This window comes from Lacticaseibacillus daqingensis, from assembly GCF_003946115.1.
Taxonomy (GTDB): Bacteria; Bacillota; Bacilli; order Lactobacillales; family Lactobacillaceae; genus Lacticaseibacillus; species Lacticaseibacillus daqingensis.
The window spans coordinates 1-52,493 of sequence record NZ_RHOH01000013.1; the positions used below are offsets into that span (position 1 = coordinate 1).

Annotated in this window: 53 protein-coding genes and 3 tRNA genes; 42 read left to right on the forward strand and 14 right to left on the reverse strand. The window is 60.1% G+C overall.

Features of this window, described 5'->3' with window-relative positions; genetic code table 11:
- Window positions 1-88 precede the first annotated feature (88 nt).
- Window positions 89-160, forward strand: a tRNA-Asn gene (locus EKM88_RS11525).
- 167 nt (window positions 161-327) lie between these two features.
- Here EKM88_RS11525 and EKM88_RS11530 read toward each other — a convergent pair.
- Window positions 328-969 (reverse strand): NAD(P)-dependent oxidoreductase, encoded by a 642-nt coding sequence (locus EKM88_RS11530; RefSeq protein ID WP_125706300.1) that lies wholly within the window; start codon window positions 967-969, stop codon window positions 328-330.
- A gap of 151 nt (window positions 970-1,120) precedes the next feature.
- On the opposite strand from EKM88_RS11530, the gene EKM88_RS11535 reads away from it, so the two are divergent.
- A tRNA-Thr gene (locus EKM88_RS11535) sits at window positions 1,121-1,193 on the forward strand.
- 103 nt (window positions 1,194-1,296) lie between these two features.
- A complete protein-coding gene (locus tag EKM88_RS11540) occupies window positions 1,297-2,100 on the forward strand; it encodes a DNA/RNA non-specific endonuclease (protein ID WP_125706302.1) in 804 nt (267 codons plus the stop codon).
- 281 nt (window positions 2,101-2,381) lie between these two features.
- On the opposite strand, the gene EKM88_RS11545 is transcribed toward EKM88_RS11540, so the two are convergent.
- Both EKM88_RS11545 and EKM88_RS11550 read right to left on the reverse strand, forming a co-directional pair.
- On the reverse strand, window positions 2,382-2,597 hold the full coding sequence (locus EKM88_RS11545; protein ID WP_125706304.1) for a zinc ribbon domain-containing protein: 216 nt from the start codon (window positions 2,595-2,597) through the stop codon (window positions 2,382-2,384).
- 5 nt (window positions 2,598-2,602) lie between these two features.
- A complete protein-coding gene (locus EKM88_RS11550) occupies window positions 2,603-3,031 on the reverse strand; it encodes a hypothetical protein (protein ID WP_225418477.1) in 429 nt (142 codons plus the stop codon).
- Between the two features lie 54 nt (window positions 3,032-3,085).
- Between EKM88_RS11550 and EKM88_RS11555 the strand changes: the two genes are divergently transcribed.
- The 15 genes from EKM88_RS11555 (at window position 3,086) to EKM88_RS11625 (ending at window position 20,539) form a co-directional block, all read left to right on the forward strand.
- Entirely contained in the window at window positions 3,086-3,574 is a 489-nt protein-coding gene (locus EKM88_RS11555; RefSeq protein WP_125706306.1) for a hypothetical protein, read from the forward strand.
- A complete protein-coding gene (locus tag EKM88_RS11560) occupies window positions 3,571-4,902 on the forward strand; it encodes a 3'-5' exonuclease (RefSeq protein WP_125706308.1) in 1,332 nt (443 codons plus the stop codon). The genes EKM88_RS11555 and EKM88_RS11560 overlap by 4 nt, the downstream gene beginning before the upstream one ends.
- Window positions 4,899-5,129 carry a DUF1858 domain-containing protein gene (locus EKM88_RS11565; protein ID WP_125706310.1) on the forward strand — a complete coding sequence of 77 codons (231 nt, stop codon included), beginning with the start codon at window positions 4,899-4,901 and terminating at the stop codon, window positions 5,127-5,129. The genes EKM88_RS11560 and EKM88_RS11565 overlap by 4 nt, the downstream gene beginning before the upstream one ends.
- On the forward strand, window positions 5,122-6,678 hold the full coding sequence (locus EKM88_RS11570) for a DUF438 domain-containing protein (RefSeq protein WP_125706312.1): 1,557 nt from the start codon (window positions 5,122-5,124) through the stop codon (window positions 6,676-6,678). Before EKM88_RS11565 ends, EKM88_RS11570 begins: the two co-directional genes overlap by 8 nt.
- 107 nt (window positions 6,679-6,785) lie before the next feature.
- Entirely contained in the window at window positions 6,786-9,056 is a 2,271-nt protein-coding gene (pcrA, locus tag EKM88_RS11575; protein WP_125706314.1) for a DNA helicase PcrA, read from the forward strand.
- A 9-nt stretch (window positions 9,057-9,065) separates the two neighbouring features.
- On the forward strand, window positions 9,066-11,054 hold the full coding sequence (gene ligA / locus EKM88_RS11580) for an NAD-dependent DNA ligase LigA (RefSeq protein ID WP_125706316.1): 1,989 nt from the start codon (window positions 9,066-9,068) through the stop codon (window positions 11,052-11,054).
- An 11-nt stretch (window positions 11,055-11,065) separates the two neighbouring features.
- Complete coding sequence (locus EKM88_RS11585) at window positions 11,066-12,217, forward strand: CamS family sex pheromone protein (RefSeq protein WP_125706318.1); 1,152 nt, start codon at window positions 11,066-11,068, stop codon at window positions 12,215-12,217.
- Window positions 12,218-12,558: 341 nt separating this feature from the next.
- Window positions 12,559-12,855, forward strand: a complete 297-nt coding sequence (gene gatC / locus EKM88_RS11590) for an Asp-tRNA(Asn)/Glu-tRNA(Gln) amidotransferase subunit GatC (RefSeq protein ID WP_125706320.1) — start codon at window positions 12,559-12,561, stop codon at window positions 12,853-12,855.
- Window position 12,856: 1 nt separating this feature from the next.
- On the forward strand, window positions 12,857-14,314 hold the full coding sequence (gene gatA, locus EKM88_RS11595) for an Asp-tRNA(Asn)/Glu-tRNA(Gln) amidotransferase subunit GatA (RefSeq protein ID WP_125706322.1): 1,458 nt from the start codon (window positions 12,857-12,859) through the stop codon (window positions 14,312-14,314).
- Window positions 14,314-15,744 (forward strand): Asp-tRNA(Asn)/Glu-tRNA(Gln) amidotransferase subunit GatB, encoded by a 1,431-nt coding sequence (gene gatB, locus EKM88_RS11600; protein WP_125706324.1) that lies wholly within the window; start codon window positions 14,314-14,316, stop codon window positions 15,742-15,744. Before gatA ends, gatB begins: the two co-directional genes overlap by 1 nt.
- 137 nt (window positions 15,745-15,881) lie before the next feature.
- On the forward strand, window positions 15,882-16,898 hold the full coding sequence (locus tag EKM88_RS11605; protein WP_125706326.1) for a diacylglycerol kinase: 1,017 nt from the start codon (window positions 15,882-15,884) through the stop codon (window positions 16,896-16,898).
- 260 nt (window positions 16,899-17,158) lie between these two features.
- Window positions 17,159-18,517 carry a 23S rRNA (uracil(1939)-C(5))-methyltransferase RlmD gene (rlmD, locus tag EKM88_RS11610; protein ID WP_125706328.1) on the forward strand — a complete coding sequence of 453 codons (1,359 nt, stop codon included), beginning with the start codon at window positions 17,159-17,161 and terminating at the stop codon, window positions 18,515-18,517.
- Between the two features lie 195 nt (window positions 18,518-18,712).
- Entirely contained in the window at window positions 18,713-19,204 is a 492-nt protein-coding gene (locus tag EKM88_RS11615) for a nucleoside 2-deoxyribosyltransferase (protein WP_125706330.1), read from the forward strand.
- Between the two features lie 35 nt (window positions 19,205-19,239).
- Window positions 19,240-19,944, forward strand: coding sequence for a deoxynucleoside kinase (locus tag EKM88_RS11620; RefSeq protein WP_125706332.1), 705 nt, complete (start codon window positions 19,240-19,242; stop codon window positions 19,942-19,944).
- Between the two features lie 118 nt (window positions 19,945-20,062).
- Window positions 20,063-20,539 (forward strand): phage tail protein, encoded by a 477-nt coding sequence (locus tag EKM88_RS11625; protein WP_125706334.1) that lies wholly within the window; start codon window positions 20,063-20,065, stop codon window positions 20,537-20,539.
- Window positions 20,540-20,618: 79 nt separating this feature from the next.
- On the opposite strand, the gene EKM88_RS11630 is transcribed toward EKM88_RS11625, so the two are convergent.
- On the reverse strand, window positions 20,619-21,536 hold the full coding sequence (locus EKM88_RS11630) for an SPFH domain-containing protein (RefSeq protein WP_125706336.1): 918 nt from the start codon (window positions 21,534-21,536) through the stop codon (window positions 20,619-20,621).
- A 55-nt stretch (window positions 21,537-21,591) separates the two neighbouring features.
- Window positions 21,592-21,780: a hypothetical protein gene (locus EKM88_RS11635; protein WP_125706338.1), complete on the reverse strand. Its 189-nt coding sequence runs from the start codon at window positions 21,778-21,780 to the stop codon at window positions 21,592-21,594.
- Between the two features lie 209 nt (window positions 21,781-21,989).
- On the opposite strand from EKM88_RS11635, the gene EKM88_RS11640 reads away from it, so the two are divergent.
- Window positions 21,990-22,721, forward strand: coding sequence for a GH25 family lysozyme (locus EKM88_RS11640; protein WP_125706340.1), 732 nt, complete (start codon window positions 21,990-21,992; stop codon window positions 22,719-22,721).
- 146 nt (window positions 22,722-22,867) lie between these two features.
- Here EKM88_RS11640 and EKM88_RS11645 read toward each other — a convergent pair whose 3' ends face one another.
- Window positions 22,868-23,485 (reverse strand): MarR family winged helix-turn-helix transcriptional regulator, encoded by a 618-nt coding sequence (locus tag EKM88_RS11645; RefSeq protein WP_125706342.1) that lies wholly within the window; start codon window positions 23,483-23,485, stop codon window positions 22,868-22,870.
- 225 nt (window positions 23,486-23,710) lie between these two features.
- Here EKM88_RS11645 and EKM88_RS11650 point away from each other — a divergent pair, with 225 nt between their 5' ends.
- Window positions 23,711-24,496, forward strand: a complete 786-nt coding sequence (locus EKM88_RS11650; RefSeq protein WP_125706344.1) for an ABC transporter ATP-binding protein — start codon at window positions 23,711-23,713, stop codon at window positions 24,494-24,496.
- Window positions 24,489-26,174, forward strand: a complete 1,686-nt coding sequence (locus EKM88_RS11655; RefSeq protein ID WP_125706346.1) for an ABC transporter permease — start codon at window positions 24,489-24,491, stop codon at window positions 26,172-26,174. The genes EKM88_RS11650 and EKM88_RS11655 overlap by 8 nt, the downstream gene beginning before the upstream one ends.
- 32 nt (window positions 26,175-26,206) lie before the next feature.
- Here EKM88_RS11655 and EKM88_RS11660 read toward each other — a convergent pair whose 3' ends face one another.
- Both EKM88_RS11660 and EKM88_RS11665 read right to left on the reverse strand, forming a co-directional pair.
- Window positions 26,207-26,455, reverse strand: coding sequence for a hypothetical protein (locus EKM88_RS11660; protein ID WP_125706347.1), 249 nt, complete (start codon window positions 26,453-26,455; stop codon window positions 26,207-26,209).
- A 41-nt stretch (window positions 26,456-26,496) separates the two neighbouring features.
- Window positions 26,497-26,844 carry an acetyl-CoA carboxylase gene (locus EKM88_RS11665; protein ID WP_125706349.1) on the reverse strand — a complete coding sequence of 116 codons (348 nt, stop codon included), beginning with the start codon at window positions 26,842-26,844 and terminating at the stop codon, window positions 26,497-26,499.
- Window positions 26,845-27,037: 193 nt separating this feature from the next.
- On the opposite strand from EKM88_RS11665, the gene EKM88_RS11670 reads away from it, so the two are divergent.
- A complete protein-coding gene (locus EKM88_RS11670) occupies window positions 27,038-27,394 on the forward strand; it encodes a YxeA family protein (RefSeq protein ID WP_125706351.1) in 357 nt (118 codons plus the stop codon).
- 72 nt (window positions 27,395-27,466) lie between these two features.
- Here the strand turns inward: EKM88_RS11670 and EKM88_RS11675 are convergent, their stop codons facing one another.
- Window positions 27,467-27,832 (reverse strand): DUF4828 domain-containing protein, encoded by a 366-nt coding sequence (locus tag EKM88_RS11675; protein WP_125706353.1) that lies wholly within the window; start codon window positions 27,830-27,832, stop codon window positions 27,467-27,469.
- A 133-nt stretch (window positions 27,833-27,965) separates the two neighbouring features.
- Here EKM88_RS11675 and EKM88_RS11680 point away from each other — a divergent pair, with 133 nt between their 5' ends.
- The 11 genes from EKM88_RS11680 (at window position 27,966) to EKM88_RS11725 (ending at window position 38,367) form a co-directional block, all read left to right on the forward strand.
- Window positions 27,966-28,940: a Gfo/Idh/MocA family protein gene (locus EKM88_RS11680; protein ID WP_125706355.1), complete on the forward strand. Its 975-nt coding sequence runs from the start codon at window positions 27,966-27,968 to the stop codon at window positions 28,938-28,940.
- Window positions 28,941-28,950: 10 nt separating this feature from the next.
- Window positions 28,951-30,246, forward strand: coding sequence for a DEAD/DEAH box helicase (locus EKM88_RS11685; RefSeq protein ID WP_125706357.1), 1,296 nt, complete (start codon window positions 28,951-28,953; stop codon window positions 30,244-30,246).
- A 76-nt stretch (window positions 30,247-30,322) separates the two neighbouring features.
- Window positions 30,323-30,493 carry a hypothetical protein gene (locus tag EKM88_RS13365; RefSeq protein WP_164512094.1) on the forward strand — a complete coding sequence of 57 codons (171 nt, stop codon included), beginning with the start codon at window positions 30,323-30,325 and terminating at the stop codon, window positions 30,491-30,493.
- Between the two features lie 123 nt (window positions 30,494-30,616).
- Window positions 30,617-31,036, forward strand: coding sequence for a DUF3284 domain-containing protein (locus EKM88_RS11690; protein ID WP_125706360.1), 420 nt, complete (start codon window positions 30,617-30,619; stop codon window positions 31,034-31,036).
- A 128-nt stretch (window positions 31,037-31,164) separates the two neighbouring features.
- On the forward strand, window positions 31,165-32,199 hold the full coding sequence (locus EKM88_RS11695; protein ID WP_125706365.1) for a GH25 family lysozyme: 1,035 nt from the start codon (window positions 31,165-31,167) through the stop codon (window positions 32,197-32,199).
- A gap of 251 nt (window positions 32,200-32,450) precedes the next feature.
- On the forward strand, window positions 32,451-32,723 hold the full coding sequence (locus tag EKM88_RS11700) for a hypothetical protein (protein ID WP_125706367.1): 273 nt from the start codon (window positions 32,451-32,453) through the stop codon (window positions 32,721-32,723).
- A gap of 45 nt (window positions 32,724-32,768) precedes the next feature.
- A tRNA-Arg gene (locus EKM88_RS11705) sits at window positions 32,769-32,842 on the forward strand.
- A gap of 103 nt (window positions 32,843-32,945) precedes the next feature.
- Window positions 32,946-33,623 carry a hypothetical protein gene (locus EKM88_RS11710; protein ID WP_125706369.1) on the forward strand — a complete coding sequence of 226 codons (678 nt, stop codon included), beginning with the start codon at window positions 32,946-32,948 and terminating at the stop codon, window positions 33,621-33,623.
- An 80-nt stretch (window positions 33,624-33,703) separates the two neighbouring features.
- Window positions 33,704-34,633 (forward strand): DUF7916 family protein, encoded by a 930-nt coding sequence (locus tag EKM88_RS11715; RefSeq protein ID WP_125706371.1) that lies wholly within the window; start codon window positions 33,704-33,706, stop codon window positions 34,631-34,633.
- 283 nt (window positions 34,634-34,916) lie between these two features.
- Window positions 34,917-35,840 carry a phosphate/phosphite/phosphonate ABC transporter substrate-binding protein gene (gene phnD, locus EKM88_RS11720; protein WP_125706374.1) on the forward strand — a complete coding sequence of 308 codons (924 nt, stop codon included), beginning with the start codon at window positions 34,917-34,919 and terminating at the stop codon, window positions 35,838-35,840.
- Between the two features lie 196 nt (window positions 35,841-36,036).
- Window positions 36,037-38,367, forward strand: coding sequence for an ABC transporter ATP-binding protein/permease (locus EKM88_RS11725; RefSeq protein ID WP_125706376.1), 2,331 nt, complete (start codon window positions 36,037-36,039; stop codon window positions 38,365-38,367).
- Between the two features lie 447 nt (window positions 38,368-38,814).
- Here the strand turns inward: EKM88_RS11725 and EKM88_RS11730 are convergent, their stop codons facing one another.
- On the reverse strand, window positions 38,815-39,444 hold the full coding sequence (locus EKM88_RS11730; RefSeq protein ID WP_125706378.1) for a GyrI-like domain-containing protein: 630 nt from the start codon (window positions 39,442-39,444) through the stop codon (window positions 38,815-38,817).
- Complete coding sequence (locus tag EKM88_RS11735) at window positions 39,434-39,781, reverse strand: ASCH domain-containing protein (protein WP_125706379.1); 348 nt, start codon at window positions 39,779-39,781, stop codon at window positions 39,434-39,436. The genes EKM88_RS11730 and EKM88_RS11735 overlap by 11 nt, the downstream gene beginning before the upstream one ends.
- A 102-nt stretch (window positions 39,782-39,883) precedes the next feature.
- Here EKM88_RS11735 and EKM88_RS11740 point away from each other — a divergent pair, with 102 nt between their 5' ends.
- Window positions 39,884-40,087, forward strand: coding sequence for a hypothetical protein (locus EKM88_RS11740; RefSeq protein WP_125706381.1), 204 nt, complete (start codon window positions 39,884-39,886; stop codon window positions 40,085-40,087).
- Window positions 40,088-40,137: 50 nt separating this feature from the next.
- Here the strand turns inward: EKM88_RS11740 and EKM88_RS11745 are convergent, their stop codons facing one another.
- Together EKM88_RS11745 and EKM88_RS11750 are read right to left on the reverse strand one after the other, a co-directional pair.
- Window positions 40,138-40,323 (reverse strand): hypothetical protein, encoded by a 186-nt coding sequence (locus EKM88_RS11745; protein WP_125706383.1) that lies wholly within the window; start codon window positions 40,321-40,323, stop codon window positions 40,138-40,140.
- Window positions 40,316-40,636: a hypothetical protein gene (locus EKM88_RS11750; RefSeq protein WP_125706385.1), complete on the reverse strand. Its 321-nt coding sequence runs from the start codon at window positions 40,634-40,636 to the stop codon at window positions 40,316-40,318. Before EKM88_RS11750 ends, EKM88_RS11745 begins: the two co-directional genes overlap by 8 nt.
- An 88-nt stretch (window positions 40,637-40,724) precedes the next feature.
- Between EKM88_RS11750 and EKM88_RS11755 the strand changes: the two genes are divergently transcribed.
- The 6 genes from EKM88_RS11755 (at window position 40,725) to EKM88_RS11780 (ending at window position 48,413) form a co-directional block, all read left to right on the forward strand.
- Window positions 40,725-41,438, forward strand: coding sequence for a histidine phosphatase family protein (locus tag EKM88_RS11755; protein WP_125706387.1), 714 nt, complete (start codon window positions 40,725-40,727; stop codon window positions 41,436-41,438).
- A 334-nt stretch (window positions 41,439-41,772) separates the two neighbouring features.
- Window positions 41,773-42,426: a TetR family transcriptional regulator gene (locus EKM88_RS11760; protein WP_125706389.1), complete on the forward strand. Its 654-nt coding sequence runs from the start codon at window positions 41,773-41,775 to the stop codon at window positions 42,424-42,426.
- Window positions 42,419-44,146: an ABC transporter ATP-binding protein gene (locus EKM88_RS11765; protein ID WP_125706391.1), complete on the forward strand. Its 1,728-nt coding sequence runs from the start codon at window positions 42,419-42,421 to the stop codon at window positions 44,144-44,146. The genes EKM88_RS11760 and EKM88_RS11765 overlap by 8 nt, the downstream gene beginning before the upstream one ends.
- Window positions 44,146-46,029: an ABC transporter ATP-binding protein gene (locus EKM88_RS11770; protein ID WP_125706393.1), complete on the forward strand. Its 1,884-nt coding sequence runs from the start codon at window positions 44,146-44,148 to the stop codon at window positions 46,027-46,029. The genes EKM88_RS11765 and EKM88_RS11770 overlap by 1 nt, the downstream gene beginning before the upstream one ends.
- Window positions 46,030-46,930: 901 nt before the next feature.
- Window positions 46,931-47,638 carry an EAL domain-containing protein gene (locus EKM88_RS11775; RefSeq protein ID WP_125706395.1) on the forward strand — a complete coding sequence of 236 codons (708 nt, stop codon included), beginning with the start codon at window positions 46,931-46,933 and terminating at the stop codon, window positions 47,636-47,638.
- A gap of 109 nt (window positions 47,639-47,747) precedes the next feature.
- Window positions 47,748-48,413 (forward strand): EAL domain-containing protein, encoded by a 666-nt coding sequence (locus EKM88_RS11780; protein ID WP_125706397.1) that lies wholly within the window; start codon window positions 47,748-47,750, stop codon window positions 48,411-48,413.
- Between the two features lie 99 nt (window positions 48,414-48,512).
- Here the strand turns inward: EKM88_RS11780 and nrdE are convergent, their stop codons facing one another.
- Window positions 48,513-50,684, reverse strand: coding sequence for a class 1b ribonucleoside-diphosphate reductase subunit alpha (gene nrdE / locus EKM88_RS11785; protein ID WP_125706399.1), 2,172 nt, complete (start codon window positions 50,682-50,684; stop codon window positions 48,513-48,515).
- Between the two features lie 206 nt (window positions 50,685-50,890).
- Between nrdE and nrdF the strand changes: the two genes are divergently transcribed.
- Window positions 50,891-51,886, forward strand: coding sequence for a class 1b ribonucleoside-diphosphate reductase subunit beta (nrdF, locus tag EKM88_RS11790; protein WP_125706401.1), 996 nt, complete (start codon window positions 50,891-50,893; stop codon window positions 51,884-51,886).
- Entirely contained in the window at window positions 51,886-52,371 is a 486-nt protein-coding gene (locus tag EKM88_RS11795; protein ID WP_125706403.1) for a class Ib ribonucleoside-diphosphate reductase assembly flavoprotein NrdI, read from the forward strand. Before nrdF ends, EKM88_RS11795 begins: the two co-directional genes overlap by 1 nt.
- Window positions 52,372-52,493 lie beyond the last annotated feature (122 nt).

Genomic DNA, 52,493 nt, shown 5'->3' on the forward strand with positions numbered 1-52,493 from the left:
AACACAGAAGTTAAGCTTCTCTACGCCGAGAGTAGTTGGTGGGTGACTGCCTGCGAGGGTAGGAAGCTGCCGCGCTTTTTTTGTTTATTCCGGATTAGCTCAGTGGTAGAGCACCTGACTGTTAATCAGGGTGTCGTCAGTTCGAGCCTGACATCCGGAGCTTCTCGCCCCTGCCATGTGCAGGGGCTTTTTGTTGCGAAGAAAAAACGTGACTACCTGGCCCTTATGGCGGGCAGACGCGCGGTGCGCCGGCGCTTGGCACAGGCGCACGAGGTCTCAGCAGACACAAAAACTGGGCCAAGTTTGACGTTGGCCCAGTTTCTTTGCCTAGCGGTTACGTGCGGTCATGCGGGCTTGGTGAAGCGTAGGGTGCGCCAGCTCGTCTAGGAGCGCCAACGCGAGGTTGCCGCTGGACAGAACGGATTGCCGGCCCGAATCTTGCAATAGCGTGTCCGTCCCTCGCACGTAGTCGGTGGCGGGGCCGGCCTGGAAGGTCGCGCTTGGCGAGAAGGCGAGCCAGTTCACGTTGGTTACGTGGCGCAAGAAGTCAAGCTCGAGGGCTTGGTTCTGGGGCGTGGCGATCCATTCCTCGTGATTGGGGAGTTGAACGAGACGGTCGTAGAGTAAGCCACCAGCGGGGTGGGCGAGGCTGGCGGCGCCGGTGATGAACACGAGGCGGGGCGTCTCGGTTTCGCGCAATTCATGAATGAGGTGCGCGGCGAGATCCAAATGCAGGTAGGCCTGGTCGTTCGCAGGCCGAAACGCATCAATGACGACATCAAAGTCGCGCAACTGCGCACGCGTTAGCGTAAAGGCGTCTTGCCGGTGCATGGTGACCGGCCGATCAAACAAGTCAGTGGCGACCTCCGGGTGCCGGACGACCCCCGTGACTTGGTGCCCGCGGTTAAGTGCCTCTTGGGTGATGGCTCGGCCGGCGGTACCGGTTGCACCGATGATTGCAATCTTCATGATCAGCATCCCTTCTTTCAGTATTCATCATACGCAATTAAGTTATCCAAAAGCAAGTGCCCAGGCCGTAATCAGAGGGAAAAAAGGGGTTTACACTGGTGTTTGAGTCCTGTATACTAATTCTTGTTGTTGCGGTAGGCACAACGGATATGCCGTCTTAGCTCAGTTGGCAGAGCACTTCACTCGTAATGAAGGGGTCGCTGGTTCGAATCCAGTAGACGGCAGCGCATTGCGCCAGGTTGAGACCTGAGCGCTTTTTTTGTGACCTGGGCGCGAACAAACGTGCGTTCGCGATATAATGGGTCATCGCACTGAGGAGGGATTTTGATGGCAAGACGACGCCAACGTAAAGTCAGTTTGTTTAGTGCCGTAGCAACCGTGCTGGTAGCAGTGGTCGCATGGGGGTTCAACACCTGGCAGCAGCAGGAGTCAACGGGCAACTCCGCCGGTCAGACGATCGTCGCAACCGATAATCAGGCTACTTATGACAAGCTGGCTAACCTGGATTACGTCAATAACAGTGCCCCGATCGTCACGGTCGATCACAATCGGTCTGGGCTGAACTTGAAAGACTGGCAGGGGCCAAAAATCGATTACGGCAATCTGGACCAGCTTAACCGCACAACGACGGTGACCGGCTATCTCGACCAGCGCACGCTGATTCGCTCCGCGGGGCGGCCCAGCCAAAATTGGGAACCGACAGGCTGGCACAACCGCTACACGATGGTCAATGGGCGCCGTGTGAACCGGCAAAACCGCGGCCACCTGATCGCCTACACGGTGTCGGGCAATCTGGATAGCGAGGGCAATTATCAGGCGGGAGAGCTGGGCTCCAGTGACAACCCGAAGAACCTGGCCAGCCAGACCGAATACGCCAACCAAGTGCTGATGCAGACGTACGAAGAGGCCGTGCGGTCAGCCTTGGCCGCGCAGGCCCAGGTCATTTACAAAGTGACGACCGTGTTTCGCGGCTCGGAGCTGATGCCACGCGGCTACTGGCTCAGGGCCAAGTCGAGCAATGGCGATGTGGATTTTAACGTCTACATTTACAATGTTCAAAATGGGATCAAGTACGATTACGCGACGGGGCGCAGCACGGTTGATGCAAGCGTTGAGGTAAAGCAAGATTAAGCGCGCGGGGGGCCTGTGAGGGCATGACCCGTGGCGGTTTAACGCACACAAAGAGGCTGAGACAAAGCGGTTTTAGCCCAGAGTATAATCAAGGCCTCCTGTAAAACCCGAACTTAGGTTTTGCAGGAGGCCTTGGTTATACGGCTTGCTCTGCTCGTTCGAACGTAGTGAGTTACGAGTAGACATGCGTTAGAAAGGGCGTCGCTTGTTTCGTACTGTCCTAGAATAGTCGCGGTTCATTCTTGGGCCGTTAATTATGTCTCGGTCCCTTTTATGTGCCCTCAGTTATTGCTGATCAAGAAGTCGAGAATATCCATCCCGGCGCTGTTGGTTTGGCGATAGAGCTCGGTGTAGCCACAGCGGGTACAGCTGATGGTCACGAACTTTTTGTTTTGCACGTCGAACAGCTTGGCGAAGTTACCGCCAGTGGCCTGAAATTGGTCGGCTTCGTAGCTGTGATTGCCACATTTGGTGCAGACGTATTGAACGGGTTGCATGGCAGTTATCCTTTCTCTTGGACGGCTTCGTCGCGAAACCGTAACAGTTGTTTGTCCTCGGCGGGTGCAACGATGGGGGAGCCCTGCCAGTAAGTGATGTCAAGGCTGCGGTCAGGGTACTGATGATAGGTGATCTTCAGCGCTTCAAGCGTTCGCTGCATGACGGCCCAGTAGACGGGCTCCGGCGCCGTCTCCAGGCGCGCGGACAGGACGAGCAGGTACTTGACCATTTCCTCAAACAGGTCCTGGGTGAGGCCAATGGTTTGCTTAAAATCAAGGTCGACGTAAAGCAGTTCGCTGGTGTCGCGCACGATGCCGACCGAGTTCAGCGGGAAGCCGCCGAAGTTGCCGGCGTCTTGAAGCGTGTAAACTAGGTGCTTGGCTTGGCCCTTGGTGAAGTCCGGGCGCGCGAACATGAGGTGCCACAAAGCCATAGGATTACCTCCATTCAAAGATGTGCTATGATTATGGGCATTGGAGGCGCAAGTATGAAGAAACTCACGACCATTCTGATCACCTTAGTGGCAGCTGTCACACTCGGTGGCTGCCAGCAGCCGGCGAAAACGCCCACAACGCACAGCACTAAGACGATGATCACTAGTAAGCAGTATACCATAGCGCAGCTGCGGGAACGCTATGTCACCGTCACGGATGTGGCCGTTAAGCCGCTTGACTTGGCCTCGTACAAGCAGCCGGAAGCCAAACTCAAGGCGGCGATCCAAAGCGGCCAAAAAACGCTGGCGCGCGTTCGCTTGACCCTGGTCAGCAACATCACCGAAAAGCCGCTGACGGACGCCCTGTTGAAGTACCTTGATGCGGCCGATCAGATGCTGACCCTGATGACCGGCACCGACCAGACGGCTTATAATGCGGCAGCCAAGGCTTTTTCCACTCAGTGCAGCGCCATCGGCAAGACCTATTTTGGGGGCCAGTTGCCAGATAGTATTGTCAACTACAGCAAGAGGATGAACCCGTGAGCGGTCAGCTGACCCTCGCCGCGCTGCAGGAACAGGTGCAGGCCCCGCTTGAACCGGCAACGTGGCCGATGACGCTGCAAAAGGCGCTTCAGGCACTGGCCCGTTTTGGTGGCGGGCAGCCGGCGCAGGTGTTGGTCACCCCGGTGGCCGCCACCACGGTGGTGCTGGTCAGCGGCTTGTGGCCAAACGCGCTGACGCTGGCTGACCAGCGGCTGGCGGCGCCTGGGTTGGTGCCGACCATCGAGCTGGAGGTCGCTCCGCGCACCGGCGCGCCGGCCGACAAGCTGATTCGGCGGCTGATCGGGGCGTACACGCAGGTGTTACGAGAACCGATGCAGTTGCCACAGACGCTGGTCCCGGCCTGGCCGCGGGTGCGTGCTGTGTTCAATCACCTGTTGGCGCTTCAGGCCGTGTGTCATCAGCTCCGCGTCCCAGAGGGGCCGATCAGTGTGACGCTGCACGGTCCGGTGGCGGCAGAGACGCAGCGCTTGCTACGCCGCGGCGGCGTGCGGCTGGTGCAACAGGCCATGGCGACCCCTTGGCCGCAGGCGTTCAGCCGCACACATACGCTTGCGCCAATCGTGATCGACGGGCAGGGTCGCGCAAGGCCGCGCGCCGATGCGCATCAAAAAGACGATGCGTACCGGCGGGCGCGGACCAAGCCGTTGCGGCACTTTGCGCGGCCGGCGCACCCGGCCTTCGTGACCACGACTGCGCTGGGCCAGCCCAGAACGGTTTGGCCGCAGGACTATACCGTGTTTGACTTAGAGTTCTCCAGTGGGAGTGTCAAGCAGGGGTGGTTTATCACGGAAATCGGCGCGGTGCGCGTGCGAAATGGCCAGATTGTGGCGGCATTCGACCGCTTCGTCAAGATTCCACCGCACCTACAGCTAAACTTGCAGTCGCAGCGGATGACGGGCATCGATGCGCCGCTGTTGATGCGCTACGGTCAGGCCCCTGCAGCCGCGCTTGGCGACTTTCTCGGCTTTGTCGGGGCGGACACGCTGCTGGGCTTTGCCGTGCGCGGTGGGGACCTAGCGGTGCTCAACCGCCAGTTTGACCTGACCCCTGCGGCCGGGCGGGTGCTAGATGTGGCCCAGCTGACGATCGCCAGCGGGCCGATGCCGGGGATGCCCGAGGTGGGGCTCGCCAAGTACCGCGATTACCTCGGGTTGGGCGCGCTGTTGGCTCACGGGGCGATTTACGATGCCGTGACCACCCACGCCTTGTACGCGTACATGAAAAACCAGCCGGTCGCGCCGGCCGCCGTTGTGACCCAGTTACAGCAGGCGATGCGGGCCAACCTGGCCAAAGGAGAAATAAAATGACGTTGATCAGCCTTCACACCCCGGTTCGCGAGCTTGTGGCGGCCAACCCGACCATTGTGCCGGTGATGGTGGCCATGGGGCTCGATGGGGTGACCAACCCGAGCCTGCTGAACACGGTGGGCCGGTTTATGACACTGGAAAAAGGCGCGCGCATGAAGCATATTCCGCTGGCCGCGCTGACGCAGACGCTGGCCGAGAACGGCTTTGAGGTGCAAGCAGATGACTGAGACCCATGCCGTAGATCGCCAGAAGAAGATCGTTCAGATTTTGACCATGCTGCATAATGGCGGCAGCTTTGAGGAAGCCAAGCGGATTTTTGACGCCACCTTCGATGGGGTGGACGTCGCCGAGATCACCGGGGCCGAGCGCGAACTGATCGCTAGCGGCCTCAACCCAATGGAGATCCAGACGCTGTGTAACGTGCACGCGGCCGTGTTCCGCGGCAAGATCAACAATGGGGCCAAGACGCCGATGGAGGAGATCCCGGGCCACCCGGTGCAGGTGATGAAGCTTGAAAACGTCGTACTGATGTCGCTGCTTAACGACGAGCTGCTACCGACGCTCAAGAAGTGGCAGCAAAGCGGCACGGATGCCGCGCTGTTGGCGCGCCTGCAGCACGCACTGACGGATCTCGCGCGCATCGACAAACATTACCTGCGCAAGGAGAACCTGATTTTTCCGCTGATGGACAAGTACGGCATCACGGCCCCACCCAAGGTGATGTGGGGCGTCGATGATGAGATCCGCGGCTGGATCAAGGCGGCGCTGACTGCGGCCAACGATGCGACGACGGACAAGTACGCTGTCGAGGCCGCCATCGAAAAGGCGGCTAAGGAAGTTGATGAAATGGTCTTCAAGGAAGAGGAGATCATGCTGCCGATGGTGCTGGAGGTGTTCACGCCGGCTGACTGGGCGATGGTTCAGCGCGAGTCAGACGCGATCGGCTACACCCTGATCGCCACACCGCTACCGTGGCAGCCCACGGCCGCGGAGCTGGCGCAGCAACCTAAGCCGTCCAAGCTCGCCGCCGAGCTCAACGAAATGGCGCAGGCGCTGGCGGCCAGCCAGGAACTCGGGTCCGCGCGGCCAAAGGTGCCGACCGATGCCGACGTGCTGGCCGAGCTGCACAAGGACACGCCGATGCCCACACTGCCGGCCTCCACACAGGCTGCGCTAGCGCAGGCCAAGGCAGAAGCCGGGCATGACGCCGAGGCTGCCGCGCCGCAGATCCACATCTCCGTGGCCGCCCCCAAGCCCGCAGCGCCGGCTGAGTCACCCGTGCCACCCATGCCGGCTGCTGAGCCGACCCTGGCGGTGCCGGGCACGTCGGGCTCAACCGCCGGGCGCATTGAGATCGACGGCGTGCACCCGGCGCGGGTGCTGCTGCCGACCGGGAGCTTTGACCTCGCGCAGCTGACCAACATGCTGCGCCTGCTACCGCTGGATCTAACCTTCGTGGATGCGACCGATACGGTGCGCTGGTTCTCCGACGCCGGGGACCGCGTGTTCCCGCGCACCACGGCGGTGATCGGCCGCAAGGTGCAGAACTGCCACCCGCCGCGCTCGGTGGATAAGGTCGAGAAGATCCTCGAGGACTTCCACCACGGGCGCGAAACGCACGCCGATTTTTGGATCAACCTGCACGGCGAACGGATGGTGTACATTCGCTACTTTGCCATCACGGATCCGGCCGGCACCTACCTCGGCTGTCTGGAGGTGACGCAAGACATCACCGAGATCCAGCACCTAGAAGGGGAAAAGCGGCTGGGCGATTAACCCAAACTTTTTTGCCCCATGGGCGCGCTTGCAAGGACGAAAACCGCGACACCACGCGGTTTCATCCTTGTGGGCGCGCCTTTGTTGACCGCCGGATATCTGGTACAATGGACGAAGAACTGCGCAACGGAAAGGACGACATTATGGATTCAGCACTCAATGGGATGAACGACAAGCAGCAAGAGGCGGTCCGGCTCACCGAGGGCCCCGTTTTGATTATGGCTGGGGCGGGCTCCGGCAAGACGCGGGTGTTGACGCACCGCATCGCGTACCTGATTGAAGAAAAAGCCGTCAACCCGTGGCGCATTTTAGCCATCACGTTCACCAACAAGGCGGCGCGCGAGATGAAGGAGCGGGTGGCTGGGCTGCTCGACCCTGAACTCGCCCGCGACGTCTGGGTCTCCACCTTCCACGCGCTGTGCGTGCGCATCCTGCGACGCGACATCGAAAAGCTGGGGATGAACCGGGCCTTCACGATCGCGGACCCCGGCGAGCAAAAAACGCTGGTCAAGCACATCCTCGCCGACCAGAACCTCGACCCCAAGCGCTTTGACCCCAAGGCCATCCTAGGCACGATCAGCAACGCCAAAAACGACCTGCTGACGCCTAAGGACTATGAGAAGGCCGCGGCCACCCCGTACGAGCAGGTGGTGGCGGGTGTTTACAAGGAATACCAGCGGCGGCTGCGCAATGACCAGGCGATGGATTTTGACGACCTGATCATGCAGACCATCATCCTGTTCAAGGAAAACCCCGAGACGCTGGAATTTTACCAGCGCAAGTTCCAGTACATTCACGTCGATGAGTACCAGGACACCAACGAGGCCCAGTACCAGCTGGTGCACATGCTGGGCGAAGGGTACCGCAACGTCTGCGTGGTCGGGGATGCGGATCAGAGTATCTACGGCTGGCGTGGCGCGAACATGCAAAACATCTTGGACTTCAAGTCTGATTACCCGGATGCCAAGGTGGTCATGCTGGAGCAGAACTACCGCTCGACCAAGAACATTTTGAACGCCGCCAACGGGGTGATCCAAAACAACAAGACCCGGCAGGTGAAGACGCTTTGGACCGAGAACCAAACTGGCGATAAGATCACGTACTACCGCGCCCAAAACGAAATGGACGAGGCGTTCTTCGTGATCAAGGAAATCGAGGCGCAGATGGCCGAGCACCACCGCAAGTACGGCGATTTTGCCATTTTGTACCGCACCAACGCGCAGTCGCGAACGATCGAAGAGGCCTTCGTCAAGGCTAGCATTCCGTACAAAATGGTCGGGGGGCACCGCTTCTACGACCGCAAGGAAATTCGCGATGCGCTGGCCTACTTCCGGCTGGTGGTCAACCCGGCCGATGACATGAGCTTCAACCGCATCGTCAACGAGCCCAAGCGCGGCATCGGTGCCACGTCGCTGGAGAAGCTGCAAGCTTTTGCCAACCAAAACGGCTGGTCGTTACTGGAGGCCGCGGTAAACGCCGAACTGTCCCCCGTGGGCAGCAAGGGGCGCAAGAGCCTGGCCGAGTTCGGCGCGATGATCCAAAAGCTGGCCGCTAAGCGCGCGACCACTTCGATCACCGGGCTGATGGAAGCAATTCTGGATGAGACTGGGTACTTGCCGACCCTACGCCGCCAAGACAGCGTGGAGGCCGACACCCGCATCGAAAACCTGCAGGAACTTTTGTCCGTGACCCAGCAATTTGACGCCAAGTACGAGCCCGAGGATGAGGATTCGGACATCTTTGTCGACTTTTTGGCTGAGCTGTCGCTACTGTCGGACCAAGACGACGTGGAAGAGGACGCGCAGGAGGTCACGATGATGACCCTGCACGCGGCCAAAGGGCTGGAGTTTCCGGTCGTGTTCCTGGTCGGGATGGAAGAGGGCCTCTTCCCGCTGTCACGGGCGGCCGCCGATGAAACACAGCTGGAGGAGGAGCGCCGGCTGGCGTATGTCGGCATCACGCGCGCCAAGCGCAAGCTGTACTTGAGCAACGCGTACGGCCGCATGCTGTACGGCCAGCGTCAGAATAACCCGGAAAGCCGCTTCATCACTGAGATCGATGGCGAGCTGCTGGAATGCGCCGGTCAGGCGCAACCGAAGTCGGACATTCCGTTCATCAACCGCACCCAGCGGGCCGTCACCCCAACCTACACGCGCCACCCGGTCGGCACCAAGGCGACCGTGGTCAAACCCGCGACCACTGCGGCCGGCAAAACCGCGTGGGCGGTGGGCGACAAAGCCGAGCACCGTAAGTGGGGCGTCGGCACGGTGGTCAAGGTCACCGGCAGCGGCGACGACCAGGAGCTTGACATTGCCTTTCCGGCTCAGGGGGTGAAGCGGCTGTTGACCGCGTTTGCCCCGATCGTGAAGCAAAACTAGGAGGACGACATGGCAGAATCTAAAGCGGCACAAGTGCGGGCGCTGGTCGACCAGCTGAACGGCTGGCGGCGCGCCTATTACACCGAAGACGCCCCGGTGGTGGAGGATCACGTGTACGATGCGGCCTACCGCGCGTTGCAAGCGCTGGAGGCGACGGACCCGGACCTGATTTTGCCCGATTCGCCCACGCAGGCGGTCGGGGATGTGGTGCTGCCTGACTTTACGAAGGTGCCACACCCGCTTCCGATGCTCTCGATGGGGGATGTGTTTTCCCTGGACGAGCTGACTGACTGGGCGGCACGCCTGGAAGCCGGGGTGGCCCAGCCGGTCGACTACCACGTGGAGCTTAAGATCGATGGACTTTCCCTGGCGTTGGTGTACGAAAACGGCCAGCTCGTTCAGGGCTCGACCCGCGGTGACGGGAACATCGGCGAGGACGTGACCGCCAATGTCCGGACTATCAAGGACATTCCGCAAACCCTGGCTGAGCCGCTGAGCTTGGAGGTGCGCGGGGAGTGTTACATGCCCAAGGCGGCGTTCGCTCAGCTCAACGCGGCGCGCGAGGCCGATGGCGCCAGCACCTTCGCCAACCCGCGCAACGCGGCAGCCGGTAGCCTGCGTCAGCTCGACCCCAAGGTGACCGAACAGCGCCAGCTGGCGACGTTCATGTACACGCTGATCGACCCGGCGCAGTACGGGGTCACCACCCAGCACGAGGCCATCGCGTTCATGCAACGGCTCGGATTTGCCACCAATCCCTCAAGCGTGGTCGCGACGGATCTATCCGCGATCGACGCGTACATTACGGCCCAAACCGCCGACCGGGACACCTTAGCGTACGGCATCGACGGCATTGTGGTGAAGGTCAATGACCTGGCGCTCCAGGCGCAACTCGGCAACACGGTCAAGGTGCCGCGCTGGGAGATCGCCTACAAGTTCCCGCCGGAAGAGGCGGCGACCGTCGTGCAAGACATCGAGTGGACCATCGGCCGCACCGGCGTGGTAACGCCCACCGCCGTGATGACGCCGGTGGCGCTGGCGGGGACCACCGTGGCGCGCGCCAGCCTGCACAACGTCGACTACATTCAGGCCAAAGACATTCGCATTGGCGACACCGTGATGCTGCACAAGGCCGGGGACATTATCCCTGAGGTCTCCCAGGTGGTGCTGGCGAAGCGCCCAGCGGCCAGCGTGCCGGCGCCGATCCCGGCCAACTGCCCCTCGTGTGACCAGCCGCTGGTGCACCTGGATGACGAGGTGGCCCTGCGGTGCATCAACCCAATGTGTCCGGCGCAGGTGCAAGAGCAGCTGACCCATTTTGCCTCCCGCAACGCGATGAACATCGACGGGCTGGGCCCGAAGATCATCGCGCAGCTGCAGGCTTTGGGGCTCGTCCAGGACGTGGCCGACCTGTACACGCTGACGGCGGCGGACCTGAGCGTCCTCGACAAGTTCAAGGAGAAGTCCGTTAATAATTTGTTAAAGGCCATCGCCAACAGTCGGCAAAATTCGGTGGAACGCCTACTATTTGGGTTAGGCATTCGCCACGTTGGCAGTAAGGCCGCGCGCATTCTGGCCGAACACTTCGGGGACCTTGACCACCTGATGACTGCGGCGGTCGAAGACGTGGCCGAGATCAAGGGCATCGGCCCGATCATCGCGGACTCGGCGGTGACGTATTTCCGCACCGAGGCCGTGCACACGCTTGTGGCGGCGTTGCGCCAGGCCGGCGTCAACCTGACCTACAAGGGGCAGGTCGTCGCGGCAGACGGCGCGTTTGCTGGGCAAACGCTGGTGGTCACGGGGAAGTTCACCGCCTTTTCGCGCCCTGAGCTGACCGCCAAGCTGACGGCGCTGGGCGCCAAGGTGACCGGCTCGGTTTCGAAAAAAACCGACCTGCTGATCGCGGGTGAGGCGGCGGGGTCCAAGCTGGCCAAGGCGCAAAGCTTGGGTGTGCCGGTGATGGACGAGGCCGCACTGTTGGACAAGTTGCAATAAAGGAGCACTTCATGAAGAAATTTTGGACGGCGAGTCTGCTGTTGCTTGCGACGCTGGCATTGGCGGCGTGTGGCAAGCTGAGCTTCAACGACACAAGTACCACCAGCAGTGGCACTAAGACCGAAAGCTACCAGACCACAGGCACCGTGAATGATGCCCTCTACCAAGGCGTGATCAAAAACGGGCGCTACCAGATTTCTAGTGCGCGCGGGTTGACCATTCAGCAGAACACGCAGGGGGGCAACAACTTCAACGTCAAAAGCATGGAAACCGGCCTCACGAACCTGGCGCAGAAACAGTTTTCGACCAGCAAGTACGTTTTCCAGGAAGGGCAGCTGATCACGACCGCCACCGCGAAGTCCTGGCTGGCACGTAAGACCGATAAGAATGCGGACGGCCTCAACCCTGAAGACAACGGTCAGGAGGACGCGGACAAGCGTGCGCCGATGTACCTGCAAAGCTTGGTCGAGCAGGACTTCATGACGCAGGATGGCAGCAACCTGAAGCTAGGCGGCATCGCCATCGCGCTGGCGCTCAACGAGTACGATTACTACCAGAAGGTCAAGTACGGGGCGACCTACACGACCACGATCGACCAGACGAAGCTGGCCGAGGAAGGCAAGCAGATCGCCGCCAAAGTCGTCGCGCGACTGCGCAAGATGGACGGCGTCAGCGCCGATATCCCGATCATCGTAGGGCTGTACCGCAATGCGGCACGAGATTCGTTGGTCGGCGGCGTCTTTTTCGCCGAAGCCACCGCCGCCAGTGGCGACAGCCTTGGCAGCTGGACCAACATTGACCAGCAAAACGAGGTCTTGCCGGTGATCGACAATAAAAAACCGATCAATTCGACTGTGGCCACCGACTTTAACAGCTTCACCACCCAGATCGAGAACTTCTTCCCGACTCTGGCCGGGGTGACTGCGCAGACCCATTACGAAAACGGGGCGCTGACAGGGATGAACATCACCATTAACACCCAGTTCTACGGCGAAACCGAGATCGAGAGCTTTACCCAGTACGTCGGCACCACCGCCAGCAAGTACCTGCCGAGCGGTGCCAAGATCGAGATCACGGTGCAGGCCACCCAGGGCATCCAAGCCTTCCTGGCACGCGAGAGCGGGGCCAAGGACTTCACCACCCACGTCTTTGGGAGCTACTGAGGCCGGCTAATTCAGATAATCGTGCGCCCCACCATGAGCCCCCGGACCTCGAGGGCTGACGGTGGGGCGCCTTTTTTGTCGGGGCAATTTGCTGACTCACGCGGCGAGACAATGAGGCAGTGGGGGTGGCTGGCGGCGCTGGTTGCGCGGGCCTGCGCCAAGTATTTCCGAATCACCCGAGCGCTGGTGCGCCGCAAACCTTACGATCGCGCAGAATTTTTTAAGTTGTTCACGATCGGCGGCCGGCGGGCTTTGTTTTGCCGCAAACCGAGGCGGGATTTATGGTAAACTAGTCAAGAATACGGGCTGGTTGGCCAGCCTAAGAGGAAAGTAGGGATCAAATGATTACCAAAGATAGCGTCGCGCATGTTGCCGAACTCGCGCGGCTTGAATTCTCCGAGGAAGAACTGCAACAGTACACCGCGCAGCTCGATGAGATCTTGACCATGGTCGACCAGCTTGAAACCGTGGATACCACCGGCGTGCCGGTGACAACGCAAAGCATCCACTTGCAAAATGTGATGCGTGCGGACGTGGCAGAACCGGCCACGGCCACCGAGGCGCTGTTCAAAAACGTTCCAACCAAGAAGGGCACGCTGATCCAAGTGCCAGCCATCATCGACAAGGAGGAGGACTAGCGTGAACTACTTCAACACAGATATCCAAGCGACGCATGACGCGCTGGTCAGCGGCGCCCAAACCGCCAGTGACCTGGTCGCGGCCACCTACGCCAACATTGCGACCACCGATGCCAAGATCGACGCGTTCCTGGCGCTGAATCCTGATGAGGCTAAGGCGCAAGCGGCGGCGCTGGACGCGGCCGGCATTGCGGCCGACCAGCCACTAGCCGGGGTGCCGGTGGCCATCAAGGACAACATTCTGACGGACGGGCTGACCACCACCGCCGCCTCCAAGATCCTGGCCAACTTTGAGCCGATCTACGATGCTACGGTCGTCACCAAGCTCAAGGAAGCAGGCGCCATCAACGTCGGCAAGCTGAACCTGGACGAGTTTGCGATGGGCTCCTCCACCGAAAACTCCGGCTTCAAGGTGACCAAAAACGCGTGGGATCAGTCCCGCGTGCCGGGCGGTTCCTCAGGCGGCTCCGCTGCCGCAGTTGCCTCTGGGCAGGTGTTGCTGGCCTTGGGGACCGATACCGGGGGCTCGATTCGCCAGCCGGCCGCCTTTAACGGTATCGTCGGGCTCAAGCCGACATACGGCCGGGTCTCGCGCTGGGGCGTGATCGCCTTTGCCTCCAGCCTCGACCAGGTCGGCACCCTGACGCGCTCCGTCAAGGACGCGGCGCTGGGCCTGAACGTCATCGCCGGGCACGACGAAAAGGACCCGACCACGGCTGATGTGCCGGTGCCGGACTTCACCGAGAAGCTCGGCCAAAGCATCCAAGGCCTGAAGATCGCCTTGCCTGAGGAGTACCTGGGTGAGGGGATCGACCCAGCTATTCGGACCAAAATCGAGGCGGCAGCTGAACAACTGCGCGCGCTGGGGGCGACGGTGGACACCGTCAGCCTGCCGCACACCAAGTACGCGGTGCCGGCCTACTACATCATCGCCAGCTCCGAGGCCAGCTCCAACCTGCAGCGCTTCGATGGCATTCGCTACGGCTTCCGCGCTAAGGACGTCAAGAACCTGACCGATGTTTACGTGAAGTCGCGCTCTGAGGGCTTTGGCCCCGAAGTGAAGCGCCGCATCATGCTGGGCACGTTCAGCCTCAGTGCCGGGTTTTACGATGCATACTTCAAGAAAGCGGCGCAGGTGCGCACGCTGATCACCCGTGACTTTGAGCAGGTCTTCGCGAACTACGACCTCGTGATGGGGCCGACCACACCAACGCCGGCGTTCAAGATCGGCGACAAGGTGACCGATCCGTTGACCATGTACATGAACGACATCCTAACCATTCCGGTGAACTTGGCCGGACTACCAGCGGCCTCGATCCCCGCCGGGTTCGTGGATGGCCTGCCGGTGGGCTTGCAGCTGATCGGCAAGTCGTTTGACGAGGCGACCATCCTGCAGGTGGCGGATGCCTTTGAGGCCGAGAATGACTACCTCGCCCAGATCCCAGGAGGTGCGCAATAATGAATTTTGAAACCACCATCGGGCTTGAAGTCCATGTTGAGCTGAAAACCAACTCCAAGATGTACTCACCGTCACCGGTGTCTTACGGTGCGCAGCCGAACACGGAAACCAACGTGATCGACTGGGGCTTCCCGGGCGTTTTGCCCAGCATCAACAAGGGCGCCTACAGCTACGGCATCATGGTCGCGTTGGCGCTACACGCGGACATCACGCGCGACACACACTTTGACCGGAAGAACTACTTCTACCCGGACAACCCGAAGGCCTACCAGATCACCCAAAGCGAAACGCCGCTGGCCACCAACGGTTACATCGAGATCGACGTCGATGGCAAGAAGAAGCGCATCGGCATCCACGAGCTGCACGTTGAGGAAGACGCCGGGAAGAACCAGCACGAAGATGACGGCTACTCCTATGTCGACCTGAACCGGCAGGGGACGCCGCTGATCGAAATCGTGTCCGAACCCGACATCGCCAGCCCCGAGGAAGCCTACCAGTACCTTGAGCAGTTGCGTCAGATCGTGCAGTTCACCGGGGCGTCTGACGTCAAGATGGAAGAGGGCTCGATGCGGGTGGACACCAACCTGTCCGTTGCCCCGATCGGCGCCGACAAGTACGGCACCAAGACCGAGATCAAGAACCTGAACAGTTTTGTCCATGTGCGTGACGGCTTGGCCTACGAGCAAAAGCGTCAGGCGCAGCTCTTGATGGCCGGCGGCGCCGTGCGCCAGGAAACGCGGCGCTGGGACGTCGACAAGAAGGAAACCATTCTGATGCGGGTCAAGGAAGGCGCGGATGATTACCGTTACTTCCCGGAGCCGGACCTGCCGCCGGTGCACGTCTCTCAGGCCTGGATCGATGAAGTGGCAGCCAGCCTGCCGGAAGCGCCGGCCAAGCGCCGGGCGCGCTACGTCGACAGCTGGGGCATCCCGGCCTATGACGCCGGCGTGTTGACCACCACGCTTGAGATGGCGAACTTCTTTGAGGCCACCGTGGCCGCTGGGGCGGACGCTAAGCTGGCGTCCAACTGGTTAATGGGCGAAGTGTCCGGTTACCTGAACGCGCAGCACGCCGAGCTCAAGGACGTGGCGCTGACGCCGGTGCACCTGGCCGCGATGATCACCCTGATTGAGGACGGCACCATTTCCAGCAAGATCGCTAAGAAGGTCTTCAAGCAGATCATCGAGAACGATACGGATCCAAAAGCCTGGGTGGAAGAGAAGGGCCTAGTTCAGCTGTCCGATCCGGCCGTCTTGATCCCGATCATTGACGCGGTGCTGGACGACAACCAACAGAGTATCGATGACTTCCACAACGGGAAGGACCGCGCGGTGGGCTTTTTGGTCGGCAAGATCATGCAGCAGACGCACGGTAAGGCGAACCCGAAAGTGGTCAACCAGATCCTGATGGGTGAGCTGCAAAAGCGTTAAGCTTGCGATTGTGACAAGTTGCACGTATTCGCTTGCCACCGCGCCCTGCTATCGAGTAGAGTGTTAGAGAGAACCCGGCGCTGAGGCGGCGGAGAGAGAATCGCACCGCTTGCCGGTGCATAAGGAGCGACCTGACCATGGTGCAACGCGCACGTTTAATTTATAACCCGACCAGCGGCAACGAGGGCATGAAGCGCTACGTCGCCGACATTCTGGCGGTGATGGAGGCCGCGGGCTACGAAGCCAGCGCCTACCAAACCACCCCGGCCCCGTTTGCGGCCAAAAAAGAGGCCGCCCGCGCCACCGAGGCCGGGTTCGATCTCATTGTGGCCGCCGGTGGGGATGGCACCATCAACGAAGTCGTTAACGGGGTGGCGCCGTACGAGCAGCGCCCGAAGATGGCGATCATTCCGGCCGGGACGACCAACGACTACGCGCGCGCGTTGCGCATTCCCCGCGAAGACCCTGTGGCTGCGGCCAAGATCATCCTCAAGGGCCAGACACTGAAGATGGACATCGGCCAGGCCAACAATCACTACTTCATGAACATCGCGGCTGGGGGGATGCTGACGGAGCTGACCTACGCGGTGCCGTCCGAGTTCAAGTCGATTTTTGGCTACTTCGCCTATGTCCTCAAGGGCGCCGAGATGCTGCCGGGCGTGCGCTCCGTGCCGCTCCATCTGGAGTTTGACGACGGCACCTACGATGGGCCAGCGTCCATGTTTCTGCTGGCGATGACCAATTCCATCGGCGGCTTCGAGCAGATCGTGCCAGACGCCAGCCTCGGCGATGGCAAGTTCTCGCTGATCGTGGTCAAAACAGGGAACCTCGGCGACATGCTGGTCCTGATGGCCAAGGTCCTGAACGGCGGCAAGCACGTCGATGACGCCAACATCATCTACGCCAAAACCGCCAAGCTGGTCGCCACGCGCACCGACGGGGAAGAGATGAAGATCAACCTCGATGGCGAGTACGGCGGCAGCGCGCCGATGACCTTCGTCAACCTGAAGCAGCACATCGAAATGTACGCCAACGTTGCCGAGATCCCGCAAAAGAACCTCGGCCCCGACACCGAAGCCAAAACCGCCTACATGGCCGAAGTCGAAAACATCTCCCAACAAGATGTCGACGGCAACGGGAAGATCGGCGAGTAACGAAAGCACAGCCTCACCCCGAGTGTGATCGGAGTGGGGCTGTTTTGATCTGAATGCGCTCAGCCGCCCTAGGGGGTGTTTTAAAAACGCTGCTTAGCACGTATTTTGATACTTGTTGGTTCGCAAACATAACCAGTTCAGCGGAAGTGTGAGTTATTCATAATCGGAGGACGGAGGTTTATCGCACGCCCGCGTGAAATTGCTTTTTGGCGGGGAGTCTGTTAAAGTCTATTGTCAGAATGCAATCAAGGAGGTACCGCATGGCGAAAGCACCGGTAGCGAAGAATCAGGAAATGACGGTCACCATCGACGACCTAACGTACGAGGGGATGGGAGTGGCTAAGGTGGCGCACTACCCGCTGTTCGTGGAAGGGGCCCTGCCCGGCGAAGAAGTGCGCGTGCGCATCGTGAAGGCGGAGAAAAAGTACGCCTTCGCGCGATTGGAAGAAGTGCTGGTGGCCTCGCCAGACCGCGTGGCGCCCAAGGCCAAGGCTTACGCCCAAACCGGCATCGCGCCGCTGCAGCACCTGGCGTACCCGGCCCAACTGGCCTTCAAGCAGCACCAGGTCGAAACGCTGTACCAAAAGGCGCACCTGACCATTCCCGTGCGGCCGACGCTGGGGATGACCACGCCCAGCGGCTACCGGAACAAGGCACAGATCCCGGTGCGCATGGTCAATGGTGAGCTGACCACCGGGTTTTATAAGCGGCGCAGTCACGACTTGCTGCCACTGGAAGACTTTTATATTCAGGACCCGCACATCGACCACGCGGTGCTGGTGGTGCGCGATCTGCTGCGCCAGTTCCAGGTGCCGGCGTACGACGAGGCGACCAACAGCGGCGTGATCCGCCATATCATGGTGCGGCGTGGTTACTACTCCAAGCAGATGATGATCGTTTTGGTCAGCCGCACCTGGGTGATCCCGCACCTGGACGAGCTGATGGCCGGCATCACCGCGGCCCTGCCTGAGGTGACCAGCCTCATGCTGAACCTGAACGACCAGGCGACCAACGTGATCTTGGGCAAAAAGACCCGCACGCTGTTCGGCCAAGACTACCTGGAAGACCAGCTACTGGGCAGCACCTTCCGCATCAGCCCGCTGAGCTTCTATCAGGTCAACCCGACCCAAACAGAGGTGCTGTACACCGAGGCAGTGCGTGCCGCGGGTCTGACCGGGCAGGAAACCGTCATTGATGCGTACTCCGGCATCGGGACCATCAGCCTGACTATGGCGAAGCACGCCAAGCAGGTGTACGGCGTCGAGGTCGTGCCTGAGGCCGTTAAGGATGCGCAGACGAACGCGCGGCTGAACGGGCTGACCAATGTGGACTTCGTGCTGGGCAAGGCCGAGGACGTGATGCAGGACTGGCAGGCGCAAGGCCTGACCGCAGATGTTCTGATGGTGGATCCGCCGCGCAAGGGCTTGGCCCCGTCGTTTATCGCCGCGGTGGGCAAGATGCTACCACCTAAGGTAGTGTACGTGTCCTGCAACCCGGCCACGCTGGCGCGCGACATCGCGGCGCTGCAAGCGTTCGGCTACCGGGCAACGGCCACCCAGCCGGTGGACATGTTCCCGCAAACCACCTCGATCGAATCGGTGACTGTGCTCACTCGCTAGAATAAATGAAGACGCATCGTCCCTGTGACGGTGCGTTTTTTATACTACATAAGGGACTGATTAGGATGCATCCCACAATATCTGGTCACCACCCGCAAAAATAATTTTGTCGGCCGCCGCCAAACCCATTCAATCGCGCCGGCCTTTCTGGTATGATTGACCGTGACAGTTTTTGTCCCAAAGGAGGCCCATCGAATGTCAGATAACAGTCAAAAGCGGGTGCCGCTGACCAAGGTGTACTTGGGGAGCCCCTGGTTCAACCCGGTCCAAAAAGCGCGGGTGACCGCGGCCAAGGCGGCGCTTGACGCCAACGATACCGTGGCTATCGTCCACTTCCCATTCGATTGGGAGTACCACGATGAGGTCGTCACGGCGGAACAGATGGATCGCATCTGGATCGATGCGACGTACCAAAACGACCTGTCGGCGATGGCGACTGCTGATGTGGGGGTCTTTTTGTATGACCTGGATGAGGAAGACCCAGGCTGTGCGTTTGAGATCGGCTTCCTGCGCGCACTACATAAACCCGTGGTACTGGTACCACTGGCCAAGGACCTGACGGATAAGAAGCTGAACCTGATGTTGGCGGCCGGCACCACCACGTTCGTGGATGGCATTGCGGCGCTTGAACAGTTCAACTTCAACCACCTGCCAAGCGAACCGGCGCACCCGTTCCCCGTATTCTAACTGTGACTTGCATTCATTAAAGGAGACATGAACTTATGATTTATATTCTTGGCAGTATCGGCGCTGGTAAGACATCTCTGACCCGCCTGTTATCCGAAGACTTGGGCACCCCGGCGTACTACGAAGACGTTGAAGGCAACGGGATGATCGCCAACATGCTCAAGAAGTTTTACGATGCCGGGGCAGACAGCCGCAAGACGACGGGGACCATTTTGCAGATCGCCTTTTTGACCTTCCGCTACCAGCAGCTCAAAAAGGCCATCATGCAGGAGAATGCGGTGATGGACTCGTCATTGGAATCCGATTTTGTCATGGCGTCGCAGCTGCACAAGAACGGTGAGATCGACGACGTGGACTTCAATATCTACGTGACGCTCAGCCAGGAAATGCAGGCCAACGTCAACGGCAGTCCGTGGAACGGGATGCCGGATCTCGCGATTTACCTCAAAATCGACCCGGAACACGAAATCGAAGAGATCCAGGGCCGCGGCCGTGAGATGGAAGACATTCGCGATAAGCCGGAGCTCGTGGCCTACTACAACCGCGTCAACCAGGCCTACCGCGAGTGGGCGAAGGGTTACACACGCTCCAGCATCATCACGATCGACCGCGACCAGTTCGACTTTGTCAACGACCACACCGACCGCAACGCAGTGCTGGATCAGATCGAAGGCAAGCTGGTTGAACTCGGCAAGCTCGCACCAAAGCGCTTCGAGGCCATCAAGGCGGCGCGCGCATAAGCAAGTCAATCACGGGCCATCCCAGTCGTGGGGTGGCCCGTTTGGGTGAACGCCGGGGTTGACCCCTGTGACCAGCCGTTGTATCGTGGACGAATCAAACGAAAGCGGGGATAACAAGATGACCGAGCCAGTTGATTTCAAGCAGGTGAGCACAAGCGGCCTGACCAGCTCGCCGGTGGCACCGGCGCTAGCGGGGCTGCGGGCGAACGAGGCGCGCTATTTCTGGAACAAGTACAAGGTGCCGTTCACCACGTTCCCGGCCGCGGCCCATCCAGCGGTCATTGCGTATGTGAACGCGATCCTGGCTGAGAAGGCCCTGACACTGACCGCGGCACCGCTGGAAGTGGCGCAGGAACGCGTGGCCGGCATCGTGTGGACCTATGTGTTCTATGAAGACGGGTTGGCGCTGAACATCTTGTACACCGAAGCAGATGGCGGCAAGCGCGCTGTGGGGCTGAAACTGGCCGAGGGCATGGCGGTGCCGGCGGCCTTGGCGGACAAGTTCAAGTTCGCGCACCAGAAGTCCAAGCTCGCCGGCGTCATTCGCGGCAGCTACTTCGTCATCAAGGGCACCTACACCGCGCCAACGCTTTAACCGCGCGGGGATAGGGGAATAACCAACGAAAAAACAGGGGCCGCAACGAAATTTCGTTGCGGCCCCTGTTGGGTCTGCGTTACTTGTTCTTGGTGGCGTCAAGCAACTTGCCGACGGCCGGGAGCTGACCCAGCGAGTCGATGGCGGTGCTTGGCATGACCACGGTGTTGGACTGACCCTTGGCCAGTTCCTCCAGCGCTTCGACGTTCTTGTACTTGAGGTACATGTCGCCGTTTTGCGCCAGCCCGGCGTTGATCGAGTTGATCTGGTCCTTGACCGCTTCGGCGATCAGACGCTGGGACTCGGCTTTACCTTGCGCTTCCAGGATCTGGGTCTGCTTGTTGGCTTCGGCCTGCAGGATGTCGGCTTGCTTTTCCCCTTCGGCCTTGGCGATGGCGGACTGCTTCAGCCCTTCCGCTTCCATGATGTTGGCTTCCTTTTCACGTGAAGCCCGCAGCAGTTTGTTCATGGACTCCTGAATGGTCTTGTCGACCTGAATGGAGTCGATGTTAACGCGGTCCACGTTCAGGCCGTAGCCGGCGGTGGTGGCAGCGATCTGCTGGAACAGGGTCTGGTTAATGGTTTCGGTGCCGTTCAAGACATCGTTCAGGTCCATGTTCCCGATGATCCCACGCAGGTTGGCGCGGGTGTCTTGCACCATGGACAGCACGGAGTCTTTATTTTGGTAAACGTAGGCGTTGACGTCGGTGATGTGGTACTTCAGGGTCTCGGAGATCCGGACGACCACGTTATCCTTGGTGATCACTTCCTGCTCGTCAACCTTGAGTGGGATCTGCTTCATGTTGACGATCTCGGTGATGCGGTAGATGACCGGTAGCACCACGTGGAACCCTGGCTGCAGGGTTTGAACGTATTTCCCTAACCGCTCAACGATCCCAACTTCCCCGGTGTGGATGATCGCCACACTGCTCAGTAACATGACGATCACTGCAATCACCACAATGGCGATGACTGCCCATAACACAATTTGTCCCATGAAAACTCCTCCTTATTGCGCTGAGTTCGCGCGATTGGCCAAGTGTTGCTATGTTCTAGTACTGTAACTCGCGGTCCAGTCGGCGAACGCGCAGGCCAAGCGCGCTGGCGCCGACAATGACGACCGCATCGCCAGGTTGCGCGGTGTCCAACACGCTGAAGTGGTAGTGAATGCCGTACAAGACGACCTCATCCCCGGTGGGGGGAAGGGTGAAAACCGTCCCGATCAGTCGCTCATCTAGCATGTGCTTCCCTCCGCTTGCGTTGTTGGCGTGCGCCTACCCTTATGATAAGGCTTACCTGCGATTGAGACAATTGTAAATCCTCTGGCGCAGACAGAATCGGTCCTTGGACTGATTTTGCGCCGGCCCTTGCGGCTGAGTGGGTCGCTGGGCTGGCGGTGCTGGTATCATCCGGCGGAGTTGGTTATAATCGACCACAGACAACTAAGGGAGTGAGCAGGATCAGACGACACGTTCGACCGATTTATTCGGATACCTACGCGAAACGGCGCAAGTGGCTGACGGCCGCGGGCGTGGCCGTGGGGCTACTACTGCTGGTGGCGGCAGGGGTGGGCTGGCACTGGTGGCAGGCGCGGCGCGGGGTGGCTCAGTACGCCGTTAAGGGCGTGGTGCTTTCGCAGGCCGATGGCTACCAGGACTTCTCGGTGCTCAGCGCGGCTGGCGTGGATTTTGCCTACCTCAAGGCCACGCAAGGCGCCAGCTTCTTTGACGATGATTTCACCCCAAACTATGACCGCGGGCGCGGCAGCGCAGTGCGGCTGGGCGTGTATCACTACTTCAGCTTCGATTCCGCGCCCGAGGCACAGGCGGCGCACTTTGTTGCGAAGGTCGGCAAGGACCTCGGGACGCTTCCGGTGGGGCTTTATGTGACCTACTACGGCGCGTACGCGAAGAACCCGCCCGCAGCCAGTACCCTGCGCGCCCAGCTGACGCGCTTCATCACCACGCTGCACCAGGCAACTGGCAAAACCGTGGTGCTGATGGGCAGTCCGAGCGTGCTGGCGGCCTGCCAAGGACTGGACAGTCACATCGCGCGCTGGGTGATCAGCGACCAGCGTCCCAAGCAGGCGGCCTACTGGCAAACTGGGACATGGCGCTTGGATGGGGCGGACTACACCGCCGCAGCCTTTACGGGCAGTCAGCGCGCGTTTGACCAGCAGTGATCGCCGCAACACGCGGGTCTCACCGCACCAAAACGAGCCACCGCAGACCTTGGCGGTGGCTCGTTTTGTGGCTCGGGGTGGTGCTTTTGGGCGGCCGATTCTGGCCTAGTCGTGGGCGTTAAGCGTGGCGCGCCTGCAACGTGTGGTTAGGGATGGCGCCAGCCGCGCGGACCAAAGTCACCACGCGGGGCGTCGCCCTGCGCGCCGAACCCGGTGCGTCCCGGACCGAAGCCGTCGCGGTCAAAGGCCGAGCGGTCAAACCCCTGGCGGTGGCCCCGCAGGTGGGCGAGGCGCTGGAAGTAGGCGGGGTCGATCTGCGGTGGATTCTCGTCTAGGCCGGCCGTGAGTTTGCGCAGGAGGCCAGCTAGCTGGGCCTGTTCGGTCGGGTCAAGCGCGTCAAAGAGCGCTTCGGAGAGCTGATCTTTTTGCGTGCGCGAGTCGTTGATCAGCTGCCGCCCTTCATCGGTCAGGCTGATGAGGCTGACACGCTTGTCGTCTTCGGCCGGGGTGCGGCTGATCAACCCGGCCCCTTCCAGCTTGGTCACCAAGGCGGAGACCGAGCTGGGCCGAATGTCGAGGGCCTCAACGAGTTCGGCGTTGGTGAGCTTGTCATGGGTTGCCAGCAGGCGTAAGACCCGGAGTTGGCCGCGCTCGCCTTCGTGGTGGCCGCCAATTTGGCGGCTTAGGATCGCGGCCTGGTTGAAGCCGGGCTGGGCGAACAGGCGGCCAAAGAGGTTCAGGAGTTCTTGAGAGTCATGGGTCATGGGGGAACACCTTCCTGAGTTTTTATTGTTAGTTAGTAATTAATTAAACTAACTAACGAAACGAGTATAACCCGATCGTTAGGTGAAGTCAACTAAACCGAATTAGTTTCCTTTTTGCCTTTTCGGTCGAATTGCGTATACTGGGGACAAGACTTGTGAGGTCAGCCACAAAGGGGGCTGACCGCGTTGGGTGAACGGTGGGCGCACCACCGATGGAGGGGTTATATGACGGCAGCCATTACGTTATCGCACATCAGTAAGACGTTCGGCACCAAGACGGTGCTCAAAGACGTCACATTCAGCATTGAACCCGGCACGATCGTCGGCTACATCGGGCCAAACGGGGCGGGTAAAAGCACCACGGTCAAAATTATCTTGGGCCTGTTGCCGCAATCCGCGGGGACGATCGAACTGCTGGGTCAGCCGTTGCGACCGGAGGATTCGGCCTACAAGCGCCACATCGGCTACGTGCCGGAAAGCGCTGATGTATTCGACGCGCTGACGGCCCGCGAGTACCTGACCCTGATCGGGCAGCTGTACGGACTGTCTGAGCAAGACGCGGGTCAAAAGGCGGCGGCCTTGGCCGAAATTGTCGGCCTGGCGCCGGCGTTTGACCGGCGCATTACGGCGTACTCCAAGGGGATGCGCCAGCTGGTGCTGATCATTGCCAGTCTGCTGCACGACCCGGATATTTTGTTTTGGGATGAGCCGCTCAACGGGCTGGACGCCAACACGGTGCTGGTGATCGAAGAGATTCTCGTCGAGCTGCGCAACCGCGGCAAAACCATCTTCTATTCCAGCCATATCATGGACGTGGTGCAGAAGCTCTCGGATCGCATCATCCTGCTCAACGATGGCACGGTTGCGGCGGATGGGCCGTTCAACACGATCACGCAAGGGGCGGACACCAACCTGCAGGAGCTGTTCAACGAGCTGACCGGCTTTGCCGAGCACGGGGAAAAAGCGCGGGCTTTCGTGGATATTGTGACGGGAGGCGGCGCCGATGCGTGAGGACCAACTCCCGCGCGGGCTGGGCTGGGTGCGCCTGCTGCGGCGGCCTTTGGTAGCCAGCGGGGTCGATTACCGGCAGTTCTGTCTGATCGTTGCGGCCAAGTTTCAGCTTGCGGCGCGCAGCACCACCGGCATCGGGCTGACCACTAAGCGGCGGCCCGGCGCCAAAGACCACGCGATCCGCAACACGTTTTTGATCAATGGGCTGATCGGGCTCGTCATCGCGTTCTTGCTGATCATTCCGCTACCGCTGTTGACGCAGCTCAGCTCGTTTTACACCGTGCTGTTCATGATGTTCTTCCTGCAGATGCTGTCCAACTACTCGAGCCTGATCCTCGACCCGCGCGACCGGCGCATTTTCGCCGTGCGCGGGGTGCCGGACCGCACCATCAACGCGGCGCGGCTGGCGATCGTTGGCGACTTCTTGGCGGTTACACTGACCGCCCTGGCGCTGCCGGCCGTTGTGCTTCTGGGGCTTCAGAACACCGTGTTCGTGGCCTTGGGCGTGGCGGTCGGGGCGGTGCTGCTGGCGCTGTTTGCCTTTGTGCTATCGCTGTTCTTGTACCTGGCCGTCCTGCGGTATTTCGACGGTGAGCGGCTGAAAAACAGCCTGAACGCGGTGCAGATCGGCCTGGCGTTGTTGATCATGGTGGGCGCGCAGCTGCCGAACCTGGTCGGTTATGAGGTGCTGAGCCAGCTGGACTTGAGCATGCCCACACGCTTGTTGTGGTGGTACTTCCCTGCGGTTCCGGTGTGGTTTGCCGGCCCAGCGCTCCTGTTCAACGGCGTGATCGCACCGGTCAGCCTGGTGCTCACGGGGCTGGCGCTGGGCAGTACTGGGGTGTTGCTTTGGGCGTATGCGCGCCATGCCGGGCGCTTTGAGCAGTATCTTGATAAGCTGGAGCAAAGCTCGGACAAGCGGCGCACCGACTCTGGCTGGTTTCGGTTGTGGCGGCGTGTGCTTGCGGCGAACCCTGAAGAGGCAACGTACTTCACACTGGGCTGGCGAATGCTCGGGGCTGAGCGCGACTACAAGCTACGCGTCTATCCGCAGCTGGCGTATGGGCTGATTTTCCCCTTCATCATGGGTGCGGCCTTCCTGCGCGATATGGGCTTGAGCCACGCGCTGCCGTACCTGACCTATGTCAGCGTGGGGCTAGCGATCGGCTTGCCGACTGCGGTGATGAACCTGCAGTTCTCGCATCAACCAGAGGCAATGGCTGTGTTTCGCACGGTGCCGTTTCCCACGCATGGCTTGCTACTTCGGGGTATTGTGCTGGCGATGACGGCGCGCCTGCTGTACCCGGCCATCTGCCTGCTGACGCTGATACTGGTGCCGTTCGCGGGGGTGCATGCGCTCACGGCGGGTTTGGTCAGCTTAGTGCTGTGCACCTTTGCCGCGCTGGCGCTCGGGCGGACGATCGTCGGCAGCGCCTTGCCGTTTTCCAGTGAGTTCACCGGCGGGCGCGGCGCGCAAGGCGGCGCAGTCGGCTGTGTCACCAGTGGAGTGGCGATGGTGGGGCTGTCCGCCATCGTGCTCGGTGGTGGGCTACTCAACACGATGTGGTTTGATCTGATCTTACTGATCGGGTTTGGTCTGGGCACCTGGCTTTTGTGGCGCAGTTACCCGCTTGGCATTCACTATGACATGACGCTGACGGAACACCACACGGACTAGTTGAATTGATGCAAGAAGGGGTGGCCGGCGGGTCACCCCTTTGTTGTGGGCGCGGCCACAAACGCGGCGATGAGGCGCAGCGCTTCGGCCACCGGGGTCGGGGCGGTCAGGCGGTGCGCCGGCGCTGCAAACCCCCAACCCGTGGTCGCGCCAATTTGCAGGTGGAGGACGCGCAGGTCAGGGGGTTCGGTGATCACTGTGATCAGGCAGGCCGGGGCAGTGGGGTCTTGGGCATCCATCGCCGCAATGACGGTCACGTCGAGTGCAGGCCATTGCTGCATCGCGGCGGCGGCCACCTGTGCACCGATGGTCAGCGGCGCGGTCAAAACGGAAGGCCCGCGTTGGTTTCGATGTCGCGTGGCCGTTTTTGGATCAGCGCACCGGTTGCCGGCCAGCGCTCCTTGGTGAACCCGTAGTACGCGATGGTCAGGTGTGTGTGGGCCTGAATCCCTGCGATCACGGCGGCAAAGGCATCGATATCGGTGGTGGCCAGGCTGTGCAAGGGAACAGAGCGCTGGCGGAAGCCGCGCTGGTGGGACCAAAAGAAGAAGTTGAAGCAGTGGTCGTAGCGGTCGTATACCGCGGTCAGCCAGTATTGCGTGTTGTGGCGGCGCGTGAAGTGGGTGTCGATACGCTGGTTGATGAGCTGGATATCTTGCGTGATAGTCATCGGAAATCACCTCATCAAGATTATACGAACACACGTTCTGATTTGGCAAGCCCTTTGATCGTTTTTAACCTCGGTCAGCTTTCAAAACTGTTCGTTGATTGTTGGGTCAGCCGATGGCGTCTGGGCGGCAGGCGCGGCATACTAGGAGTAACACGAGATAAAGGAGCGTCCGGTCTGCCGGGCAAGTGAGACAATGAAGAAATTACTGATTGGTTTAGTGATCACTGTGGTGGTGGTGTTCGGTGGGCTGAAGCTTTACCGGGTGATGAACTACGGGGGCACCAGCTACTACACGCGCATCACAACGGACGGTCAAAAAGTGACGCAGCGCGCAGATGATGGCGTCGTTTGGCGGGACTATCGCTACGTGCAGGCGGGGTATGATGAAAACGGCAAGGCCAAGCAGCTGAACTTCACCGGCAACAAGACGCGACCGCTGCGGCGTGGCGCGTACCTGAAGGTGGTTTACAACCAGAAAAAAGGCGTTACTGGCTGGACGGCCGTGCCCGCAAGTGAGGTGCCCGCTAAGGCGCTGACGCAGTTGAAGTGATCAGCGGCGCATGACAAAGGGCCCACGAAATTTTCGTGGGCCCTTTGTGCTCGAATAATGGCAAGTCGGCGCTCATTGTGCGTCTGGCGTGGGTTGGATGATCTGGTACGTGGTGTCCTCGGCTTCGTCATACACCGTGGTCGGCCCGGCCGCCGTGGTGGCGATGATGAGCTGATAGCCATAGTGGTCGAGGAAGGTGAGCCGCTCCAAGGTGATGCCTGTGACTTGGCCGGGGAGGGTGCGCCCATCGATTTGGATCTCCAGGCTCGGGCCCACGATCAGCTGGTGGGTCTTATTGGTCTGCTCGTCGAGAAAGGCGTACTTCCCAGTGTACTGATGGGCCAGCTGCTGGACCGGACTCGGTGGGGCAGGCTGTGGTGCAGGGCGGCGCGCGAAGCGATGCTTGAGCGCCGTCAATAAGTGAAGTGAATGAGCCATTCCGTCAGCCTCCTCCCAATTGATGCTTCCATCATAACACGCAATTGTGTCAGCTTGTGTCACCTTGCACTGCAAATTGTTGTCGTTCCTGTTAAAATAATGTTAAACCACTAATAATAAGGAGCGTGCCCCCATGAAGCTTGGAATCATCGGAACGAATTGGATCACCGAACAGTTCATTGCCGCCGCCACTGCCACGGGTCAATACACCCTGGCCGCCGTGTACTCACGGCACTTGGAAACCGCGCAGGCCTTTGTTGCAAAAGTTGGGTCAGCGGCAGTGTTTACCGACATGGCCGCGTTTTTGGCCAGTGACCTTGATGTCGTGTACATCGCAAGCCCCAACGGCCTGCACGCAAGCCAAACCGCGGCCGCGGTGACCGCGGGTAAGCATGTCATCGTGGAAAAGCCGATGGTGACGCACCCCAGCCAGCTGGCGATGATCGAGGCGGCTAAGGCCGCGCACCCAGACGTGCTGGTGTTCGAGGCCGCGCGGCACCTGTATGACCCGAACTTCGCAGTGGTGCAGGACTTCGCGGCGACGCACACGCTGAGCGGCGCCACGCTGGTGTACGCGAAGTATTCCTCGCGCTATGACGACTACCTGGCCGGCAAGGACCCGAATATTTTTGCGCCGCGCTTTGGCGGCGGCGCGCTGATGGACCTTGGCGTCTACTTGGTCTACGCGGCCGTGGCGTGGTTCGGGGTCCCGACACGCGCGGTGTACCTGCCGCACGTGCTGGCCAGCGGGGTGGACGGTGATGGCGTCGCGCGCCTGAGCTACCCAGACTTTGACGTCACGCTGATCGCAGGCAAAACTTTCAACAGCGAACTCGCCAGTGAGATCTACACAGGCCGCGAGACGCTGACCTTTGACTCGCCGGGCGAGCTCAACCGAGTGACTCTAGTTGGGCCGCAGCCGCGCGACCTGACGCAGGCCAAGGACGCCAACCCGATGGCCGATGAGGCCCGCGTGTTTGCACAGGCGATCCAAACCGGCGACCAGGCGCTGGCGGCTAAGCAGTGGGCCTTGGCCAAGCAGGTGCACACCGTGATGGGGCAGCTACGTGCCGGCACCGACATTCGTTTTGGCAACGACCCAGAATAAAGGAGATAACTTGAGTATTTCAACCGTATTTGCAGATCTTTGGCACCAGGCGGGGTTCACTGAGGAAACCCCGATCCAAGAGGCGGTGTACGCGCCGCTGAAGGCCGATGAGTCGATCGTTGGCCTGGCCCCGACCGGCTCCGGCAAAACGCTGGCGTTCGGCCTGCCACTGCTGGAGAAGCTGGTGCCGGGGGATGGTGTCCAGCTGATTATTTTGTCCCCGTCCCAGGAGCTGGCCGTGCAGACGCGTGACGTCTTGCGGCCGTACGCCCAAGCGGTGAACCTGTCGATCGTCGGTATCACCGGCTCGGCCAACGTGAAGCGCCAAGTCGAGCAGCTGAAGAAAAAGCCGGAGGTCCTCGTGGCCACAGCCGGTCGCCTGCTGGAGCTCGTTTCGGCCGGTCGCGTGCGGCTACACACCCTGCAGACGCTGGTGGTCGATGAGGCTGATGAGCTGCTGCGCGAGCCGGGGCTGAGCCAGGTGCGCGACTTGGCGATGGAAGCGCCGGCCGATGTGCAGCTCGGCTTTTTCTCCGCGACGCCGAGCCCGATGTTCTCAGACCTCGCCAAGTGGTTCGGCCAGGATGTGCGCGTCATCGACGTGCGCGCCATTGACCACACCCAGGGCGCGGTGCGCCACCTGTTCGTGCAGACGGACAACGCCCACCGCGAAACCTGGCTGCGGCACCTTGCCCACCTCGACAAGTTTCAGGCGCTGGTGTTTTTCAACCAGAACGCCGTGATGGAAAAAGTCGCCCGCACGCTGTCGCACCAGCAGATTCGCTTTGCCGTGCTGTCTAAGAACGACCGAGCGGCCAACCGGGCCAAGGCGCTGACCGATTTTCGCAAGGGCAAGCTGACGCTGCTGCTGGTCACCGACCTGGCCGGCCGCGGCCTGGACATTCCCAAGCTCCCGGCCGTCATCAACTATCAGACACCTAAGCGCGCTGAGGCCTACATTCATCGCGCCGGGCGCACCGGTCGCATGGGCGCCAGCGGGGATGTTATCACGATCGGCGACGACCACGACCGCCGTGACTTGCGCAAGCTGGTGCCGCAGTACCACATTGTCCGCGGTTTCCTGACGGATGGTAAGCTGAGTACGACCCCACCGGCGCGCGAGGCCGCGGTGACGCCGGCGACCGCTGAGACAGCGACAGCGGCGGGGTCTAAGCCGGTCGCGAAGCCGAAGCGAGTGGCCCCAAAACCGATCCCGGAAGCGGCGCCAGTCGCGACCAAGAAGCACAAGAAGGTGCGTGCGCGTGACCAGAAGAACAAGGGCAAGCGCAAGCCAAAGCAAGCTTAGCGTGACCGAAGACGCGGGCAATAGCGCGTCTTTTTTTGTGGCCAACGACCACCTCGGCTAGACTTGAGGGGCATCGGTGCAGGCGTTGTTGACTGCTGGCGGGGAACCCGCCAGCATGGTGTTGACCCCAAGCGATCCGGTCCAGGCAACAGTGACATGGCCTGATCGTGACCCTCAGACGCACAACATTCTGGTGGTGGCGAAGCAGTGCGGGGACCAGTGGCAGCTCGTGGCAAAGGGCTACTGAGCGGGGGGGGCCTGGCCACACAGCCAGGGACCGACAAGGCCAGACTTGTACCTACCAATCCAAAATAGTAAACTAGGATTAAAGCGGTACCATTTTGAACCACCGCACACAGGAGGGTCAACTATGCAACTCGTTCACACCATTAACGCACCCGTCGGCTATGTCTACCAGACCATCATCGATTCCGTGGTTTACGACATCAAGCAGGCCACCGGCAACACCATCGCTGCCGGGTCACTGCTCAACTACGAATACCAAAAGCCGCTGGGTAAGCGCGGCCGCGGTCGGGTCAAGATCACGAAGGCGGACAAAAACCGTGTCTACGCGTTTGAGACGCGCACCGCGCGCACGACTTACTGGGTCGAGTACGCCTTGCAGGAGACCCAAGACAACGGCACGAAGATCACGTACACCGAGAACACCGCGCATCAGCAGCGCATGCAGGATTATAATCAGATGCTGATGATGCTGCTGCTTGGCCGAGGCCGCAAGCGGCGCATCAAAATGATGCTGGACGCGATCGAACAGCAGTATCAAGGTTAATTCGCGCCATTTGGACGCCCTCAGACCATCACCGGTCTGGGGGCGTTTAGAATTTATTGACGATTTTGCGTCACTTTTGTGCGGGTTCCGTGCTTCTTTGAGTATCACACCTAAAGGAGGACGACCCAATGACCCAGAATGGTTTCGATGTTTCAAGTAACAATCGTAGCGCTGGCCACTTCATCGATCTCAGCGCAGTGGCAGCGGATTTTGTGATGATCAAGGCAACGGAAGGTACGACCTACGTGAACCCGGTGATGGAAGCGCACATTCGCCAGGCGCAGGGGAGTGGGAAGCAGATTGGCTTGTATCACTACATGCGCATGGCGGCACCGGCCAGCGAGGCCGCGTACTTCTTGCGTGCGGTTCGCCCTTACCTCGGGCAGGTGGTGCTGGCGCTCGATATTGAGGACGGCCCGTTGCTGAGCGACCTGGGGCCGACGCGCGGGCTGGGCTTTTTGCAGGCGGTGGCGGCCGCGACCGGGATTCGGCCGCTGGTGTACACGAACCTGTCAGAGGAAGGCACACGCAACTGGGCGCCGGTCGTGGCCGGTGGGTATGGCCTGTGGATCGCCCAGTACAACAACGGCACGGTGAGCGGGTACCAGCCGCGTGCGCTGCCGCAGCCGCTGAAACACTGGCCACGTTACGAGATGTTTCAGTACACCTCAACGGGGCGGCTGGCCGGCTGGCCCGAGAACTTAGATCTCAACGTGTTCATGGGCACCGCGCGCGACTGGGCGGCCTTGGCAACGGGGCAAGCGCCGGTGCTGGTCGGGCTGATCGCCCCCATTCAGCAGTGGCTCAACCAAGCCTATCAGGCAAACCTCGCCGTGGATAACGTGGCGGGGCTGATGACGCGGCGCGCGGTGGTGCGCGGCGTGCAGACGGAGCTCAACCGGCAGTTTGGCCGCCAACTGGTGGTGGACGGGCTGTTCGGCCCGCTGACCAAGGCGGCCATGCGCAACATTGCGCTGGGAGCAGTAGGGCCCCTCACACAGCTGATCCAAAGCGCGTTGATCATCCGCGGCGCGACCCTGATCTTAGACGGCCGGTTTGGGTTCGCTACTGCCGCGGCGGTACGGCAATTTCAGGCGGCACAGGGACTTGTTGTGGATGGGATCGTCGGGCCTGCCACGGCGGCGCGGTTGTTCGGTTGGTGAAAATTTTCAGAAAAGTCTTTTGCTTCGGCGTCAACAGTGTTATATTGAACTTGCACAGCAACCGGCATATTGCGGTGCAACGAAATATGGTGTCTTTGCATGTCTAGCGTTTGACGCCATAGGAGCGGCCCGGACTTACGCGCAAGCGTTGAGTCCGGGCTGTTTTTTTGTCGCCAGTGTTATGAGCACCAAGCAGCCGGCACATGCGACACGTCACTGGATGTGGTATCGTAACTCTAGAGGTGAAAAAAATGAAAAATACGCTTCGGTTCGTCCTTGAACGCTTCGGCGCGACCTGGTTTACGGTTAAGGGGGAGGGCCACACTGCTCTGAATCCCACCCAAGTGATTCGCATCCTAGATGATGATGACCCGACGCATGTCATTATCGCGGCGGATGACAGCAATCGCCTCGCCTACACGGATCGCGACAGCCTGATCCTGAACACGCTGGCCATCACCGAGAACGACCTCGATGCGATCCACACGGTCCAGCGCTTTGCTTCGGTGCAGATCAAGGACTGACGGTGATTGCGCGCCCACGTGAAAACCCGTATAATAATGGAGTTTGCGATAGTAGCTCACCTGGATAGAGCAATGGTTTCCTAAACCATAGGTAGAGGGTTCGAGTCCCCCCTGTCGCAGTAAAGTAATTTTTGCGTCAGCACATGGGTCGCACTGGGGTCGAAACCCAGTGCGGCCTGTTTGGTTGTGCGTGATCGGCGACGACCTAAGGAGGCCTTCTCAATGCTACTCATCTTCAGCCAAACCGTGGGCTTCAGTTTTCTGTTACTGGTCGGGCTGGCCGCCGGCTTGACGTGGCTCAATGACGCCACGCTACAGCGGCTCGTGAACCGGACGGGCACGGCCAGTCCCCAGCTGTGGCTGGCGCGCCCGGGGTTACTGTTTCATGAGCTCGCACACGCCGTGGTGGGGCGGTTGTTTGGCCTGCGCATTGCGGAATTTTCGCTGCGAGCGGATGCGCGCAGCGCGGGGCACGTGACGTTTCGGTTGAAGCGGCACGCGCTTTGGCAGCGACTCGGGTTGTTTTGGGCGGCCGGGGCACCGGTGTGGGCGGCGAGCCTAGTCATCTTGCTTTTGGGCAAACGCGCCTGGTGGGCGGGGCAGCCATGGGCGCAGATCAGCTGGCAAACGCTGACCCCACGCTGGGGCTGGGTGGCGGCCTGGGTCGTGGTGTGCGGCCTGTTGAGCCTGGGGGCCAGCCTGTCTTCAGCCGACTTCAAACAAATGCTGGCCGGCGCACCGGTGGCGATCGGCCTGCTGGTGGGGCTGTTTGGCCTCATGTGGTGGCTAGCACCTGACCGCCTGACGGTGTGGTGGGGCCTAAATCAGGCCGCGTTTGCGATGAGTCTGGGCCTGCTGGGGGTCAGTGCCGTGCTGGCCGGCCTAGTGCGGCGCCTTTAGACCTGGGGCCCTTTGAAAGCGATTCCCATCCGTGTACAATGGAGAAGAACAAACGCAAGTGGCGGAAAGGAATGGCAAAAATGGTCAAACGGTTAATCAGTGCAGATGCCAGCGACGTGCTGGCAATGGATGGGGCAGCGCTTAAGCAGAGCATTAAGGCGTCAGAGGGCCGCGTGGTGCTGTCCGAGAACGTCGTGACACACGAGGCGATGGATGGCCTGACGACGAGCGAGTACGCGGCGGCGTTTGGGGCGGACCTGATTCTGCTCAACGCGCTGGACGTGTTGAAGCCGGTCATCCTGGGCTTGTACCCGGGGGAGGAGACGCTGGCAACGGCTCAACCGCACTTGGACGGTGAGGTGATCCACCGCCTTCAGCACCTGGTCGGTCGACCGATCGGGGTCAACCTGGAGCCCGTTGATCCGGCCGCCGACATGGCGGAAAACCGGCTGGTGATTCCAGCAGGCCGGATGGCTAGCGAAGAAACGTTGGCGGCAGCGCAAGCGCTCGGCCTGAACTTCGTCTGCCTGACCGGCAACCCGGGCACTGGGGTAACAAACGCGCAGATTGCCGCCAACATCAAGGTGGCCAAGCGCGTGTTCCATGGCCTGATCATCGCGGGTAAGATGCATGGGGCCGGCGTCAACGAGCCGGTGGTCAGCATTGACGCGACGCAGGCCTTCCTTGATGCCGGCGCCGACGTGATTTTGGTGCCAGCGGTGGGGACGGTGCCGGGCTTGGATGATGCCGACCTCAAGACGATCGTCCAGCTGGCCCACGCAAACGGGGCACTGGTGATGAGCACCATCGGCACGAGTCAGGAAGGGAGCGGGGCCAGCTATATTCAGGCCGTCGCCATCCGTAACAAGATCCTAGGCGTAGACATTCAGCATGTCGGGGATGCGGCCTGGGGCGTTCAGTCCCCGTTCGAGAATATTTATGCGATGAGCAAAGCCATTCGGGGGGAGCGTCATGCCCTGCAACGGATGGCGCGGTCAATTAACCGGTAATTCAGCTTTGGGTTCAACCGTCGATGGTGCTGGCATCGGCGGTTTTTTGTTCCCAGCGTGGCGTGGCGCGGTTATAAGGGGTGGGCTTTCCACGGCTGTCAGAATGACTTAGCCCCCCTGATGCGCCACGTCGCTCGCCGAACCGCGATTCGGGGGTAATGGTAGGGCGTGCGCGGGACACTCACGAAAGTTTCATTGGGCTCAAATGACCCTGTCAAGACACCTGTGCTATGATTAATCCGTTCACGAATTCACGAACAAAAAACACTTTGGAGGACTTTCGATGAATTTCAAACGGGTTTTATGGGCCGGGGTCAGCCTGGCCGCCGTGATGACGCTCGCCGCGTGCGGCAGCCAGAAGAAGGCTGAGGCGGACAGCACGCCAAAGGAATTGAACGTGCAGTTTGTGCCGTCGCAGCAGGCAAACACGCTGGAAGCTAAGGCGAAGCCGCTGGCCAAGTTGTTGCAAAAAGAGCTGGGGCTCCCGGTCAAGGTGTCGGTTTCCACGGACTACAATTCGATCGTTGAGGCGATGAAGTCCAAGCAGGTGCAGGTGGGTTTTTTGCCGCCGGATGGTTACGTGCAGGCCCACAAGCAGGGCGCCGCGGATGTGTTGCTCCAGGCGCAGCGCTTCGGCGTGGTGCAGCCAGGCGGGAAGACCTCCGATAAGCTGGTTGACTCGTACCGCACCGAAATTCTGGTCAAGGCCAACAGCGGCATCAAGTCCATCGCTGACCTGAAGGGCAAAAAAATCGCCGTGCAGGAAGTGACCAGTTCGTCAGGCTACATCTGGCCGGCTGCCGAGCTCAAGGCGAAGGGCGTGGACGTCGCCAAGGATGCGACGCTGGTCACGGTCAAGGGCCACGATCAAGGGGTGATGGCCGTGCTGAACGGTGACACCGATGCGGCGTTTGTCTGGGAGGATGCCCGCACCGTGGTCAAAAACGACGTGCCGGACATCATGACTAAGGTGGTGCCGATCTACTTCACCAAGCCGATCCCGAACGACACCATTTCGGTGCAAAAAGATCTGAGTCCGGCCTTCCGCAAGAAGCTGGCCGCGGCATTCATCAAGATCGCCAAGTCCAAGGCGGGCCATGCCATCGTGTCTGACGTCTACGGCCACGAAGGCTATGTGACGAGCAAGGACAGCAACTTTGACATCGTGCGCACGTACGAAAAGCGCGTCCAAGGCGCGACCAAGTAATGTGACAAGGGGCCGATCACGGCCTCTTTTTGCGTGTCGCGTGGCTGCGACTGGCCGCGCGAGGCGGGAAAGCGTGTATAATGAGAACATGACACCGTGTCAGAATCGGTCTCAGGGCTGATGGCCCGCGTTCATTGACGTGGGAGAATACTCAGTTGTCCGCTGGTGCGGGAATCTCGTGAAAGAAGTGAAGACAGTGCTCGAACTCAAACACATTAAGAAGTACTACCACGTTGGCGACACGCTGACCAAGGCGCAAGACGATGTTTCCGTTGCCTTTCGCAAGCAGGAATTCGTCGCCATCCTGGGCCCCAGTGGCTCCGGGAAGACGACCATGCTCAACATCATCGGCGGCCTGGACCGCTACGACTCTGGCGACCTGGTGATCAAGGGCAAGTCGACCAAGGACTTCAAGGACGCCGACTGGGACGCCTACCGCAATAACTCGGTCGGGTTCATTTTCCAGTCCTACAACCTGATCTCACACCTATCCATTATGGAAAACGTGGAGATGGGGATGACGCTGTCCGGGGTGCCGGCGGCGGAGAAGAAACGGCGCGCGGAAGACGCGCTGATTCGCGTCGGGCTGAAGGACCACATGCACAAGAACCCTTCACAGCTGTCCGGTGGGCAGATGCAGCGCGTGGCCATCGCCCGGGCCATCGCCAATGACCCGGAGATCTTGCTGGCCGATGAGCCGACCGGGGCGCTGGATTCCGAAACCTCCGAGGAGATCATGAAGCTGATCCAGGAGCTGTCGCGCGAGCGGTTGGTCATCATGGTGACGCACAACCCGCAGCTGGCGCACAAGTACGCCGACCGCGTGATCGAGTTTGCCGATGGCCAGATCCGCAAAGACTCCAATCCGCACGTGGAAGGCGAAAAAGGCGACGAGTTCAAGCTCAACCGCACCAAGATGAGCTACTGGACCGCGCTGAAGCTGAGCTTCAACAACATTCGCACCAAGAAGGGCCGCACGTTTTTGACCGTGTTCGCCTCCAGCATTGGAATCATCGGCATCGCGGTCGTGCTGGCGCTGTCCAACGGCTTCCAAAAGCAGATCGATAAGACCCAAAGTGAGGCGATGGCCTCGATGCCGGTGACCATCGCGCAGGTGGGCACCGATACCAACGCGATGATGACCGGGACCCAGCAGAAGACCTTCTCCAAGCACCAGTACGTGACGGCGGAGAAGAGCGACGCGGATAAGGCGCAGCACATCAACAAGCTGAGCCAAAAGTATCTGGATTACGTCAACGCGATGCCGAAAAAAGACGCCAAGAACATCGCGACGACCTACGGCACCGGCCTGAATCTGGTGCGCAAGGTCAATGGGACCTACGAAACCGTCAGCTTCTCGACCTCGGACCCCGACAGCAACGCTGTGAATGCTAGCGCGATGATGGCGGCCTCGACCGGCATCGGTGGCTCGGTGTATCCGATCGACCGCAGCGGCGGCCAGTCTTTTTTGAAGACGTACTATAAGGTGATCGCCGGCCGTTACCCGACCAAGGCGACCGACATCGTGCTGGTCGTCAACAAGGACAACTCGCTGAACATCAACGCGCTCAAAAACCTCGGCTTCAGCCCCAAGGAAGGGACTAAGCTCAAGTTCAACGAGCTGGTCGGCACGAAGCTGCAGTTGATCGCCAATGACGATTACTACCAGCAGCTGCCCACCGGCAACTTCATTCCGACGCAGGACCTCGCCAAGGCGGCGAGCCAATCTGGGACCAAGACGCTGACGGTGACCGGGATCTTGCGCGTGAAGTCTAAGAACTCCGATGGCTTGCTGGCCAGCGGCGTGGCGTACAGCGCGGCGTTGACTAAGGCCGTGATGACCGCTAATGAGGACTCCGCCATCGTGACCGCGCAAACAGCCAGCGAAACCAACGTGATGACTGGGGCGCGCATGGATGCCGCGACGCGCAGCGCCTGGCTGGCAAGCCTGGGCGCCAAGTCGACGCCAAGCGCCATTCAGATCTACCCGACCAATTTCAAGGACAAGGATAAGGTGCTCAGCTACCTCGACAAGTACAACAAGGGGAAGAAAAAGGCGGATCGAGTCATCTACACGGACCTGGCCGGCACCGTTTCCGACATGACCGGTGGGTTAATGGACGCGATCACCTACGTGCTGGTGGCCTTCGCCGGCATCAGCCTAGTCACCTCGATGATCATGATCGCGATCATCACCTACACCAGCGTCTTGGAGCGCACCAAGGAAATTGGGGTGCTCAAAGCGCTGGGGGCGCGCAAGAAGGACATCACCCGGGTCTTTGATGCGGAAACCTTCATCCTCGGCTTTGGGGCCGGGCTGTTCGGGATTTTCGTAGCCTGGGCCCTGACCTTCCCGATCAACGCGGTGCTGCTGAAGGTGACCAGCCTGAGCGGCGTGGCGCAGCTCAATCCGACGCATGCGCTCGTGCTGGTGGTCATCAGCACCATCCTGACGATCCTCGGCGGGCACGTGCCAGCGCGCATGGCGGCCAAGAAGGACGCGGCCATCGCACTACGAGCGGAATAAAATGGCGATCCTTCAACCTAATTGATTGACGCTGCTCTTTTTGAGCATCCCCCAGCTAATCGTCGCGCCTTGTGCGCAGACCAAAGGCGGCCTTCATCGCGAAGGCCGCCTTTTTGGCTGTCGGCGGTCACCCGCCGATTGGACGACCGCGCGGGGTGTTGAACAGGGGGCTTGGGCGGCATCGCGCCCCAGGCCAAAAACGGGTCCTGTCTGGAATGGTGGTCGCCATTCCGGACAGGGCCCGTTAGTGTGTGGTACTGGCATGCCCAGCGCGGGGTCTAGCCTGTACAGTTGCCTGGCGTGCCGGTGCGCGTCTCCGGCGGCGCAGCGGTCAGTCGTCGTCGGATGCTACCAAGCGGGACCGGGTAGCTGGCACGTTGCCGGGGAGGGGGTGAAGCGTCTGGTTGCCCAGCACGACCATGGCGAGGACCGCCTGAGTTGGCCCTTTTATTGGGGGGCGACGGCCAGTCGCAGCGTGGTTTTCTGCTTCGCCGGCGCGACGCGGCGTGCGTCCGAAAGGTAGATCTCCCTGTGGCTGTAGTCGCCAAGCAAGCACGAGTTGGTCAGACCGTGCGCCGCGCAGAAGGCGTGGAGCTGGGCAAAAGTGGCCGGTTCGTCATCGTAGGGGCCGACGTGCACGGTTTGAACGCAGGGGCCATCGGTGAGCTGCTCGAGGCGTAGGTCGGCGAGGTAAGGCACCGGCTTCTTAGCCAGCGCCTGGGCCAGGGCCGTTTCAAAAAACGCCGGGGTCACGCAGTCGGGTTGGCGGATCATGATCTTGTAGACCAAGGCGGCCTTGTTCAGGTTGCTGTCGCGGGAGCCGTCGCTGGTGGTCCAGACGCCTTCCAGCGGGTACACGGTGTATTCCAGCGGTGGCAGGCCGTAGCTGCCCTTCTTCAGGCCCATGCGTAGCGTGTAGCTGAGCACGTACAGCGCTTGGATCTGTTCTCCAAATGCCGGGGTGTTCGGGTCGCCGGCGCCGTTCAGGGTGACATAGGTCATCTGGGGGACGTCGATCAAGGCAATGCGCTTGGGCAGGTAGGTGGTTTTTTCGGCTTTCCGCCATTCACTTTTCATCAGGAACCTCCTTAGGGTGAAGCGCCAGGACGCCGAATTCGGCCTCCTGCGCCGGGGTGTAGAGCTGGTAGGTCTCGGTAACCATCTGGGCGACCGAGTCCGTTGGCGCGCTGCCGACTTGCAGGCCACCGTAGCGCCGATACAGTGCGGCAAACGTGGCGAAGTGCGCGATGGCGCTGAGCTGCACAGTGTGCGTGTCGCCGGTGAGCAGGTCGGTGAAGGTCAGCGCGTCACCGATACGCAACTGTTGGCGCTTGGCGTCGTTCAGGCGAATCTCGATGGTCTTGGTCCCGGCGACGATACGCTGGAACTGGTCATGGGTGAGCCGCATCTCCATAGCTGGGTCTCCTTTTCAGTCTACTTCAATTATACCGCAACCGCTTCCGGGAAGGGGGCAAACGTGTTAGAGTAAGGGTATCTCAAAAGAGGAGGACTCAGCATGCAGCAAAATACGCGTGACCTGGGGCGCCAGATCATCGACCAGCTGGTCATTCTTGCCGTTTTGCTTGGGGCGTGGTTCTTCCGCGACGACCTGAGCCAGCTTTGGGCGAAAGCACTGATTTTTGTGATCATTCTTGCGCTCGGCGTGGATTACTTCATTCATTCCCCGAAGATCGCCGCCAAGCTTCGCAACCGCAAATAACGCCAAAGCGGCCAGCATCCCTCCAATTGAAGGATGCTGGCCGCTTTGACCTAACGGCGGTTCAGCCACCAGAGAAACGTGGCGTATGCGAGACAGGCGACGCCGTACCCAATGGTGGCCAAGACGCCAAACAGGAGCCACGGCCAGTCAAACGCAAGCGCTGACAGCCACAGCAGGGCTGCCAAGATGGCCGCCTGGACAGCGCGGCCGCGCAGTTGGTTGAAGGATCTATTCAAAAGACACCTCAACCAGAAGCGTCTGCGATTGGCCGATGTGGCTGAGCGTCAGCCAGATTTCGCTGGGCACCGGCGGCTGGTCTGGGTCGATCAGCTCGGCCAGCCAGCGCACGAGCGCTTTATGTTGCACCAGGAACTCGTCTTCCACGCGAAAAGCGTTGAGCCGATCGAGCGGGAAGAAGTTCTGGTGGTAAGGAAAGATCAGGGTGTCCGGGAGCGAGAACGAAATGGCGTTCAGGTACCCGCGCCTGACCAGGGTGTAGCTCTTAGGATGCGATTGTAAATACGCGATAAGCAACGGCGCGATTTTCATTGAGCCACCTCCGACTTTAGTCCCTGGGGGAGTTACGGCCAGTATGATACCATGAAAGAAACGACTTGTACAGAAAGGCGGTTTGCGTATGACAGTCCATTTATACCTCGTGCGGCACGGGGAAACATTGATGAACAAGGCGCAGCGGCTGCAAGGCTTCAGCGATGCGCCCCTGACGGACAAAGGCACAGCGTCAGCGGCGCGGCTGGGTGCGTTACTGGCGCCGACCCATTTTGACGCGGCGTACAGCTCCGATCGCAACCGCGCGATGACCACGGCCAAGTACATCTTGGCGCAACAGCCAGACGCGCCGATGCTTCACACCAGCAGTGGCCTGCGCGAGTATTACTTCGGTGGCTTGGAAGGGGTGACCAACGCGCAGCTGGTCCGCCGCTCGATTCAGCGCTATGGCGCGCTGACGATGGCGCGGGTGTGGACGGGCGCAGACAAGTTCGCGCAACTGATCCGCAACTTCCAGCGCATGGACGACACCGGCCAAGCGGAAAGCCTACCGGCGCTGCTGGCTCGTGTGCGCGCCGCGATGCAAGCCATCGTGGCCGCCACCCCTGATGGGGGCAACGTGCTCGTGGTGGCGCACGGGGTCATCCTGAGCGCCTTGGTCTATCAGCTTGATGCCAGCAAGCTGCCCACCACCTTACTGAAAAACACCAGCGTGACCCGCATCGATGTGACCGGGACCGACTGGCAGGTGCTGGGGGTCAACCTGACCGCCAAACGGGCGTTGCTGGCGCTGAATGGCGCACCGGCAACGTCCGATCAAGCGTCGCGAGCGGATGATTAAATTATGAATTTTATGTGAACGCATCAGAAAACTGGTTGAAAATAAGTCAGAAGCGCGTATAATGACAACTTGTCACATGACAGGCTGTCATTTTTATTTTCGCCGTCATGAGAAGCTTGCGCGGTGGTGAGAAGTGCCATCAGGGCGGTAGACTGGAAGCAAAGACTGGCTCTTATAACCACGCTACTTCGCTGGCTCGTCGAGCGACGTGGCGCATGAGGGTGCGTGCCAAGCCATCCTGCCCCTCGCGCCTAAGTGCGGGCGCAAGCGTCAGGCCGTCATGGCCCGACCCTCATAACCGCGCCGCTTCGCTCTGGTTAGAAAGGAGATCGTGATGCCAAAACCAACCTTCTTCCGGCTTGCGGAAGAGAAACGGATGCGTCTCATCAAGGCGGCCTACGTCGAGTTTGCGCGGGCGCCGTTTGCAGAGGCCAGCATCTCAAACATTATTAAAGACGCGGGGATCCCCCGCGGCAGCTTCTATCAATACTTCGAGGATAAGGGGGACGTCTTCTTTTACCTGCTGACGCGGATGAAGGAACAGACGGAAACCGCGCTACAAGACGGCCTGGATGCGCATCACGGGGACTTCTTTGCCGCGATGGCGGATCTGTTTGACCGCTTCATCGACAACATTTTGGACGGTGAATACGCTGAGTTTTACGCCAATGTCTTCATGTACATGGACTTCCACTCGGCGGCCAAGCTCAACCCAACGGCGGCGCGACCGCCGCACGGGGAGGGCCAGATGACGCAGTACCTCGTTGACCATGTGGACCGCAGCCACCTGCGCGTCCAGTCGGATGAGGATCTGCGGATGCTCGTCCGCCAGGTGATGGGGCTGTTCATGCAGACCATCGGCCATTACTACAACCGCCGTGCGGCAGGGGAATTCCTGCCGATCGACGTGGTGAAAACGCGCCTGGCGCAGCTGCTCGATTGGCTGCAGTACGGCGTGGTCTCAAAGGAGGAGTTAACACGTGATTAAACTCGCCAAAGGGCGCATGTCCGGCTGGGCGGTCCTCGGGGCCGTGGGCTTCATGATCGTTCAGGTCATCGCCAGTCTTTACCTGCCGAACCTGACCGCCGATATTGTCAACAAAGGGGTCGCACTGGGCGACACCGACTACATCTGGCAGACGGGGATGAAGATGATCGCCTTTGCCATCCTCTCCGTTTTGGCCGCTACGGGAAACGTTTTTCTGGCCGCCCGCACGTCCCAGAAGCTGGGGCAAAACGTGCGCCGCGACGTGTACCGTAAGGTCATCAACTACTCGCACGATGAGATGGACGCAGTAGGCACCAGTTCTCTGATCACCCGTACGACCAACGATGTCACCCAGCTGCAAAACGCCTGGATGATGATCCTGCGCATGATGATCATGGCGCCGATCATGCTGGTTGGGGCAAGCTTCTTGGCCTACCAGAAGAACCACACGCTGACGCTTGTGTTCGTCATCGTCATCCCGATCATGCTGATCTTCATGGCGACTTTGATGTACTTCGCTGTGCCGCTGTTCAAGGCGATGCAGACCAAAACCGATAAGATCAACCTGGTGTTCCGTGAAGGCCTGACCGGGGTGCGTGTCATTCGCGCCTTCCGGCAGGATCAGTTCGAGCAGGATCGGTTCGACGGCGCCAACAAGGACTACACCAACAACGCGGTGAAGGTCAACACCATCATGGCGCTGGGCTTCCCGATCATGACGCTGATCATGTCCGGGACCAACATCGGGATCACCTGGTGGGGCGGTCACCTGATCGCCACCCAGGCCCTTGAAACCGGGAACATGATCGCGTTCATCACCTACGCGATGCAGATCCTGATGAGCTTCATGATGCTCGCCATGATCTTCATGTTCATTCCGCGCGCTCAAGCCTCCGCGGTCCGCATCAACGAAGTGCTCGATCAGACCACCACGATCACCACGCCGGCTGACCCGAAGCCGCTGGGCGACACGCCGGCGCTGCAGTTCGACCACGTGGACTTCCGCTATCATGGGGCTGAGCGGCCGGCGCTTGAAGGCATCGACGTCGCCATGACGGCCGGCCAGACGCTGGCCATCATCGGCGGTACCGGGAGCGGGAAGACCACCATGATCAACCTGATCCCGCGCTTTTACGACGTGGAAAAAGGCGCCGTGACCCTCAACGGGGTGCCGGTCAATGCCGTTGACCTGCAGGCCCTGCACCACGCGGTGGCCTTCGTGCCGCAAAAGGCGGTGCTGTTCTCTGGCACCGTGCGCGAGAACATGCTGTACGGGAACCCGAACGCCACCGATGATGAGATCTGGCACGCGCTTGAAATCGCGCAGTCGCGCGACTTCATCGAGGCTAACCCGGAAGGCCTCGATTACCACGTGGAACAGGGTGGGGGCAACTTCTCCGGCGGTCAGCGCCAGCGCCTCGCGATCGCGCGTGCGTTGGTCAAAGACGCCAGTGTATACGTGTTCGATGACTCGTTTTCCGCGCTGGACTTCAAGACCGACGCCATGCTGCGCGCGGCCCTGCGCAACGACCCCCAGATCTCACAGAAGATCGTGGTCATCGTTGGCCAACGCGTCTCGACTGTGGCGGATGCCGACACTATCGTGGTACTGGAGGACGGCAAGATGGTCGGCCGCGGCACGCACGCTGAGCTGAAGGCCAACAATGCCACCTATCAAGAGATCATCAAGTCGCAGATCCGAGAGGGGGATGAAGCCTAATGGCAGAAAACAAATCTAGCCGGCCCGCAATGGGGCCAGGCCGTGGGCACGGGCCCGGCGGTCGCGGCGGGCTCGTCGAAAAGCCCAAGAACTTCTGGGGCACCACCTTCCGCCTGTTTGGCTACATGAAGTCCCGCCTGCTCGGCATCTTCATCGTGCTGGTGTTCGCGATCGCCGCAACGATTTTCCAGATCCGCACGCCGAAGATCCTGGGGCAGGCCACCACGGAAATCTTCAAGGGCTACATGAAAGGGGTCGCGCAGCAAAAGGCCGGCATCAAGATGACCCAGTTCCCGATCAATTTTGACAAGATCAAAGAGATCGTCATCCTTGTCATCCTGATGTATGTGGCCAGCGCGTTCTTCAGCTTCATGCAGCAGTACATCATGACCCGCGTCTCCCAGCGCACCGTTTACGACCTGCGCAAGGAGCTCAAGGCCAAGATGCAGACCGTGCCGATCAATTACTACGACACGCACAGCAATGGGGATATCATGTCCCGCGCCATCAACGATATGGACAACATCGCCTCGACGCTGCAGCAGAGCCTGACCCAGATGGTCACCTCCGCCTTCACTTTCATCGGGACGCTGTGGATGATGCTGTCGATCTCGTGGAAAATGACGCTGATCGCGCTGATCACCATTCCGCTGTCCCTCGTGATCGTCGGTATCGTGGCGCCAAAGTCGCAGCGCTTCTTCGCCGCTCAGCAAAAGGCCCTCGGGCTGCTGAACAACCAGGTCGAGGAAAACTACGCCGGGCAGGTCGTGCTGAAGTCCTTCAACCGCGAGCAAGTCGCGATGGCGGCCTTTGACGAAGAAAACGAGAAGTTCTTCAATGCCGCGTGGAAGGCGCAGTTCGTCTCCGGTATCATCATGCCGCTGATGATGTTCTTGAACAACGTCGGCTACGTCTTCGTCGCCATTGTCGGCGGGATCAACGTGGCCAACGGGACTGTCAGCCTGGGGGATGTGCAGGCCTTCCTGCAGTACACCTCCCAGTTCTCCCAGCCGATCTCGCAGCTGGCTAACCTCGCCAACACGATCCAAAACACCGTGGCCTCCGCCGAACGTGTCTTTGAAGTGCTGGATGAACAGGATATGACCAACGAGCCAAGCGGCGTGCCTGCCGTGCCTAACGACCCGAACAAGCTGGTCATGGACCACGTGAAGTTTGGCTATGATGGCTCGGAACTGTTGATGACCGATTACAACCTGGAAGTTAAGCCCGGCCAGATGATCGCGATCGTCGGGCCGACCGGTGCCGGGAAGACCACCGTCATCAACATGCTGGAGCGTTTCTACGATGTCAAAGGCGGCTCCATTCGCCTCGATGGCGTGGATACTCGCGACATGAGCCGCGAGGACCTACGCAGTCATTTTGCCATGGTGCTACAAGACACCTGGCTGTTCACCGGCACCATCTGGGATAACCTCAAGTACGGGCGCGAAGACGCCACCGATGAGCAGATCCTTGAAGCCAGCAAGGCCGCGCACGTGGACAACTTTGTCCGCCAGCTGCCAGACGGCTACAACACAGTGCTCGATGAGGACGCCGGCAATATTTCCCAAGGCCAGCGCCAGCTGTTGACCATCGCGCGCGCCTTCGTGGCCGATCCCGACATCCTGATCCTCGATGAAGCGACCAGCTCCGTGGACACCCGAACCGAAGTGCACATTCAGCACGCTATGGGTCGCTTGCTCAAAGACCGCACGAGCTTCGTTGTGGCACACCGCCTGAGCACCATCCGCGACGCCGACAACATCATCGTGATGAATCACGGGAGCATCGTCGAAACCGGCAACCACGACACCCTGATGGCCAAGGACGGCTTCTACGCCGACCTGTACAACAGTCAGTTCTCAGGAAACGTGGCGCTGTAACCCAGAGCAGAGCAAAGCGCACTTAGCAGAATAAATAGCCTAGGCCCAGTGCTTGGCCCCGTACTTTGGGGCCGAGTGCTGGGCCGTAGCTATTTACTTCTGCGTTGCTTTGCGGCGCTCGACGAAGATCGGAAAGAAGTAAGCAAGTCGGAAAGTACGCAGCCGAGGCGACACAGTTAGAAGACCTTGGAAAAGCTTGCGCCCGTACTTAGGCGCGAGGGGCAGGATGACTTAGACCGCACCCTCATGCGCCACGGCGCTCGACGAATCAGAGCAGCGCATGCGTGCCGGCGAAGCCTGCACGCCACCGGGGTTCGGCGTAGCCGGACGGAGGTGAAGCGTACTTAGCAGGCTGGCTAGCCTGTCTAACGCATGTCTGCCTGTAACTCACTGCGTTCGAACAGGCAGATCAAGTAAACGCCCTTGGACCCGCATTTAGGTCCGAGGGCGTTTGCGTAGCTAGCTCATGCAGCGCAGCTTCATGAGCCCTGCGGAGTTCGGCAAGGCCGGACGGAAGCACGACACGCCTGCGTTGCTTTGCGGCGTTCGACGAAGACCGGAAAGAAGTAAGCATGCTTTGCTGCGGCGCGAGGCGAAGCCGAACGGAAGCAAGGAAGTAAGCATGCTTTGCTGCGGAGCGAGGCGAAGCCGAACGGAAGCAAGTCGGAAAGTACGTCATCGAGAGTGCTCGGTTAGAAGACCAGGGAAAAACTTGCATAGCCACGGTTTTCAGGTAGCCGCGATCGCCCGATGAAGGCAACCGCAACGCGGCAGCGGACCAATTTTGTCAAATCCGGTTATTCCAATAAAAAGATTGAAAAAGTAGTCTGAAACTGCTATTTTAGGGGTACTGATTGGTGGGCACGAATTGCCCATAAGTGACGTGTTTGGGGGAACTGTCATGGGATCATTAACCTTTTTTGCGCAACCGATTTTTGCGTTGCCGGATGCGCAACCCCAAGTCGTGGGGTATGAGTTGCTGGCCCGCACGCGCTATCGCGATGTGTGGACGGTACCAGAAAACGTTGGGGCGATGACCCCAGACCAATTGCGCCAGTTGGTGATGCGCGCGGTGCGCGCCCTACCGCAGCAAGCGGCGTACGTGGCGTTCAATCTTCACCCACGTCAGTTTGTGCGACCGGCGTTTCTGGCCGCAATCGTTGCGCTTCAGGCGCGTTGCCCGGTGTCGCTGGTCGTTGAGTTGACTGAAACCCGTGACCCGCTGGTGCCAACGCGCGAGCTTGTCGCCTCGGCGCACCGTTACGCTGAGGCCGGGGTGCCGCTGTGGATCGACGATGTGGGGAGTGGCCAGAACCTGCCCGGGGTCGTTGAAGGACTGACGCCGGCGTGCGTGGGTTACAAATTTGCTCTGCAAGAGCTGGCGGGGTGGCTGTCACCCGCGGACTTGCGCGATCGCTTCTCGTTTTGGCGTGATCGGGCTCAGGCCGCTGACAAACGGTTCGTCCTCGTTGGCGTGGAAACTGAAGCAGAGCTCGCGCTTGCGCGCCAGCAGGCGCCGCACGCGCTGATTCAGGGCTGTTACCTAGGTGCCGCAGCGCCACTCGATCGCGCCGCCATTCGCTACGACCACATCCTACACGTGGATTAAAGCCGAGATAACCGAATAAAATTGCTCAATCATTGCGATCTGATGATACGACCCGTGCGCATAACCAAGTTGCGTCAGGGTCGTTTTTTGCTTTCTAGGAGGACTGCTCATGCTTCGCTACTACGGCCAACCCAAATACGCCGGTGCCGCGCCGACGCACCTTGTCGGCTATGAATTGCTGCTGCGGGAATATGCGCATGCGACGTGGCAGCGCCCCACGGACTTCAACGCCTACAGTTCAGCTACCATTGCGCACCTGCTGGCGCAGACCTTGGCCACGATCCCGCAGACGTTGCCGCTGGTCTCATTTAACTTGAGCCAGCGTCAGTTCGTGGACCCCAATTTTTGCCGGGCGCTGGCGACGCTGCAGGCCAACCGGCCGATGAACCTGTACGTCGAGTTGACGGAAACTGCTGAGAATGTGCCGATCACGGCCTTGGTCGCGGCGGCCAAGGCCTTTGGCCAGCTGGGGGTGGTGGTCGTCATCGATGACGTAGGCTCGGGTGCTAACCAGCTGTGCTTGGTGCGCGCGCTACGCCCTTACACCGGCGAGTACAAGTTTGCCCTGCAGAATTTTCGCGCCAAGCTGACGCGTGCGCAGTTGCGGCAAAAACTGTTGCTGTGGCGCAAGCGGGCGACCGCCGACCACAAGTTGTTTGCGCTGGAAGGGGTGGAACACTGCGCTGACCTGGCGCTGGTTACCCTGGCGCAGCCCGATGTCGTGCAAGGCTACTACTACGGGCGGCCGATCTTGCTGAACGTGGCCGGAGCCTGAGCAGCTGCTGTGAGCGCCAGTCGCTGGCGGTCACTCAAAAAGCGCCGGGCGCCACTCACAAGGAGGGTGCCCGGCGCTTTGATCAGTTCGGCGGCAGGATCAGATACTGCAGCTTTCGCAGGCGTTGGCGCCGATCTCATCGGCGTCATCGGTGAAGGTGCGGATGTAGTAAATCGACTTGAGGCCCTTGGCGTGCGCGTAGTTGCGCAGGATATTCAGATCCCGCGTGGTCATCTTGTCGGTGCGCCCGGCCTTCCACGGGTAGGTGCCGGCCGGAATGATGGAGCGCATGAAGAGGGTCATGGACATCCCTTGGTCGACGTGCTGCTGCGCGGCCGCGTACACATCGATCACCTTGCACATGTTGGTGTCATAGGCGCTCTTGTAGTAGGGCAGTGTGTCATTGGCGAGACCGGATGCTGGGTAGTAAATCGTCCCGATGGTTTTTTCCTGACGGTCTTCAATGCGGTTAACGATCGGGTGCAGCGAGGAGCTGGTGTCGTTGATGTAGGAAATTGACCCGTTCGGCGCTACCGCCATGCGGTTCTGGTGGTAAAGGCCGTCTTGCATCACGGCTGCTTTCAGGTCGGCCCAGTCGGCCTGGGTCGGAATGTGAATGCCTTCGAACTGCGCGGCCACTTCAGGGAACTGCGGCGCCCACTCGCGGTTGATGTAGCGGTCAAAGTACGTGCCGTTGGCGTACTTGGAGGCCTTGAAGTTGTGGAACACCTGCTTGCGTTCGCGCGCGATCCGGTTGGAGGCCTTCAACGTGTAGTAGTTCAGCAGCATGAAGTACAGGCTCGTGAAGTCCAGCGATTCAGGGCTGCCGTAGTGCATGTGGTGCTTGGCAAAATAGGTGTGCAGGCCCATGGCACCCAGGCCGATGCTGTGAGCGAGGTCGTTGCCGTTTTGGACGGATGGCACCACATCGATCTCGGAGTGGTCCGTGACGAAGGTCAAGGCGCGCACCATAGCGTCGACACTCTTCTCGAAGTCCGGGGACTGCATCAGGTTCGGAATGTTGGTGGAGCCCAGGTTGCAAGAGACATCCGTACCCATCACATCGTACTCCTGGCGGTTGTTCAGCACGCTTGGTGTCTGCACCTGCATGATCTCGGAGCACAGGTTGCTCATGATGATCTTGCCGGCGACCGGGGAGGCGGCGTTGGCCGTGTCCACGTTCAGAATGTACGGGTAGCCGGATTCCTGCTGGAGCTTGGAGATCTCGGTTTCAAGGTCGCGGGCGCGGATCTTCTTCTTGGTGATGTTCGGGTTGGCGACCAGGTTGTCGTACTCGGCGGTGATGTCGATGTACGAGAACGGCTGGCCGTACTCACGCTCCACGGAGTATGGGGAGAAGAGGTACATGTCGGCGTCGGTGCGGACCAGCTCGTAGAACTTGTCGGGCACGATCACACCGAGGCTGAGCGTCTTCACCCGGTACTTTTCGTCGGCGTTTTCTTTTTTCGCGCCCAAAAAGGCGATGATGTCGGGGTGGAACACGTTCAGGTAAACGACCCCGGCGCCTTGGCGCTGACCCAGTTGGTTGGAGTAGCTGAAACTGTCCTCCAAGAGCTTCATGACCGGCAACACGCCGCTGGCGGCGCCTTGAATGCCCTTGATCGGGGCGCCCCCTTCGCGCAGGTTGGACAGGGTGATGCCGACCCCGCCGCCGATGCGCGACAGCTCCAGCGCGGAGTTGACCGCGCGGCCGATGGCGTTCATGTCATCCGTGATCTGCAACAGGAAACAGGACACCAGCTCGCCGCGGCGGGCGCGGCCGGCGTTCAGGAACGACGGCGTGGCCGGCTGGTAGCGCTGGTGGATCATTTCATCCGCCAGCGTCATCGCGAGCTTCTCATTGCCATCCGCAAAGAACAAGGCGTTGGCAAACACGCGGTCCGGGAAGCCCTCAAGGTACTGCTCGTTGTCGTCGGTTTTGAGCGCGTATTGCGCGTAAAACTTGTAGGCGGCCATGAAGGACTGGAAGGTGAACCCGGCGTCTTGCACAAAGGCGTTGAGTGCTTCCTTGAAGGCGTCGGTGTACTTGGCCAAGAACGCCGCTTCATAGTAGTTGTGGGTCACGAGGTAGTCTAGGCGTTCCTTCAGGGAGTCGAAGCGCATTGTGTTGGGTGCGACGTTTTCCTTGAAGAAGGCGGCCAGCGCCTGTTTGTCTTTTTCAAGCGGAATCTGGCCGTTGACCGGGATGTTGATCTCGTTGTTCAGTTTGAAGTAGGTGACCTGCTCTGGATCGATACTCTTAAGTCCCATGCGTTTCCTCTCCTTGCGGCCCAGTGGGTGGGCCCGTTATAATAGCTAGTGATCCCACCAGCAAAAATGGTTGCCGATGTCAGTATAATACTGTATATTGTGGTTGCGGTCAATGAATTGACTACATATTGATGTTTTGGTGCTGAGCCAAACTTCTACTCTACCATACATGCGCGGATATCTCCAGCGCGGAAAAGGAGCACGCAATGACAATCAATGAGAACTACAAGGCGATCAACTGGGATCGCGTCTCGGATGACGTGGACAAGGCCACGTGGGAAAAGCTGACCGAGCAGTTTTGGCTGGACACGCGCATCCCGGTTTCCAACGACATGGACGACTGGCGCGAGCTGGACAGCACCCACCAGTGGGTCGTTGGGCACGTCTTCGGGGGTCTGACGCTGTTGGACACCGTGCAGAGCCAAGACGGCATGCGTGCGCTGACCCAAGGCGCCATTACGCCTCACGAGAAAGCCGTGCTGAACAACATTCAGTTCATGGAATCGGTGCACGCCAAGTCCTACTCGACGATTTTCTCGACCTTAAACACGCAGACCGAAATCGACGAGATCTTCGACTGGTCCGACTCCGAGGAGTTCCTTCAGAACAAGGCCAAGTGGATCGTGGATCTGTACCGCAACGATCCAGACCCACTGCACAAAAAAGTGGCCAACGTCTTCTTGGAAACCTGCCTGTTCTACTCCGGCTTCTACACGCCGCTGTACTACTTGGGTAACAACAAGCTCAACAACGTGGCCGAGATCATCAAGCTGATCTTGCGTGACGAGTCCGTTCACGGCACCTACATCGGCTACAAGTACCAGGTCGCCTACAACCAGCTGTCCGCCGCCCAGAAGCAGGCGCAAGACGACTGGGCCTACGACCTGCTCTACAAGCTGTACGAAAACGAGCAGAAGTACGCGGCCCTGTGCTACGACCAGGTCGGCTGGACCGATGAAGTGATGACCTTCGTGGAATACAACGCCAACAAGGCGCTGATGAACCTGGGCAAAGACGGCCTGTTCCCAACCACGGCCAGTGACGTCAACCCGATCATCATGAATGGGATCAACACCACCACCTCCAACCATGACTTCTTCTCCCAGGTCGGCAATGGTTACCTGCTGGGGCAAGTCGAGGCAATGGCGGATGACGATTACAACATCGACGTGATCACCGACCCGGAAGAAGGCGACAAGTGATGCTGACACTTTTTTACGTTTCGATCTCTGGCAACACCCGGGCCTTTGCCAAGCGGCTGAGTGCTTACGCGGAAGCGGTGCACGCTAAGGACGCGACGCAGCCGTTGATCAACGCGGTGGAATACACCCCAAGCTTTGATCCGACCGTGCTCGATGGGCCATTCTTTGCGATGGTGCCCACCTACTTGGACGGCGGCGATGGCATCAACAACGGCTACAAGGAAGTCATGACGCTGGATTTTCGCGATGAGCTGGCCGATGCCAACCTCGACAATCTGCTAGGCATCATCGGCAGCGGCAACCGGAACTTCAACGCGCAGTTTGGCCTGACCGCCAAGCACTATGCGCGCCGCTTCAACTCCCCGGTGATCGGCCTGTACGAACTGCGCGGCAACGACGAAGAGGCCGCGCGCATCTACACCACCATGTGCAAGTACCAAGCCGACTTCGCGCGGCGCGGTGTGAAGCGCGCACTGGTGCACTGATCGAATTGAACCCTAAAAGACGGCTGCGGCCGTCTTTTTTGCTACGACGAATTGTCAACTCAAGTGCAACTTTTTACCCAGGTAGACTTCTGATGGTGTCTTCCAGCCTAAGACCTTGCGAG

Excerpts from the sequence above, each read along its gene's own strand:
- EKM88_RS11530 (WP_125706300.1), bottom strand. The coding sequence starts at position 969 with ATGAAGATTGCAATCATCGGTGCAACCGGTACCGCCGGCCGAGCCATC.
- EKM88_RS11540 (WP_125706302.1), top strand. The coding sequence starts at position 1,297 with ATGGCAAGACGACGCCAACGTAAAGTCAGTTTGTTTAGTGCCGTAGCA.
- EKM88_RS11545 (WP_125706304.1), bottom strand. The coding sequence starts at position 2,597 with ATGCAACCCGTTCAATACGTCTGCACCAAATGTGGCAATCACAGCTAC.
- EKM88_RS11550 (WP_225418477.1), bottom strand. The coding sequence starts at position 3,031 with ATGGCTTTGTGGCACCTCATGTTCGCGCGCCCGGACTTCACCAAGGGC.
- EKM88_RS11555 (WP_125706306.1), top strand. The coding sequence starts at position 3,086 with ATGAAGAAACTCACGACCATTCTGATCACCTTAGTGGCAGCTGTCACA.
- EKM88_RS11565 (WP_125706310.1), top strand. The coding sequence starts at position 4,899 with ATGACGTTGATCAGCCTTCACACCCCGGTTCGCGAGCTTGTGGCGGCC.
- EKM88_RS11570 (WP_125706312.1), top strand. The coding sequence starts at position 5,122 with ATGACTGAGACCCATGCCGTAGATCGCCAGAAGAAGATCGTTCAGATT.
- pcrA (WP_125706314.1), top strand. The coding sequence starts at position 6,786 with ATGGACGAAGAACTGCGCAACGGAAAGGACGACATTATGGATTCAGCA.
- ligA (WP_125706316.1), top strand. The coding sequence starts at position 9,066 with ATGGCAGAATCTAAAGCGGCACAAGTGCGGGCGCTGGTCGACCAGCTG.
- EKM88_RS11585 (WP_125706318.1), top strand. The coding sequence starts at position 11,066 with ATGAAGAAATTTTGGACGGCGAGTCTGCTGTTGCTTGCGACGCTGGCA.
- gatC (WP_125706320.1), top strand. The coding sequence starts at position 12,559 with ATGATTACCAAAGATAGCGTCGCGCATGTTGCCGAACTCGCGCGGCTT.
- gatB (WP_125706324.1), top strand. The coding sequence starts at position 14,314 with ATGAATTTTGAAACCACCATCGGGCTTGAAGTCCATGTTGAGCTGAAA.
- EKM88_RS11605 (WP_125706326.1), top strand. The coding sequence starts at position 15,882 with ATGGTGCAACGCGCACGTTTAATTTATAACCCGACCAGCGGCAACGAG.
- rlmD (WP_125706328.1), top strand. The coding sequence starts at position 17,159 with ATGGCGAAAGCACCGGTAGCGAAGAATCAGGAAATGACGGTCACCATC.
- EKM88_RS11615 (WP_125706330.1), top strand. The coding sequence starts at position 18,713 with ATGTCAGATAACAGTCAAAAGCGGGTGCCGCTGACCAAGGTGTACTTG.
- EKM88_RS11620 (WP_125706332.1), top strand. The coding sequence starts at position 19,240 with ATGATTTATATTCTTGGCAGTATCGGCGCTGGTAAGACATCTCTGACC.
- EKM88_RS11625 (WP_125706334.1), top strand. The coding sequence starts at position 20,063 with ATGACCGAGCCAGTTGATTTCAAGCAGGTGAGCACAAGCGGCCTGACC.
- EKM88_RS11630 (WP_125706336.1), bottom strand. The coding sequence starts at position 21,536 with ATGGGACAAATTGTGTTATGGGCAGTCATCGCCATTGTGGTGATTGCA.
- EKM88_RS11635 (WP_125706338.1), bottom strand. The coding sequence starts at position 21,780 with ATGCTAGATGAGCGACTGATCGGGACGGTTTTCACCCTTCCCCCCACC.
- EKM88_RS11645 (WP_125706342.1), bottom strand. The coding sequence starts at position 23,485 with ATGACCCATGACTCTCAAGAACTCCTGAACCTCTTTGGCCGCCTGTTC.
- EKM88_RS11650 (WP_125706344.1), top strand. The coding sequence starts at position 23,711 with ATGACGGCAGCCATTACGTTATCGCACATCAGTAAGACGTTCGGCACC.
- EKM88_RS11655 (WP_125706346.1), top strand. The coding sequence starts at position 24,489 with ATGCGTGAGGACCAACTCCCGCGCGGGCTGGGCTGGGTGCGCCTGCTG.
- EKM88_RS11660 (WP_125706347.1), bottom strand. The coding sequence starts at position 26,455 with ATGCAGCAATGGCCTGCACTCGACGTGACCGTCATTGCGGCGATGGAT.
- EKM88_RS11665 (WP_125706349.1), bottom strand. The coding sequence starts at position 26,844 with ATGACTATCACGCAAGATATCCAGCTCATCAACCAGCGTATCGACACC.
- EKM88_RS11670 (WP_125706351.1), top strand. The coding sequence starts at position 27,038 with ATGAAGAAATTACTGATTGGTTTAGTGATCACTGTGGTGGTGGTGTTC.
- EKM88_RS11675 (WP_125706353.1), bottom strand. The coding sequence starts at position 27,832 with ATGGCTCATTCACTTCACTTATTGACGGCGCTCAAGCATCGCTTCGCG.
- EKM88_RS11680 (WP_125706355.1), top strand. The coding sequence starts at position 27,966 with ATGAAGCTTGGAATCATCGGAACGAATTGGATCACCGAACAGTTCATT.
- EKM88_RS11690 (WP_125706360.1), top strand. The coding sequence starts at position 30,617 with ATGCAACTCGTTCACACCATTAACGCACCCGTCGGCTATGTCTACCAG.
- EKM88_RS11695 (WP_125706365.1), top strand. The coding sequence starts at position 31,165 with ATGACCCAGAATGGTTTCGATGTTTCAAGTAACAATCGTAGCGCTGGC.
- EKM88_RS11700 (WP_125706367.1), top strand. The coding sequence starts at position 32,451 with ATGAAAAATACGCTTCGGTTCGTCCTTGAACGCTTCGGCGCGACCTGG.
- EKM88_RS11710 (WP_125706369.1), top strand. The coding sequence starts at position 32,946 with ATGCTACTCATCTTCAGCCAAACCGTGGGCTTCAGTTTTCTGTTACTG.
- EKM88_RS11715 (WP_125706371.1), top strand. The coding sequence starts at position 33,704 with ATGGTCAAACGGTTAATCAGTGCAGATGCCAGCGACGTGCTGGCAATG.
- phnD (WP_125706374.1), top strand. The coding sequence starts at position 34,917 with ATGAATTTCAAACGGGTTTTATGGGCCGGGGTCAGCCTGGCCGCCGTG.
- EKM88_RS11730 (WP_125706378.1), bottom strand. The coding sequence starts at position 39,444 with ATGAAAAGTGAATGGCGGAAAGCCGAAAAAACCACCTACCTGCCCAAG.
- EKM88_RS11735 (WP_125706379.1), bottom strand. The coding sequence starts at position 39,781 with ATGGAGATGCGGCTCACCCATGACCAGTTCCAGCGTATCGTCGCCGGG.
- EKM88_RS11740 (WP_125706381.1), top strand. The coding sequence starts at position 39,884 with ATGCAGCAAAATACGCGTGACCTGGGGCGCCAGATCATCGACCAGCTG.
- EKM88_RS11750 (WP_125706385.1), bottom strand. The coding sequence starts at position 40,636 with ATGAAAATCGCGCCGTTGCTTATCGCGTATTTACAATCGCATCCTAAG.
- EKM88_RS11755 (WP_125706387.1), top strand. The coding sequence starts at position 40,725 with ATGACAGTCCATTTATACCTCGTGCGGCACGGGGAAACATTGATGAAC.
- EKM88_RS11760 (WP_125706389.1), top strand. The coding sequence starts at position 41,773 with ATGCCAAAACCAACCTTCTTCCGGCTTGCGGAAGAGAAACGGATGCGT.
- EKM88_RS11770 (WP_125706393.1), top strand. The coding sequence starts at position 44,146 with ATGGCAGAAAACAAATCTAGCCGGCCCGCAATGGGGCCAGGCCGTGGG.
- EKM88_RS11775 (WP_125706395.1), top strand. The coding sequence starts at position 46,931 with ATGGGATCATTAACCTTTTTTGCGCAACCGATTTTTGCGTTGCCGGAT.
- EKM88_RS11780 (WP_125706397.1), top strand. The coding sequence starts at position 47,748 with ATGCTTCGCTACTACGGCCAACCCAAATACGCCGGTGCCGCGCCGACG.
- nrdE (WP_125706399.1), bottom strand. The coding sequence starts at position 50,684 with ATGGGACTTAAGAGTATCGATCCAGAGCAGGTCACCTACTTCAAACTG.
- nrdF (WP_125706401.1), top strand. The coding sequence starts at position 50,891 with ATGACAATCAATGAGAACTACAAGGCGATCAACTGGGATCGCGTCTCG.
- EKM88_RS11795 (WP_125706403.1), top strand. The coding sequence starts at position 51,886 with ATGCTGACACTTTTTTACGTTTCGATCTCTGGCAACACCCGGGCCTTT.